We start from the raw sequence: 57,271 nt of genomic DNA on the forward strand, positions 1-57,271 counted from the left end.
GCGCTGAAAGAATTCATCAGACTCCCACCCCGAAGCCCCCGCTAGCATCGAACGACCCGGGCGGCCAGCCTGCGCCGCGCCGGGGACCAAGGGAGCAAAACATCGTGAAGTGGATCGTGGCTGGCTTTGTGGCGCTGGTTTTCTCAGTGCTGTCGTTCAACGCATTCATCGCCAACGACCTGAGCCGCCAGACCCGCGGCAACCGGCTCATCGCCATGCTGACCGACCTGTACGGCTGGCTGATGGGCACCCTGGGCGCCGTGCCGACGGGCGTGGTGTTCGCGGTGTGCGCCGTGGGCATCGTGGTGCTGGCGGTCCGGGACGGCAAGAAGGCGTCCTGAGCCATGCCGGTGACCACGCGCGTGGCCCTGCTCGACCCGCAAGGCACCACCGGACCCCAGCTGCTGCACAGCCTGCCCCGCCTGGGCTACGACACCCTGCGGTTCTCGAGTGCGGGCGACTTCTTTGCGTTGCTGGACAGCGGCCAGCCGATCGACCTGCTGCTCCTGGTGGTCGAGAACGAGCTGGCTTCGCGCAGCCTCTTCGCCGCCTGCCGGGCGCTGAACATTCCGACGCTGCTCATCGTGCGCGACAGGCGCTGGGAGCAGCTCATGCCCTGGCGCGACGCGCCGGGCTGGGACGACTTCATCGAGCTGCACGGCGCCGGCATCGACGACGCCATCAACGAGCTGGCCTGGCGCATGCGCACCCTGCTGCTGCGCGCCCGGCAGGCCGCGCAGACCGCCAGCCTCGGCGCGGCGAGCTGGGGCCCCTACCGTTTTCTCGACATGGCCCACACGGTGCTGCTGCACGAGCGGCGCATCCGCCTGCAGCCGCGCCAGTACGCCTTCGCCGTCACGCTGTTCCGCAACGCCGGCCAGGTGATCACGCGCGAGTGGCTGTGGCAATCGATCTGGGACAAGACCACGCCGTATGAAGGCACGCGCGTGCTGGACGTGTGCGCGGCCAACATCCGCAAGCGCCTGGACCTGTGCGCCGCGAACGGCTACGAGCTGCGCGCGGTCTACAAGCAGGGCTACCGGCTGGTGTCGGTGTTGCCCGGGCGCGAACCCGTCAAGGAGAGGGAGTTCACGCGAAGAGGCCGGCCACGCCATGCCGCCCTTGCCGTGAATTGCTGACTGGCCCGGCCCCGCAGCGGGCCGGGCCCCGGGCGCGCGTCAGGCGTCCGCCCCCACGCGAATCAGACGCGCCGGCTTCAGCCGGCCGTCCAGCGACGCCAGCCAGGCACCCAGGTCCTCGTTCGACACGGGCGTCAGCAGCAGCTCGAAGGAACGCTGCGCACGCACCGCGACGGGCACCGACTCCACGCTCTCCAGCTCCGAGCGGTGCGTGAGGTACAGCAGCGGCAGCATCCAGTCGGCCGCCTGGTGCATCGCGGGCACGCGCGCCACCGTCTTCTGCGCGTCGGCGTGCAGCCCCACGATCACCCCGTCGAAGCGCTGGCCCACCTCCAGCGCCTGGATCAGGTCGGCGATGCGCACGAAGGGAATGAAGTCGGCCCCCAGCGCCGTCAGCGAGTTGCCGGTGCAGGCGCGCTGCAAGGCGTCGGAATCGACCAGCGCGATCCGGTAGCCCGAGGGAGCAGGCGCGTTCATCGTCACTGCTCCCCTGCGATGTCGAGCTCGACGCGCCGGTTGGGCTGCAGGCACTGCAGCAGCGCCGGCGTGCTGCGGCTGCCTTCGCAGTCGGACACCACCGGCTGGCGCTTGCCCATGCCCGCGGTGCGGATCAGCTTGCGGTCCAGCCCCTGCTGCACCAGCAGGTCGCGCACGGTGTTGGCGCGCTCCAGCGACAGCGCCTCGTTGTAGGCGTCGCCGCCCAGCCGGTCGGTGTGGCCGGTCACCACGATGTAGTGCAGCGAGCGGAAGTTGTTGCGCAGCTCGACCGCCAGGTGCTCCAGCCGCGTGCGCCCTGCGGGCTGCAGGTCGGTGAGCGAGGCGCCGTCGAAGCGGAACAGGCCGTCGGCATTGAGCGTGACCTTCTGCGGCGGCGCCAGCTTGGTGCTGGCCGGGATCGGCGTGGCCGCCGGTGGCTGCGCGAGCAAGGCGCAGTCGGGGTTCTTCCACCAGCCGCCGGTCATCAGCTCGCTGCCGTTGAAACGCACCATGTACTGGCAGGTGACGTGCTCGCTGCCCTTGCCCGTGTAGAAGTGGAAGATGTAGTTCCACTCGCGCACGCCCCACAGCCCTTCGCTGAAATGCGGCCAGCCCAGCAGCTCGCGCAGCTGGTCCTTGCCCATGCCGGGGCGCACGCGCTGGAACTTCTCGGTACCCGGGAAGGCGCCCTGCTTCCACTTGGCGCTGTCCAGCGCCGGAAACTCCTCGGGCCTGGGCGCCGCGGGCTTCTCGGCCGCGGCGCGCGCCTGCGCGTCCTTGTCGATGGCGGCGCCGGGCGAGGCGCAGCCCTGCAGGGCCGCGAGCAAGGCCGCCAGTGCGACGGCGGACAGGGTTCGGTTCATCTGCTTCATTCTTTTTCTCTCCCGCTTCAATTGAAGACCCACTCGGCGCCGACCGTGGCCGCGGCGCCGGCGCGGCTCATGCCCACGCCGCCGGTCACGCTCCAGCCGTTGTTCTCGGCCGTGCGGCGGAAGCTGATGCCCACCGCGCTCTCGCCCTTGAACGTGCCGTAGCCCACGCGCATCACCGTCTTGCCCGGCACCGAGGTGCCCGGCATCTGCACGGCCATGGCGGCGGCCACGCCGGCATAGGCGTTCTTGGCTGTGTTGCGCAGCTCGTTGCCCAGCGCGTTGGTGCGCGCGTCGGTGTAGGCCATGCCGGCGGCGCCGGCCTGGTTCAGCTGCTGCACGTTGACCGCGTCGGTGGGCGCCACGCCCGGCGCCACGTTCTGCACCGTGACCGGGCCGGTGGAGGCCCCGTTGCCCATGGTCACGCTGTTGTAGTTGACGCTGCCGTCCACGTTCGTGTCGTAGCGCACCGCGCTTTGCTGCACGGCCTGCAGCTGGCGCACGTTCACCGCGTCGGTGGCCTGCGTGCCGCCGGCCACGTTGGTGATCTGGCGCTCGTTGCCGGCCGCACCGACCGACACCGCGCCCTGCGCCGACTGCACGACGGTGTTCGAGAACATCTCGCGCTGCCCGTTCATGCCCGCGCGGTTGGCCACCGCGCCGTCGCCCAGCGCCACGCTGTTGGCCGTGCTGGCCGTGCTGTTGGCACCCAGCGCGATGCTGCCGGCCGCCTTGGCCTGCGCGTTGTTGCCGGTGGCGATGGAGTTGTTGCCGGTCGCAACGGCCTTCGGTCCGATCGCCACACTCTCCGCGCCCTTGGCGTCCGAGTCAGCCGCCTTCGAGTTCGCGTGGAAGTACTTGATACCGCCACCACCCGTGGTCATGTTGTTGATCGCCTGGTTGGTCGCGTTGAGCTGGCTGCCGTTCACCGCGTCGGTGCTGGTGGCGCTGATCTCGCCGGCCGCGACGTTGGTGATCTGCCGCTCGGCATCCTTCGAACCGACGCTGACCACGCCCACCGGCTTGGTGCCGGCGAACTGGTAGGTCGTGCCCTGGAGCGTGACCTCTTCGGTGGGCTTGGCCTCCGCCGTGGTCGCGTCGTTGCCCAGCGCGACGCTGTTCTTCGTGGTGACCACGGCGCCGGTGCCGATGGCCACGCCCTGGTCGGCCTTGACGGCCGCGCCCGAGCCCACCGCCGTGCTGTCGGTGCCCGTGGACGTGGGCGCCACGTAGGTCGTCGGCGACCCGGTGATCCACTTGCTGCCCGCCGCCGCAGCCTGGCTGGCCACCGCCTGCAGCTGCGCCACGTTGACGGCGTCGCTCGGTGCGGAGCCGGCCGCCACGCCGGTGATCTGGCGGAACACGCCGTTGGCGGCGTCGCCCACGCCCACCGCACCCATGGTGCTGGTGGTGGCGGCGATGGCGTCCGCTTGTGCCGCGGTCGCCTCCGGCGGCACATAGCCCTTCACGCCGGCCGCGCGGTCGGCCACCGCGCCTGCGCCCAGGGCCGCACCACCGGCCGCGGTGGCCGTGCTGCCTGCGCCCACGGCCACGCTGACGTCGCCGGCCGCGGCGCTCAGCGCGCCCATTGCGACGCTTGCCACGCCCGAGGCGTTCGAGGCCATGCCCGCGGCCACGCTGCCGTTGCCCGCAGCCCGCGCCCAGGCGCCAAAGGCCGCACTGTCGATGCCGTCGGCGGTCGAGAAGTAACCCACCGCCGTGCTGCGGTCGCCCATCGCCCAGGCGGCATTGCCGATCGACGTGGCGCTGATGCCCGCGGCCTGCGCCGCCGTGCCCATCGCCACCGCGTTGACGGCCGTCGCTTGCGCGTCCTTGCCCGCAGCGATCGCGTCGGCGCCCGTGGCACCGTCGTTGTTCTCGTTGCCGCCGCCGGTCGAGTTCACGCTGTAGTACTTGGTCTTGCTCTCGGCGACCGTGTCCTTGAGCTGGCTGACGTTCACCGCATCGGTGTTGGCCACGCCAGGCGCGACATTCGTGATCACCTTGCCGCCCGCGTCGACCCCCGCCGTGGTCACGCTCGGACCGCCGACGATGGTCAGGCCGGTCGCACCGAGGGTGACGTTCGGGCCGACGGTCACGCCGGCGTTGTTCATCACCGTGTCGCCGGTGGTCACGCTGTCGAACTTCACGTCCTTGGCGGTCGCCACGGTCAGCGTGTTGCCGTTGCGGGTGACGACCATGTTGTCGCCGTTGGCGAAGTTGGCCGTGCCGCCCGGTGCGATGTTCTGCGGGCTCGCCTCGCCGTTCGCACTCAGGTTCCAGCCCTTGCTGGCCGTGGCGTCGACCAGCTTGAGCTGCTCTTCGGTCGCTGCACGGCCCACGGTGGCGAAGCTCGGGTCGGTCAGCGTCTTGTTGCTCAGGCCCTGGATGTCGTTGCTGACACCGCTGAGCTTGACGGTGCCGCTGGTCACGCCGCCGGCCGCGACGGCCGTGGTGGTCGTGCCGTTGTTCACCGTCAGGCCCGTGGTGTTCAGCACGCTCTGGCCCACGGTCACGCTGTTGTTGACCTTCACGTCGTCGGCGAGCTTGAAGTCCAGGTTCGTGCCCGTGCGCGTGATCGCGATGTTGCTGTCCGAGTTGCTGAAGTCGACCTTGCCGCCCGGCGCGACGTTGCCGCCGGTGGCTTCGCCGTTGGCCGCGACATTCCAGCCTGCGCTGGCGGTGTCGTTGACGATCTTCAGCTGTTCTTCGGTCGCCCCACGGCCCACGGTGGCGAAGCTCGGATCGGTCAGCGTCTTGTTGCTCAGGCCCTTGATGTCATTGGTGACACCGCTGAGGTTCACGCTGCCGCTGGTCACGCCACCGGCAGCGACAGCTGTGGTGGTCGTGCCGTTGGTCACCGTGGTGCCCACCGCCGACGTCTTCGTGACATTGCCCGCACCGTCGTTCACCGTCAGGCCCGTGGTGTTGAGCACGCTCTGGCCCACCGTCACGCTATTGTTGACCTTGACGTCGTCGGCCAGCTTCAAGTCGAGGTTCGTGCCTGTGCGCGTGATCGCGATGTTGCTGTCCGAGTTGCTGAAGTCGACCTTGCCGCCCGGCGCGACATTGCCACCCGTGGCTTCGCCGTTGGCTGCGACATTCCAGCCCGCGCTGGCCGTGTCATTGACGATCTTGAGCTGCTCTTCCGTGGCCCCACGGCCCACCGTCGCGAAGCTCGGATCAGTCAGCGTCTTGTTGCTCAGGCCTTGGATGTCATTGCTGACGCCGCTCAGGTTGACGGTTCCACTGGTCACGCCGCCGGCTGCAACGGCCGTGGTCGTCGTGCCGTTGTTGACCGTCAGACCCGTGGTGTTGAGCACGCTCTGGCCCACCGTCACGCTGTTGTTGACCTTGACGTCGTCCGCCAGCTTGAAGTCGAGGTTCGTGCCGGTGCGAGTGATCGCGATGTTGCTGTCCGAATTGCTGAAATCGACCTTGCCGCCAGGCGCGACATTGCCGCCGGTGGCTTCGCCGTTGGCCGCGACATTCCAGCCTGCGCTGGCCGTGTCGTTGACCTTCTTCAGTTGCTCTTCAGTGGCCGCACGCCCCACCGTCGCGAAGCTCGGATCGGTCAACGTCGTGTTGCTGAGACCCTTGATGTCGTTGGTGACACCGCTGAGGTTCACGCTGCCGCTGGTCACGCCGCCTGCAGCCACCGCGGTGGTCGTGGTGCCGTTGTTGACCGTCAGGCCCGTGGTGTTGAGCACGCTCTGGCCGACCGTCACGCTGTTGTTGACCTTGACGTCATCCGCCAGCTTGAAGTCCAGGTTCGTACCGCTTCGCGTGATGGCGATGTTGCTGTCCGAATTGCTGAAGTCGACCTTTCCGCCCGGCGCGACATTGCTGCCCGTGGCTTCGCCGTTGGCCGCGACATTCCAGCCTGCGCCGGCGGTGTCGTTGACCTTCTTCAGTTGCTCTTCGGTGGCCGCACGGCCCACCGTCGCAAAGCTCGGGTCGGTCAATGTCGTGTTGCTGAGACCCTGGATGTCGTTGGTGACACCGCTGAGGTTCACGCTGCCGCTGGTCACGCCGCCGGCGGCAACCGCCGTGGTCGTGGTGCCGTTGTTCACAGTCAGGCCCGTGGTGTTGAGCACGCTCTGGCCCACGGTCACGCTGTTGTTGACCTTGACGTCGTCCGCCAGCTTGAAGTCGAGATTCGTGCCCGTGCGGGTGATCGCGATGTTGCTGTCGGAGTTGCTGAAGTCCACCTTGCCGCCAGGCGCCACATTGCCGCCCGTGGCCTCACCGTTCGCTGCCACGTTCCAGCCTGCGCTGGCCGTGTCGTTGACGATCTTGAGCTGCTCTTCAGTCGCTGCGCGGCCCACCGTCGCGAAGCTCGGGTCGGTCAACGTCTTGTTGCTCAGCCCTTGGATGTCGTTGGTCACGCCGCTCAGGCTGACCGTTCCACTGGTCACGCCACCGGCAGCCATCGCCGTCGTGGTCGCGCCGTTGGTCACTGTGGTGCCCGTCGCCGACGTCGTCGTGACGTTGCCTGCGCCGTCGTTCACCGTCAGGCCTGTGGTGTTGAGCACGCTCTGGCCCACCGTGACGCTGTTGTTGACCTTGACGTCGTCGGCCAGCTTGAAGTCGAGGTTCGTACCGCTTCGCGTGATCGCGATGTTGCCGTCCGAATTGCTGAAGTCCACCTTGCCGCCCGGTGCGACGTTGCCTCCCGTGGCTTCGCCGTTCGCCGCCACGTTCCAGCCTGCGCTGGCCGTGTCATTGACGATCTTGAGCTGTTCTTCCGTGGCCCCACGGCCCACGGTCGCAAAGCTCGGATCGGTCAGCGTCTTGTTGCTCAGGCCCTGAATGTCGTTCGTCACGCCGCTCAGGTTGACCGAGCCACTGGTCACGCCGCCTGCCGCGACTGCGGTGGTGGTCGTTCCGTTGTTGACCGTCAGACCGGTGGTGTTCAGCACGCTCTGGCCCACGGTCACGCTGTTGTTGACCTTCACGTCATCCGCCAGCTTGAAGTCGAGGTTCGTACCGCTGCGGGTGATCGTGACGTTGCTGTCGGAATTGCTGAAGTCGACCTTGCCGCCGGGTGCGACGTTGCCACCCGTGGCTTCGCCGTTCGCTGCCACGTTCCAGCCTGCGCTGGCCGTGTCATTGACGATCTTGAGCTGTTCTTCCGTAGCCCCACGGCCCACAGTCGCGAAGCTTGGATCAGTCAACGTCTTGTTGCTCAGACCTTGGATGTCGTTGGTCACGCCACTCAGATTGACCGTCCCGCTGGTCACGCCGCCTGCCGCGACCGCGGTGGTGGCCGTGCCGTTGTTGACCGTCAGACCCGTGGTGTTGAGAACGCTCTGGCCCACCGTCACGCTGTTGTTGACCTTCACGTCGTCAGCGAGCTTGAAGTCAAGGTTCGTACCGCTGCGGGTGATCGTGACGTTGCTGTCGGAGTTACTGAAGTCCACCTTGCCGCCAGGCGCCACATTGCCACCCGTGGCCTCGCCGTTGGCCGCCACGTTCCAACCTGCGCTGGCCGTGTCGTTGACGATCTTGAGCTGCTCTTCAGTGGCCGCACGCCCCACCGTCGCAAAGCTCGGATCGGTCAGCGTCTTGTTGCTCAGCCCCTGGATGTCGTTCGTCACCCCGCTCAGGTTGACCGTTCCGCTGGTCACGCCGCTGGCCGCAACGGCTGTGGTCGTCGTGCCGTTGTTCACCGTCAGCCCCGTGGTGTTCAGCACGCTCTGGCCCACGGTCACGCTGTTGTTGACCTTCACATCGTCAGCCAGCTTGAAGTCGAGGTTCGTACCGGTGCGCGTGATCGCGATGTTGCTGTCGGAGTTGCTGAAGTCGACCTTGGCGCCCGGTGCGACATTGCCGCCTGTGGCTTCACCGTTGGCCGCGACATTCCATCCCGCGTTGGCGGTCACATCGACGGCCTTGAGCTGGCTCACGTTCACCGCATCCGTATCGACCGCGCCGGCCGCCACGTTGGTGATGCGCCGCTCGGCACCCACGCCGCCCACCGACACCTCGCCCACCGGCGTCGCGCCGGCGACCGACGTCGCGCCCGTCGGCACATAGGCCGCGTTCGCGTTCAACGTCGCCAGGTCCGAGGCCGTGGCGCTGTTGGCACCGAGTGCCACCGCGTTCGCGTAGGTGGCGCTGGCATCGGTGCCGATGCTGACGCCGCTGTCGCCCGTGGCCTTGGCACGGGTGCCGATGGCGACGGTGTTGCTGGCGCTGATGTTCTCGCCCGCGTTCAAGCCGATCGCGACGTTGGCGCTGCCCTGGACCCCGCCGCCGGAAAGACCGCCCAGCGCCACGTTGAAGGCGCCGTTGGTGCCCTGCCCCGCGGAACTTCCGATGCCCACGTTGGAGAAACCGGTCGTGACCGCCCCGCCATTCACGCCGATGCCGATGTTGGAGTCACCGGTGACGCGGGTGCCCGCGCTCAACCCGAGCGCGGTGTTGTTCCCGCCCGTCACCGACACACCGGCGCTGTTGCCGACGGCCGTGTTGTCCGCTCCCACCACCTGCCGGCCCGCGCCGTACCCGACGAAGGTGTTGTGCGAGTTGCCAGCCGCCGTGCTGCCCGAGCCGGCCATGTTGCCGACCGCCACGGTGCCCACACCTGCGGCCACGGCATCCACGCCTGACGCGATCGCATTGATGCCGGTCGCGCCCTTGTTGTCGTAGTTGCCGCCCTGCGTGCCGTTGTCGTTCACGCTGTAGTAGTGCGTCTGCGCGCCCTTGAGCTGGCTCACGTTGACGGCATCCGTATCGTCCGAGCCCGCCGCCACGTTGGTGATGCGCCGCTCCTTGCCCGCGCTGCCCACCGACACCTCGCCCACCGGCGCGGTGCCGGCCACGGTCGTCGCGCCTGCCGGCACATAGGCGTTCTTGAGCGCCAGTGCGGCTGCGTCATGCGTCGCCTTCGAATCCGCGCCCAGCGCCACGCTGTTGACGGCGGCAGCCTGCGCGCCATGACCGACGGCAACGCCGTCGTCCTTGCTGGCCACGGCGCTGTTGCCGATGCTCACCGTGTTGTTGGCAGTGATGCCGGCAAACGTCGCGGTGTCGACGATGCCTGCCAGGCTGCCGATGGCGATGTTGCTGCTGCCTGTTGTTCCAGCGCCGGCCAGGGCACCGATGCCGATGTTTGCATCGCCGACGACGGAGGAGCCCGACAGGTCGCCCATGGCGATGTTGTCGTTGCCGTTCACGGCCTGGCCCGCGCTGCCGCCGATCGCGGTGTTGTAGGTGCCCTTGGTCCCGATGCCGCTGTAGACACCCATCGCGAGGTTGTAGTCGCCCTGGACGCCCTGGCCCGCCGCGATGCCGAACGCCGCGTTCGAGCTGCCCGCCACGTCCTTGCCCGCAGCGGAACCCACGGCGGTGTTGCTGGAACCCACGACACCACCACCCGCTTCGGTGCCGATGCCCACGTTGTTCTGGCCGGCCAGGCCGGCGCTGGCGCCCACACCGGCCTGGTAGCCGATGGACACGCTGCGCTCGCCGTTGGCCTGCGCGCCCACGCCCGCCGCCAGTGCGTTGATGCCGGTGGCGCCGTCGTTGGCGTAGTTGCCGCCCTGCACGCCGTTGTCGTTCACGCTGTAGTAATGCGTCTGGCCCGCTTTCAGCTGCGCCACGTTCACCGCGTCGGTGGCTTGCGTGCCCGCCGCCACGTTCGTGATCTGCCGCGTCTGCCCGTTGCCGCCCACGCTCACCGCACCCAGCGTGCTCTTCCACGTGGCCGAGGTGTCCGTCGAGGCCAGGCCCGTGGCCGGGTCGAAGCCCGCCACGCCCTTGTCCGTGCTCGCCACCGACTTGCTGCCCAGCGCCACGCCGTCGGCCACGGTCACGCTGGTCGAATCGCCCAGTGCCGTGGCATTGGCCACGTTGACCTTGACGTTGTTGCCCAGCACGAAAGTGTTGTTCGCCGCAGCGCCCAGCGTGTTGTTGTTGCCCACGCTGTAGCTGTTGGCACCGTCGATCACAGTCGGGTCGCCGATGGCGCCGCTGTTGTTGCCGTTGACGACGTTGCCGGTGCCGATGCTGATCGACTGCGTGCCCAGCGCCTGGGCGCCCGTGCCGATCGCGATCGCGCGCTCGGCATTGGCAAATGCCTGGGTGCCCAGGGCGATCGTGTCGCTCGCCGTCGTCGGCGTGATGTTCCCGGAGGCCACATCGCCGGCAAGGCCCGCGGCCGAGCCGATCGCCAGGTTGCGGTTGCCGCTCACCAGGGCCCCTGCCGTCTGGCCGAGCGCGATGTTTTCGTTGCCGTCGGCGGCAAGACCGGCGTTCTGGCCCAGCGCCACGTTGCTGTTGCCCTTGGCGATCGAGCCCGCCCCCGCACCGATGGCCAGATTCGCATCACCCTGGGTGCCAAGCCCCGCCCCCTGCCCGATCGCGGCATTGCCCGAACCCACGACGCTGGCGCCCGCCGAAGTGCCCATGCCGATGTTGCCGTCGCCCTTCACGAACGCGCCCGCGGCAAAGCCCCATGCGGCATTGCTGTCGCCCTCGGTGTTTGCGCCCGCCAGGTTGCCGAAGGCCGAGTTGGCGGTGCCCTTGGAGAAGATGCCCGCCCCCGCGCCGATGAAGCTGTTCAGGTCGCCCTCCGACGAGCTGCCGGCCGTCGCCCCGATGAAGGTGTTGCTGTTGCCCGACGCCGCCTGCCCTGCGTTGTTGCCGATGGCGGTGATGTCCGCGCCCGCGCTCTTGTTGCCGGCACCGGAGCCGATGAAGGTTCCCGTCAGCACGGTCGAATCCTTGCCCGCGCTTGCGCCGATTGCCACCGTGCCGCCCTTGGCGGCAGAGGCCTGGGTTCCGATCGCCACGCCGTTCGCGCCGGCCGCGTTGGCCTGGTAGCCCTGCGCAATCGCATAGTGGCCGCCGGCCGTCGCGCCGTGGCCCATGGCGGTCGCATGGTCCCCGCCGGCCTTGGCATCGACGCCCGAGGCGATGGCGTTGAGGCCCGTGGCGCCCTTGTTGTCGTAGTTGCCGCCCTGCGTGCCGTTGTCGTTCACGCTGTAGTAGTGCGTCTGCGCGGCCTTGAGCTGCGCGACGTTCACCGCGTCGGTGGCTTGCGTGCCCGCCGCCACGTTCGTGATCTGGCGCGTCTGGCCGTTGCCGCCGACGCTCACCGCGCCCAGCGTGCTCTTCCACGTGGCCGAGGTGTCCGTCGAGGCCAGGCCCGTGGCCGGGTCGAAGCCCGCCACGCCCTTGTCCGTGCTCGCCACCGACTTGCTGCCCAGCGCCGCGCCGTCAGCCACCGTCACGCTGGTCGAGTCGCCCAGCGCAGTCGCGTTGGCCACGTTGACGTTGACGTTGTTGCCCAGCACGAAGGTGTTGTTCGCCGCAGCACCCAGCGTGTTGTTGTTGCCCACGCTGTAGCTGTTGGCGCCGTCGATCGTGCTCGGATCGCCGATGGCGCCGCTGTTGTTGCCGTTGACGACGTTGCCCGTGCCGATGCTGATCGACTGCGTGCCGTTGGCCTGGGCACCCTTGCCCATGGCAATGGAGGCTTCGCCCTTCGCAAAGGCGTTGTCGCCCACCGCCACGCTGGACACACCGAACGCCTTGCTCGCCGTGCCGATGGCCACGGCGGCCTTGTCGCCGGCGACCGCCGACGAGCCCAGCGCCACGGCGTCGTCGCCGGTGGCGCGCGACAGGTGGCCGATGGCCGTCGTGCGGCTGGCGTCGATGCCGGCCACGCCGTTGCGCTGGAATGCCTGGGTGACCGAGGTCTGCAGCTCGGCGGCGGTGACCAGCACGTTGCCGCTGCTGGCCTCGATGACGTTGCCGCTGGCGTCCAGGGTGTAGGTGCCGTCGGCCAGGCCGGCCTCCGTCACGCCGCGCTTGGCCAGAAAGCCCATGTACTCGGTCTGCGCCGCCAGGTTCGCCGCCTGCACGGCGGCCTGGGAGATCGGGGCGTTCGGGTCCTGCGAGGCCAGCGCCAGGTTGGCGCTGGCGAGGGTGCCGAGCGCGATGTTGTTGCTGCCCTTGGACTGCAAGCCCGCCATCGTGCCCTGGTTGATGTTCTGGTCGCCCGTCACGAACTGGCCGGCGCGCTGGCCCACCGCGACGTTGCGGTTGCCGCTCGACAGTCCGCCCGCGCCGTAGCCCATGCCGGCGTTCTCGTCGCCCTGCACCACAAGGCCCGCCTGGTTGCCAACGTAGGAATTGCGGGCGCCATTGCCGCTCGCACCCGAGCCGCTGCCGACAAAGGTGTTGAGCGAGTTGCTGAAATCGTTGGGGTCGGCCTTGGCGGGGCGGCCCGTGCCCGCGAACGTGCCGATCGCGACGGTGTCGTAGCCGGCTTCGGCGCGCGAACCCAGCGCCGTGCCGCGTCCTTCGGCCTTCGCCGAGCCCCCCAGGGCCACGGAGTTGCCTTCGGTGGCGGAGGCATAGGTGCCGATCGCCACGGAACTCCAGTTCTCGGTCGGTCCGGTCAGGCGGTCGCCGCCGCTTGCTATCGCAGCCCGGCCGATGGCGATGTCGCCGAGCTTGTGCGCCTCGGCGCCGTTGCCCATGGCCACGGTGTCGTTCGCGAGCGCCTTCGCATCGGGGCCGATCGCCACGCTGTTGACGCCGATGGCGCCCGAGTTGGCCTGGGTCGAATTGCCGACAGCCGTCGAGTTCACATGCAGGTACGGTGTCTCGTCGACATTCACCCAACGACCGTTCTTCCAGGTCATCAGCCCGACGCCGAGGCCGTTGGCCGAGGTGCCTGCCGTGGTGTTGAAGACGACCATGCCTTCCACCGGCGTGGGCGCGGCGAGGCCCCAGGTCGATGCGTCGGCCAATGCCACGCGCGGCATCAGCACGCCCTTGTTCGGTACGCCCGGGCCCGGCTCCGCACCGATCGTCAGCCAGGCACTGGGGTCCGGGTTCGGCGTCCCGATCCCGACCTGCGCGAGCGCCGGCCCGCCCAACAGGAGCATGCCCAGACCCAGCGCCGCGAGTTGGCGTTGCGCGCTGCGGCTCTTCTTGCCTCGAGCCGAAGCAATTTCCGACGCGGCAACCCAAGCGCCCAGCGCCTCATTCCAGATGGATCGATAAGACTTGTTCATTTCCCCTGTTCCTCGGATGCAAGCCGGCTGTACCCCGCAGGATCGCGACATGGCGAGCGGAGATGACCGGAGATGTGGAGTGATCGGAGCGCCGGGTGGCGCTACAGGGGGCGGATGATGTCGACGGCCTTCGAGGGCCGAAGGGCTGGCGTGAGGTTTGGTCAGATTTGCAGCCAGCTTTAGGCTGCATTTGTGAATTTCTTTACTACTTCATAACCATCGCCAACAATGTTGCTAACGTTCACGCTACGGAATTCGTCAGATTTCGGGTGTGGATTCACTGTCAAAATTGCCGCCGCCACCCCTGGAGTCCATGCGCATCGCCATCCTTGAAGACGACCCGAACCAGCTCTCGCATCTCGTGCGGACACTCGAGCAGCTGTTAACAATTGGCGAGACGAATGTGACCTGCATCACGTTTTCGAACGGGTCGACCTTGCAACAGGCACTGCGGCGCGAAAGCTTCGATCTGCTGGTGCTCGACTGGAACGTGCCCGGCCTGGCCGGCGTCGAATTGCTGCAGTGGCTGCGCAAGTGGCAGACCGACAAGGTGCCGGTGCTCATGCTGAGTTCGCGCGCTTCCGAGCACGACGTGGTGCAGGCACTGAACCTCGGCGCCGACGACTACATCGTCAAACCTTTCCGACCGCTCGAACTGCGCGCCCGCGTGCAGCGCCTGATGGCCCGGCGCGTGCCGCTCGCGCCGTCCGACGGCGAGCGCTTCGGCCGCTGGGAGTTCGAACGGGTGTCGCAAAGCGTGCTGATCCACCCGGCCCCGGGCGACGACGCCGCGCCGCAGCGGCATGCCCTCACCGACCGCGAATTCAAGCTCGCGCTGACGCTGTTCCAGCACATGGGCGACACGGTGTCGCGCGCGCATCTGCTCGAAAGCGCCGGCTACAGCAACGAAGAACTGCCTTCGCGCACGCTGGACAGCCACATCTACCGGCTGCGCAGCAAGCTCGGCCTCGAAGCCGAAAGCGGACTGAGCCTGCGCACGGTGTACGGCCGCGGCTACCGGCTCGAGGCCACGCAACACGCACCGCAGGCGGATTCCTGATGGCGACGACGCACCAAACCCCGTTCCGCCCGCACCGCCTCCTGGCCTGCGCCGCGCTGCTCGTCGCCACGGCGGCGGGCGCGCAGTCGCCGCATGTGGTGAAGCCCGGCGAAACCCTGTGGGGCATCTCGGGCCAGCAGCTGGACACGCCGCTGCGCTGGCCCGAAGTGCAGCAGCGCAACCAGGTGGGCGAGCCCCGCCTGTTGCAACCGGGCACGGTGCTGTACTTTGCCGACGGCCGGCTCGTGCCCGAGGGCGCGGCGGTGGTCACCGCGGTCGAAGGCCGGGCCTCGCGCAAACGCGCGGGTGTGCCTGAACAGGTTCTCACGCCCGGCCTGCCGATCCAGGCCGGCGACACGCTCATCACCGGCACCGATGCCTTCGTGACCCTCGGGGTGGCGGGCGGCAGCCGCGTCGTGCTGCCCTCGCGCAGCGCGCTCGAGGTGCTGGCCATCGACGCCAATACCGTGCGGCTGCGGCTCATCGAAGGCCGCGTCGAATCGCAGGTGCACAAGCAGCAGCCGAACCAGCAGTTCGAGATCCGCGCGCGGTCGATGGGCCTGGGCGTGCGGGGCACGCACTTTCGCGTGCGCGACGAAGACGGCGTGCTGACCGGCGAAGTGATTTCGGGCGAAGTGGTGGTGCAGCGCACCGCACAGTCCGAACCGCCGCTCGTGCTGCGCGAAGGCCGCGGCGCGGTGCTGCTGGAGAGCGGCCCGTCGCAAGCGCAGGGCCTGCTGCCGGCGCCCCAGCTGGTGCCCGAAACGACGGCGCGCAACGACCGCACGTTCCGCTTCACGCCCGTTGCGGGCGCGCAAACCTACCGCCTGCAATTGGCGCGCGACGAGCGCTTCCTGCTGCCGGTGTACGAACAACGCGGCCCGGGACCTTCCTTCACGGTGCCGGCGGAACTGCCATCGGGCCTGTACCAGCTGCGGCTCACGGCCTTCGATGCCGCCCGGCTCGAAGGGCTGCCGGGCGACGGCACGGTCTACCTGCCCACGGTCGAAGGCGGCGCGGGCGGCCAGAGCACGTCGACCGCACTGCCCGACGGGCGCGTGGAGGTCCGCTGGCCGGGCATCGCGGGCCAGCGCTACACCTTCGAACTCGCGCGCAGCCCCGACTTCGCCGTGTTGCTGGTCAACGAGCCCGCGGTCTATGCCACCGGCATGACGGTCGGCCCCTTCGCGCTCGGCGGGCGCTACCACTGGCGTGCACGCCAAGCCACCCCCGACGGTGCGGCATCCGCAGCGACCGGTTTCGGCGGAAGCTTCGACATTCCGGCGCGCTGAAGCGGGGCCACGCGCATGCGCCTCGTCGTCGAACGCCTGCTGATGGCGCTGCTGCTGCCGCTGGCCATGCTCGGCCTGGCGCACCGCCCGGGCCTGCTGCAGATGGATGCGTACATCCACGACCGCCTGCTGATCCTGGCCTCGCACCGGGCGTCGGCCGACATCCTGATCATCGCCATCGACGAGCACAGCCTGCGCGAACTCGGGCGCTGGCCCTGGAGCCGCGCGACCCACGCGCGCCTGCTCGAACGGCTCGCGCCGGCGGCACCGCGCGCGGTGCTGCTCGACCTCTTTCTGACCGAGCCGAGCGCCGACCCACGCGAAGACGCGCACCTGGCGCGGGCCATGGGCCTGCTGCCCGTGTACCTGCCGCTGCTGCATGCGAGCCCCCTGGCTTTCACGAGCCACGAATGGCCGGGCTTCCTGCCACCGCTGCCGGACTTTGCCGCCCAAGCCCGCGGCGTGGGGCATGCCGGCCTCGCGCCCGACACCGACGGCGTGGCGCGCACGCTGTACCTGCTCGAGGGCTATCCGAACCAGCTGCAGCCCTACGTGGGCGCGCTGATGGCGCAGCGCGTCCCGCCGGCCGTGGTCGACCCCGAGGCGACGCCGGTCGACTGGTTGCGCCAGAGCCCGCTGCGCCTGCTGTTCGCCGGCCCGCGCGGCAGCTACCGCACCGTGCCCTACGTGAGCGTGCTGCGCGGCGAAGTGCCCGCCGAGCTGCTGCGCGACAAGCTGCTGCTCGTGGGCGCCACCGCGCCCGGCCTCGGCGACCAGACGCTCACGCCCAACGCCGGCATCCGCGGCGTGCTGCCCGGCGTGGAGGTGCATGCCAATGCCATCGACAACCTGATGCACGGACGCAATGTGAGCGTGTCGCCCCCGCTGTGGCACGCGGCCTGGACCGTGGTGCCGCTGTGGCTCGCGCTGTGGCTGCTGCTCCGTCGGGGCCGGCACGCGCTGCCGATCGCCGCCGGCCTCGCGAGCGCGTGCCTGCTGATCAGCGGCGTCGCCATGCTGGCGTGGCACCACTGGCTGCCGCCTGTGGCGCCGATGCTCGGCCTGGCCATCCTCTACCTGCTGTGGAGCTGGCGCCGTCTCGAATCGCAGTTCGTCTACCTGCGCAAGCGCGCACAGGTGCTCGACGCCCTCCCCGGCGGCACCTTCGAAGTCATGCCGGCCCGCTCGCCGGCGCCTGCCGATCCGGCGGAGCATCCCAAGCAGGCGCTCGACCGCGCCATTGCACGCCTGCGGCGCATGCAGCAACTCATGGACAAGGCCATGCAGGCGATGCCCGTGGCCATGCTGATCTGCGACGAAGAGGGGCGCATCGGGTCAGGCAACGCGGCGGCCTTCCGGCTGCTGGGCGCCGGTGCCATGCCATCGCACGAGGACGATGGCATGGCACCGCCTGCGCTGCGCGGCGCGCGCCTGCCCGAGCTGATCGCGCCGCTGGCCGTGCCGCCCGCCAGCGGCACGCCGGCCCGCACGGACGCCGCCCACTGGACCGACCGGCTGCACGGCGAGTACGCGACCCCCGACGCGCGCGTGTTCCGCCTGGAGGCCGCGGCCTTCAGCGGCGACGCGCCCGAAGACCGGGGCTGGGTCGTGATGCTGCCCGAGCTCACGGCCGAGCGCGAAGCGCAGCGCCAGCGCGACGAGTGGCGCCAGTTCCTGTCGCACGACCTGCGCAGCCCGCAGGTCACGATCCTCAGCATCCTGTCGATGCATCCCACGGCCGATGCCGACATGCGTTCGGCCATCGGCCGCGAAGCCGAGCGCACCCTGGCGATGGCCGAGGGCTTCATGGATTTCGCGCTGGCCGAATCGGACGACTACCGCTTTGCGGACACGCACGTCGGCGCCGTGCTGCTCGATGCCAGAGACCAGGTGTGGCACTACGCGCAGGCCCACGGCGTGCGCGTCGAAGCGCGCATCGACGACGCCGCCGGCGACACGATCCTGCGCGCCGACGGGGCCTTGCTGACCCGCGCCATCGTCAACCTGCTGAACAACGCCATCCGCCACAGCCCGTCCGGCCGTCGCGTGGAATTGGGCATGGCCATCGAACCTGGCGTGGACGCGGCCAGCGTCCGGATTTCCGTCAGCGACCAGGGCTCGGGCATGACGCCCGGACAGCTCGACGCCCTGCTCCATGCACCGCGCGGCCGGCGCGCCCCCACCGCGCCGGAAGCCGCCTCCGGCGAGACCAAGGGCACGGGCACACGGCGCATGGGCCTGGGCTTTTCCGTCGTGCGCGCGGTGGTCCAGAAACACAACGGCACCCTGGGCGCGGACAGCACCCCCGGTGCCGGCACCACCGTCTGGCTGCGGCTGCCCCTGCCCGGTTCGCGCCTTAGCACATCGAAGTGACGGGTTTTCCAATCCCGATGGGGACAATGTTGTGGAAAACCGTGTGCGCAGCGCGCGAAACCCTTGCCTGGCGGGGCCTGCAACACGGTGCCTGCGAAACAGGCAGCGACGCTGAAAAACCTGGAGAAATATTTTTCTCGGCGTTTTCGCCACACTTTCGGCGGCGAATCGGGACGCGCCGCAGCACCGGCGGGACCACCGCAACGCTCAGTCCGAGGGCTCGCTCGCCGCACCGTCGGCGAGCATGGCCGCGATGGTCGGCGCCTCCAGCCCGGCTTCGGCCAGGAGGCGGCGCGTGTCCGCGCCGCGACGCACCGGCGCGCGCAGCGAAGGCGTCAGCGGCTCGCTGGACGTGAAACCGATGCCTGGCACCGGCACCCGTCGCGCGCCGTTCGGCAACGGAAGCTCCACGTGCGGCCAGTCGCGCGCCATCTGTGCCGCCGCCTGTGCGGGGCGCATCACCGGCGTGGCGGGCACGCCGTGGCGGGTCAGCAGCGCATCCCATTCGGCCGTGCTCCTTCCACCCAGCGCCTGGCCCAGCAGCGCCTGCGCGCGCGGCACGTCGCGCAACTCGGCGGCTTCGTGCAGTGACGACAGCAGCGAGGCGTCCGTACCGGTTTCGCGCAGCGCGTTCAGCAGCCCCCTCGCCTGGTCGGCCGCATTGCAGACGATGGCCAGCTGGCCGTCGGCCACCTCGAAAGTGCCCGACAGCGGGCTGCCGGAAAACGCGGTCGATGCGCTGCGCGGCATCTCCATGCCGCTGACCAGCGGCCCCGCGTAGGTGGGCGCCATCAGCGTGAGCGCCGCGCCCATCATCGACACCTGGAGCCATTCGCCGCGCACGCGCACCTCGCCGTTCGACCGGTCGCGCCGGTAGAGCGCGCTCATCACCGCCAGCGCGGCCTGCTGGCCCACGGCGTAGTCGACGAGCGGAAAACCCACCCGCTGCGGCTTGCCGTCGCGGTCGGCGTTGGCTGCCATCAGCCCGCTCGCGGCCTGGATCACGTGGTCGTAGGCGCGCCGGTCCGATGCAGGGCCGAAGCCGGTGATCGAGCAGACGACCAGCTGCGGATGGCGCGCGATCAGTTGCTGCGGATCGAAGCCGAGCGCCGCCAGCTTGCCGGGCCGGAAGTTCTCCAGCAGCACATCCGCGCTGCCGATCAGTTCGCTCAGCGCCTCTTTGGCCCGCGGGTCGCGCGCGTCGATGGCCAGCGAGCGCTTGCCCGCGCCCTGCGTCACGAAGGTCTCGCCCAGTCCGAGGGCGGTCAGTTCGGCGTCCAGGCCCTTGGCGCGAATCATGTCGTCGCCGTCGGCGCGCTCGATGCGGATCACCTCGGCGCCGAGCAGGCCGAGCTGGTAGCCGGCGAAGGGGCCGGCCAGCACGTGGGTCCAGTCGATGACGCGCAAGCCGGCCAGGGGTGTGGGGGTCGATGTCATCGCGTCACTCCGGCTTGACGCCACTGTTCTTCACATAGCGCGCCCAGCGGGCGATTTCTTCCCGGGCGAAGCGGCGGCCCTCTTCGAGATTGAACGCCAGCGGCTGCGTTCCGCTGCTGGCGCGCAGTTGCACCGACTCGGGCGATGCCGACGACTTGCGAATGGCCGCATGCAGCGTCTCGACGATGGGCGCGGGCGTGCCCGCGGGCACGAACACGGCGGTCCATCCGGTGATCTCGAAATCGGCAATGCCTTGTTCGCGGAAGGTGCCGACGTCCGGCGTGGCCGGATAGCGTCGCGCGGCGGCCACGGCCAGCGGCTTCAGCTTGTTCCCGTCGATGAAGACCTTGGCCACCGACGCGTCGGAGAACGCGAAGTCGATGTGCCCGCCGGCCAGGTCCGCCAGCGATTGCGGGTTCGACTTGTAGGGAACCGTGACGGCGTCGATGCCCGCCGACTTGCGAAAGATCTCGCAGGCCACCTGCGTCACCGCGTTGCCGCTGCCGCACCTGAGCGCGTTCGGATGGGCCTTGCCGTAGGCCATCAGGTCGGCCAGGTTGCGCCACTTGGCGCTGGCCGCGACGTACAGCGAGATCGGGCTGGTGCCCAGGCCCGCCACCATCTCGAACGACCCGGGTTCATAGCCGAGCCTGGCCGGGAAGAACGAGAAATTGACGGCGTTGGTCGTGGCCGAGCCGATCAGCAATGTGTACCCGTCGGGCTTCGCGCGCGCGGCCGCCGCCGTTCCCAGCGCGCCGTTGGCGCCCTGCTTGTTGTCGACGATGACGGGCGTCTTCAGGATGTCCGTCAGGTCCTTGGCCAGCACGCGCGCGCCGATGTCGGTGCCGCTGCCCGCGGCGAACGGAACCACCAGCGTGATGGGGCGCGAAGGATAGGCCGCTTGTGCGCAGGCCGAGGCAGTCCCCAGGGCCCACACGGCGCACAGGGCGCCCAGGAAGAAAGAACTGCGAAGCATGAGGGGTGTGTCTCCTGGTGATGTCCGGGCTGAACGATAGGTTGCCGCCCGGCGCGCAGCAACCTACATTCCGTGGCGACCTTTTCCACTTTGGAAAACCATGAACTTGAATGACCTCCATCTGGCCGTGGTGATCGCGCGCGAAGGCGGGCTGAGCCATGCCTCGGCCTGCCTCGGCATTTCACCGGGCACCCTGAGCAAGGCCGTGACGCGGCTCGAGCGCGCCACCAAGGTCAAGCTGTTCGAACGGCTGGCCCGGGGCATGCGCCCCACCGAGCTGGGCCAGGCCTTCCTGAAGCGGGCGCAGCGCATCGACCTGGACGCCGCCGACCTGCATGCGGAACTGCGCGACCTGCGGCAGGCGCGCGCCGGCGTGCTGCGCTGCGGTGTCGGCGACGGCATTCCCGACCGCTGGGTGCTGCCGGTGGTGGCCGCGCTCATCGAGCGCGGGATCCGCGTGGACCTGTCGGGTGGCAACTCCGACTCGCTCACGCGGGCCGTCGCCATGGGCGAGCTGGAGTTCGCCCTGACCGGCCTGCACAAGAAGCCGGCGGCCGCGCTGGCGTGGGAAGGCCTGCGGGACGACCCCCTGCTGCCCATGGCGCCGATCGGCCATCCGCTGGCACGCACCCGGCGCGAGGTGGGCTGGGACCAGCTCGCGCAGGCGCGGTGGATCGTCATGGCGCCCGGCACCTCGACGCACACCGAGTTCGAAGCGAACTTCCGCGCACACCGGCTCGACCCGCCCGAGCCGGTGGGCACCTCGCGTTCATCCCAGCGCGAGCTGGCGTTGGTGCGCTCGCTGGGCGCCTTGATGCCGGTGCCGCGTTCGGTGCTGAAAGAGCCCCCGGTCGCGGCGCAGTTCGTGCCGGTCAGCCCCGTCGGCGGATGGCGATCGACCCGTCGCGTGGGCATCGTGCGGCGCGCCGGCGGCTACCTGAGCCCCTCGGCATCGCAAGCCATGGAGGCGCTGGAAGCCATCCTGCGCAAGGAGCGCTGACGACTGGAGGCGCAAGGCGAGGCGCGCCGCGTGCGTTAGGCTCCACGATCCCTTCAACCCCTCCTCCCATGTACATCGAAGAACGCATCCACATCGCCGTCCCGCCCCGGGTCATCGACCGCATCTGGAGCGAGGTCGACCGATGGCACCTGTGGGACCCGGACACCAAGCAGGCCCGGCTCGACGGCCCCTTCGCCGTGGGCACCAAGGGCCGGATCGTTCCGCAAAAAGGCATGGGCGTTCCGATGGTCGTCACGGAGCGCTCCGAGGGCCAGTCGTTCACCGCGCAGGGCTACATCCCCCTGTTCCGCATGCACTTCAAGCACACGGTGTCTGCAACGGACAGCGGCTCGGACGTGGTGCACCGCGTGTGGTTCACCGGCGCCCTGGCCTTCCTGTTCGGGCCGGGCGTCGCCAAGCAGGTTCGGCACGGACTGCCCCGGACCATGCTGTCGCTGAAGGCCTATGCCGAGCAGCGCCACGCCACATCGGGGTCCGCCGACGCCCCCTGAAAGCCGCCGCGCGCTGGCATCGCACCGCGAATTCCAGCGCGCCCGCAAATGAAGGCGCATCATGGGCCGATGAACATCCAGCTCGGTTTCGAGATCGCCTACCAGTTTCCCCGGCCGACGCCGATGATCCTGGCCCTCAGCATTCACTACTCGCGGGCCTCGGACCTCCTGCGTCCGGACCACCTGCTCACGAAACCGGCCGTTCCCACCACCGCGTACCGCGACCTGTTCGGGAACTGGTGCACACGCCTGGTCGCCCCCGCGGGCCGCTTCGTGCTGAGCACGGACACCGTGGTCCACGACAGCGGCGCACCCGACATCGTCGTGCCCTCGGCGCCGCAGGTGCCGGTGGAGTGCCTGCCCGAGTCCACCCTGCTCTACCTGCTGGGCAGCCGGTACTGCGAAACCGACCTGCTGTCCGACTTCGCCTGGCAGCGCTTCGGCAACGGCCCGACCGGCTGGGGCCGCGTGCAGGCGGTATGCGACTTCGTGCACCAGCACATCGAGTTCGGCTACCCGCATGCGCGGCGCACCCGCTCGGCGTTCGAAGCCTTCAAGGAAGGGCAAGGCGTGTGCCGCGACTATGCGCACCTGGCCATCACGCTGTGCCGCTGCCTGAACATTCCGGCCCGCTATTGCAGCGGCTACCTCGGCGATGTCGGCACGCCGCCGCCGCACGGCACGATGGACTTCGCGGGCTGGTTCGAGGCCTTCCTGGGCGACCGCTGGTACACCTTCGACGCGCGCAACAACGTGCCCCGCATCGGCCGCGTGCTGATCGCGCAAGGGCGCGACGCCAGCGACGTCGCGCTGTCCAACACCTTCGGGCCCAACGAACTGGATGGGTTCAGGGTGTGGTGCGACGAGGTGCAGTGAACTGAATCGCCGGTCGCACGCACGCGGCCGGGTCGGCCCTCCGCCAACGCCCCGCGCTACGCGCTGCCCCAGCCCCCGCCCAGGGCCTTGTACAGGTTCACGGTGTTCACCGCCGCCTTGAGCTGCAGTTCGATCAGCTGCTGCTGCCCGGTATACAGCTCGCGCTGCGCATCCTGGCTGGAGAAGTAGTCTTCCATGCCGCTGCGAAAACGCGTGCGCGAGATGCCGGCCACCTTCTCGAGCACCTGCACGCGCGCCTGTTGGGCCTCCAGCTGCGGCTGCAGGTGGTCGCTGGCGATCAGCGCATGGGCCACCTCGCGAAAGGCGACCTGCGCCGCCGATTCGTAGCCGGCCATCGCGGCGGCCAGCCGCTCTTCGCTGGCGCTCACGTTGGCCGACCGGCGGCCCCAGTCGAAGATCGGCAGCGACACGCCCAGCACGCCGGCCCAGCTGCTGTTGCCGCTGCTGAGCAGGGTCGACAGCTCCTTGCTGACGCCGCCGGCCAGCGCCGTGAGCGAAATGGTCGGCAGCATCGCGGCCTTGGCCGCGCCCACGCCGGCGTTGGCGGCCTCGACGCGTGCATAGGCCGCGAGCAGGTCGGGCCGCCGCTGCAGCAGGCTCGACGGCAGGCCGGCCGCGACCTGCGCCGTGGAACGCTCGGGCCAGGGCTGCGCGCTGCCCGTCTCGGGCGGCACGGGGCGCCCGACCAGCACGTTGAGCCACTGCAGGTCCTGCGCGACACGCATGCGGTATTCCTCCTGCCGCACGCGCGCGGTCTGCAGCAGCGACTGCACCCGGTACACGTCGAGCTGCGCGGCGCCGCCCACGGCGCGGGCGCGACCGATCGTGTCGGCATTGGCGTTCAGCGCGGCCTCGTTGGACTCGGCCAGCGCGAGCAGGGCACGGTCGGCACGCAGCGTGAGGTAGGCGTTCGACACCTCGCCCACGAGGTTCATGCGCGCGGCGGCGTGGTCCTTGTCGCCGGCCTCGGCGAGCGCGCCGCTTTGTTGCGCGGTGCTCTGCTGCCGGCCGAAGAAATCGAGCTCGTACGACATCACGCCCGCCTGCACGTCGAAGCTGTTGGACACGCGCCCGTCCGACGGCAGGTTGCCGACCGGGCTGAGCGAGCCCTGCGGCGTGGTCTGCGCGCGCTGGGCATGCGCCGACAGGCCCAGCGCCGGGAAGAGCGAAGCGCGGTTGCCCGCATAGTTCGCGCGCGCCTCGCGGGCCTTCGCGGCATAGGCGCGCAGGTCGCGGTTCTGCTCGAGCGCGGTGGCGATCAGGCCGCGCAGCTCCTCGTCCTGCACGAAGCTGCGCCAGTCCACGGGCTGCGCGCCCGGTGCCGTCGTGCCCGCAGGCCATTGCGAAGGCACCGTCAGGTCGGGGTCCTTGAGCTGCGGCGTGAGGTTGCACCCGGTCGTCACCAGCACGATGCACACCGCCAGCACCGCGAAGAGCAGGCGCAGCGACAGCCGCGCAAAGCCCGCGCCCGGTGCGCGCATGCCCGCACTCGCGAACAGCGCCGACGCCGCCTGCCAGGGCCGCACCTGCACGGCCACGTGGCTCGGCGGCACGTTGAAGACATGGCGCACGAGGTCTTCGCGCTGCGCCTCGGTGGCGGCGAACTTCAGCTCGGCGCCCGCCCTGCCGCGCGCGGCGAGGTGGGCCGGCAGCCAGCCCACAGGCTCGACATGCACCTCCAGCGGCTGCCCGACGCGCAGGCGCTTGAGCGGCCCCCGGCCTTCGAGCAGCGCGCCGTCGGCCGCGATGTTGACGAAGCGCGACTCGCCCTCGCCCGCCGCCGTGCGCACCCGTGCCCGCGCACGCCAGGGAAAGCGCTCTTCCTGCTGCGGGCGCGGCAGGTCGACGCAGGCCATGAGCGCACTCAGGCACAGCACCAGCGCGATGCCGGTCCATACGAGGTTGAGCTGGTCGCCCGGCGTCAGCGCCTCGCCGCCCAGGGCCGCCATCGCGGCCGCCCCCTGCAGCGCCACCAGCAGGCCGCCGAAGACGGCCACCAGCTTCCAGTGCACCACCGTGCGCGAGCGGTCCAGCCCCTTGGCCGTCACCTTGAACGGATGGCCGAAGGGCTTCAGCATCGCGCGCGCCAGCGTGCCGCTCACGGCCATCGCCGCCACCAGCTGGCTCACCTCGCTGAACACGGGCAGGCAGCGGCGCTGGCTGATCCAGTAGCTGTAGGCCCAGAACATCACGAGCGACGGCAGGCCGTAGGCCGCAAAGGCCTGCGGCGTGGCATGGAAGGCCGAGACGCCGGCATACCAGTACAGCGCCGGCGCCAGCAGCACCAGCACCATGAAGGGCTTGCCCAGCCAATGCAGCAACCCGTGCAGGAAGTGCAGCCGCGCCGACAGGCTGTAGCCCGGGCCGCGCAGGGGCCCGTCGGGCAGCAGCGCGAGCTGCACCGTGCCCAGGCACCAGCGGCTGCGCTGGTTGATGTAGTCGATGATGCTCTCGGCCGACAGCCCGTTGGACAGCCGCTCGCCCAGCCAGCGCGTGATGCGGCCGTGGCGCAGCAGCAGGTAGGTGGTGTGGATGTCTTCGCACACGCTGCCCACCGGGAACCCGCCGGCCTCGGTGATCGCGTCGCGCCGCACGATGAACGAGGTGCCCACGCAGAACGCCGAATCGACCGCGTCCTTGGCGGGCTGCAGCACGTCGAAGAACACGCGCTGCTCGTCGACCCAGCTGTCGGTGGCGCGCAGGTTGTGCTGGATGGGGTCGGCGTTGTAATAGAACTGCGGCGTCTGCACCAGCCCCACGCGGCGGTCCTCGAACAGGCCGAGCATGCGGTAGACGATCTGGCGCTGCGGCGCGAAGTCGGCGTCGAGCACGAGGATGAACGGCGCGTCGGTCACGCCCGCGGACAGGCGCAGGCCGTTGTTGAGGTTGCCGGCCTTGGCGTGGCGGTTGTCGGGTCGCCGCGCGTAATGCACGCCGCGGCGCTCGCAGTACGCGCGCAGCCAGTCGCGCCGCGTGTCGTCGAGCACCCAGACGTTCAGCCGCGGGTAGTCGATGGCCTGCGCGGCGATGATGGTTTTCTCGAGCACGGCCAGCTCTTCGTTGTAGGTGCAGATGAAGACATCGACGGCCGGCACGTCCTCGCCGCGCGCATGGCGTTCGCGCAACGCGGCCTCGCCCCGGTCGGCCTGCGCGCGGTTGTCGCGGCGCCGCATGAGCATGTGGATCGACATCAGCGTGTAGACGATGGCCGTGAGCTCGAAGCCCAGGAACACCCAGGCGAACAGGGTTTCGAAGCCCAAGTCGGAGGGCGGCATCGTGGCGACCACGCGCCAGACGGCGTAGCGCAGCAGCAGCAACGCGGTGAGCGCGCCGAACAGCACGCGGTGGGTGATGCGCTCGACCCTGGCCCAGGTCATGAGGAGCAAGGCGAGCCCCCCGACCAGGGCGTTGAGCTGGAATTCCGGTGTGGCGATCAGGCTGGACATGAGGGGGCTTCCGATGCGGCGGTCTTGCCGGTGAAGGGGTTGAAACCCGTGGCGGCCAGGGCGATCCAGGCGGTCGCGCCCAGGTGCGGCCAGCGGTAGTAGAAGAAATCGGCACCGGTCGAATCGGGGCCGATGGCCAGGCCGGTAGCAATGCGCGCGCTCGGCGTGGCGTAGTACAGGCCGTTGCCGGCGCGCTGCGAGGCCAGCAGCTGCCACAGCGCCTCGGGCGCCGCGCCCTTGCGGGCCACCAGCGTGGCGGCCGCCTGCGCGCTGCCTTCGGTCCAGATGCCGTCGGGCTCGCGCGAGAAGCCGTAGCCCGCGCCGACGCGGTGGTGCTTCTCGACCCAGTCGAGGCTGCGCACCCAGGCGCAGGAGCCTTCGGGCGCCGCGAGCAAAGGCCACAGCTGCGCATCGAGGCCGGAGCCTTCGGTGGAGATCGTGGCGCCATCTTCCTTGGTGCCGATGTGAAAGCGCTGCTCCGACGGGTTCCACATGCGGCGCACGAAGTCGAGCGCGGTGCGCGCCTGCCTTTGCTCCGCCGCGTCGGGCTGGCCGTCGGCGCGCACCGCGCGTGCGGTCCACGCCGCCGCCATGGCGATGTCCAGGTTGTGCTCGGTCGACTTCCAGGTCTGCGCGCGCTGCGCGTGGTCCCAGCCGTGGCGCCCGCCGTTGTAGCCGTCGGGGCCGTTCCGGGCGCGCGTGTTCTGCTCGGTCCAGGCCAGCAGCCGTCGCGCGGTCGCCAGGTAGGCGGGCGTGGGTTCGGCCTGGTGCAGGTTCAGCAGCAGCAACGCGGCCCAGGCCACGTTGCCGGTGGCGGTGCTGACCTGGTAGGCATCGGCGATCCACTGCTCGCGCCCCGCGTCCCAGCGACCGGGCAGCGCGGGCTTTTCCTCGGTGACCGGGCCCGCGCGGTAGGCATTGCGCACGCGCCCGTCGGGCATCGTCTGGTCGTGCGCCACCGCCCGCACCACGGCGTCGCCGATGCGCCGGGCCGCGGCGCGCTCGCCGCACGCCAGCAGCGCGATGCCGGCCAGCGCGTTGTCGTAGGTGAAGCCAGCGCCCGCCAGCGCGGGCTCGAACGGCGGCTCGCCCTGTGCGTTCGCCGGGCGGTAGCTGGTCAGGAACAGCGGTCCCGACGTCGCGCCGCCCTGGTCGTGCGCGACGGCGCGGCGCAGGCCGTCGCAGCTCTCGCGCGCAAGGGCCTTTTGCGTGGCGCCGGGTGAAGGCGAAGGCGCGGCAACAGCAGCGACGCCGGCAAGCGCCATCGATGCGGCGGCGCACCGTGCCACGGCACGGAAAGAGAAAGGGATCGACATGGCGTTCTCGGTGGGCTGCGCGACATGCTTTCTCACGCCTTGGCGAGGCTGGCCGAGACCACCTTGCCCGGCACGCACAGGGTCTGGCGGCTGCCGTCTTCCGAGGGCGGCGGTTCGGGCGCCTCGATGCGCGCCACCGCATAGATCGAGCCCTGCTCGGCAAAGGGGAAGGGCACGCTGTACGTGCTCTGCAGTGCGTCGGAGGCCACGGGCAGCAGCTGCTCGACGCGCGCCTGCACGTCGACGTTCTGCGCCACCTTCACGTCGAGCTTGGAGCCGACGCTCAGCCGCTTGGCCAACCGCGCGGGAAACACGGCGACGACGCCGATCCGGCTGCAGTCGGTCACGCGCACCAGCGAGGAGCCTGCCGTGACATACGCGCCCTCGGGCGCCAGCACCGTGTGCACCATGCCGGGCTGGCTCGCCTTGACCTCGTAGGCGGCGAGCTTGTCGACGCGGCGGCGCTCTTCGTCCTCGAGCTGCGTGATCTGCGTGAGCTGCTTGACGATCGCGGTGCCGTCCTGGCGCGCGCGGTCGCTGCTGTTGCGCAGCGCTTCGCGCCGGCTCGCGAGCGTCTGGAACAGGCTGTTGCCGCTGGTGCCCACGAAGGCGCCCTGCCCCGCGCTCGCCACCGTCTGCGCCTGTCCCGCGAAGGCCTGCTCGGCCACCGCTGCATTGGCACGCGCGGTGCTCAGCTGGGCCTCGGACGCGTTCATCACCTGTTCGCTGATGGCGCCTTCTTTGAGCAGCGCTTCGTTGGTGCGCACCTTGTTCTCCTGCTCGGCCACCACGCTGTGCGCCACGTCGCGCTGGCGCTGTGCGATCTCCCAGGCGTCCCAGGTCTGCGCCAGCGAGGCCTGGCGGGTCACCTGCGCCTGCTGGCCGATGGAGCGCATCTCCTGGCTGTCGGACCTGTACTGGTTGCCCAGCTGCGACAGCTGGCTCTGCAGGGCCAGGCGCTGCGTGGTCAGCGTGGTGAGGATCTCCTGGCTGACGGTCGGGTTGCGCACCGTGGCCACCAGCGTGCCGGGCGCCACCGCATCGCGCGTGCGCACCGCCATCTGCGTCACCACGCCGTTGATCGGCGAGGTGACGATGCCGACCGGCGCCTGCAGCACGGCCCGCGTGGCCTGCGAGGACAGCAGCGGCTCGACCAGCGTGGCGACCATCAGCCACAGCACGAAGGCCAGCAGCGCATAGGCCGCCAGCTTCGGAACGAAGGCGCCCCGCTGGCGCCGGGCAATTCCGGCACCCGGGGCGCGCGGTCGGCCCGGTTCCGACGGAAAAGGAATGGGTCTGGACACTCGCATAACCACCTCTTGGAAACATCGACGGCATGCCGGCGAACGGCATGCCGTCTGGTGAAGAAAGAGACTTGACTCAACCTCCCGACCCCTCGGTCCGCGCCTTCGATTTTTCGTGCTGCGGTGCAATAAAGGTACGCCCAAAGCGCGGCCCGTCCTGCTTCCGGGAGAAACAAGATGTGCGAACTTCACATCTACTTTTCGGCTGCAGACCGGGCGAAGTCCTACATAGGTGTTGCGGCGGTGGGGGTTGACACGGGCTGGGCGTGTCGGCACGCGCGGAACAGCGCGCGATCGCGTTTGTCTCGAAGGCCCGCGGGCATGGCGCGGGGCGAGGTCCGATGAAGCGGCCCGCTGCGCGCGCGGCGTCGACAACGCGGCTTCGGCGTCGCGTTCAACAGGCCGTAACGATATTGCCGCGATTGGTCACAGCCGCCGCGGGGGCGATGTGGCGGGCACGCATCAGCGACGGTCATCAACCCCGGCGAGCCCCATGCCCTTCGCGACATGGGGCTGCGGCATGCGCGCGTTCTTCCTTTGCACCACCGGCTTTTCGGCGGTTGTCCTACACCTTGGGCCGCGCAGAAGACTAGACCTGTAGCTGCGCCGGATCAGTGCCGTGCGCACCCCTTTTCCTGCCATGAACCAGGCCGCCCAACTTACTTTTTCTTCAAAGGATTCCAGATGCGAAAAGTCAACGCTGTGATGACCCGCGATGTCGAGGTCATCAGTCCCGACGCCACCCTCGCGGAGGCCGCCAGGCGCATGCGCGACGGCGACTTCGGGATGATGCCGGTGGGCGAGAACGACCGCATGATCGGCGCGATCTCGGACCGCGACATTGCCGTGCGCGGCATCGCCGAAGGGCACGACGGCAACGCCAAGGTGCGCGACGTCATGTCGGACGGCATCCGCTGGGCCTACGAGGACGACGCCGTCGATCATGCGGCGCAGCTCATGGCCGAGCACCAGATCCGGCGCCTGCCCATCGTCAACCGCGACAAGCGGCTGGTGGGCATCCTGGCGCTGGCCGATGTCGCGGTGAAGGAGCCCAAGGTCAAGCCGGCCGCCGAGGCGCTGTGCGGCATCTCGCAACCCGTCGAGGCCTGAGAAGGTCTGACCAGGCGAGGTCCTTCACCCCGATTCACTGTCCCTTCCCTTTCTTCCTGGAGGACTTGCCATGCACGTCGCACCTTTCCACCTGCTCGCAGCCGCCGCCATCGCGGCGAGCCTCGCCGTGACCGGTTGCACGGTCACCCGCCCCTCCGGCGCGGCGAACGACATCCCGGCCTCGTCGGCATCGGCCATCGACGCCCAGGTCGACGCATCGCTGGCCCGGCTCTATGACACCGTCGCCGGTTCGCGCGCGCTCGTCGCTGGCGCGCAGGGCGTGCTGGTCTTCCCGTCCGTGGTGGGCGGAAGCTTCGGCATCGGCGCCGACTATGGCCGCGGTGCCCTGCGCAGCGGCGGCCGCACGCAGAGCTACTACAGCACGACCGCCGGCTCCATCGGCTTCCAGGCCGGTGCGCAGTCGAAGGCCGTGTTCTACGTGTTCACCTCCAGGGAGGCGCTGGACAAGTTCCGCCAGAGCCGGGGCTGGACGGTGGGCGTCGACGCGACGGTGGCGCTGGCACGCTACGGTGCCAACGGCGTCGTCGACAGCAGCACCTTCCGGCAACCCGTGGTCGCTTTCGTGATGACCAATGTGGGCCTGGAGGCGGGTGCGTCGGTGCAGGGTGCGAAGATCACCGAAATTCGACCTTGATACGGGCATGGCATGACGGGCAGCCGGTCGGAAACGCCGTCGACAAGGAGCGCCCGTCATCATGCTCAACGGAGCCGAAGCCCACCCGATCCAATCTGCGACGCGCGCGTTGTTCGACCGCTATGAGCGGGAATTCAATGCGGGGCTGACCGGCGAAGCCGACCTCGAGGCCGTGGCGGCGCTGTACGCCGCGTGCTTCATTGCCGCCTCGCCCGCCGGCGTCTTCACGGGCAAGAACGACGACGAACTCAGGCGCGTGTCCGCGAAGGGGTTCAAGCATTACCGCGACACCGGCGTGCAGCGGATGAACGTGCGCAACCTGGACATCTCGGCCATCGACGAATTGCACGGGCTCGCCCACGTGGCATGGAGAGCGATCTACAAGGTCGACGGCGCGCAGAAGGTGATCGACTTCACCAATGTCTATCTGGTGCGGCTCGAGGGCGGCACCGCGAAGGTGTTCGGCTGGATCACCGGCGATGAGGCCGAGGTGCTGCGGCAACACGGCATCGCTTGAGAGGCTGCCGGGCGCCGAGGAATGTTGGCTGGAGCGGGTGAAGGGAATCGAACCCTCGTCAGTTGCTTGGGAAGCAACAGCTCTACCATTGAGCTACACCCGCAGCAGGCGCGGATTCTAACGTCAGTCCAGAAGACGCCTGAACTCAGGCACCTTCACAGCGATTCCCAGCGTTTGCGGACAACACCCATGTTCTCGATCAGGAACGCAGGCGCATCGAATCGAGAGTGGAAAACCAAACTCTGCTGCGTGTCGACAACCGCAGATACGGACCGCCATCCATGGCCCTCAAACAACTGCGGGCTAGGCATTGGACCGTCCTCAAACCAGTGCTTCAGCTTATTGATGTAGAAGAGCAAATCGATAGTTGCGCGCTGCCCAAACAGATAGCGTTTCTGGTCAAGTCGATTGAGTTCTCCAAGCACGAGAATCCCCGCATCCGTGGGCGTGAGATCCTCTGCCGTGTACGTCTCTGCGGGGGCCCGTCCCTCTTTGGCCATTGCACGGAGCCGGGCGGCTTTGACCTCGTCATGTCGACGTCGTCCTGAATCCAGGATTTCCTTCACTTCAAAACGGGCATCGCGAAAGACCACGTCGGGAGGATCGCTCTTGAAGGCGAATATCTCTGACTCGTCAGCGCCGAAGTGAAGATTGGTCAGAAAGTCGACAGTGACGTTCCACTCGCGCCAGCTTTTGAAGTCTCGCGCAAATCGATCGTCATCCTCGCCCGGAGGGTCGGGGATGTATCCATCGGGAGGTGCAATCGTCGTCATCCGGCGAAGTATCACTCTTCGCCGCAAGGACGGCTCGGCATGCACCGAGCCATTCTGCTTGTTCACCGTCCGATGAGTTCCTTCACGATCGTCGATCCGCTCAGAGCCGCTAAATGGATGACGAATTGCCAGCCTCTTGCCCTGTGCTCAGGCATTGGATTCCCCCATCCCACTGCCGTCCATCGTGTGCTTCGGGCGCCCTTCGGATAGAAGCGCGGCCACGCGGCTGGCGTCCAGCGACAAGTGCAATGGAATGGACCTACTCGCCCATGTCACTGAAATCGAGCGGAGGAGCGGAAACGCGAGGCCCAGTCTCACTATGAATCCACTCGTAGAGTTGATGCCTCAACTTGAGAGCATTGAGGGCATCGTTCACGCGCTGCTCTCGAGCCTCTGCAGCAGCGGCTCGCTTCGACGAAACAAGGTTCACGCCCCATAGTTGTTTCAAGGCCATATGCGTGTACGAAAGCTCACGCTGAATCGTCAGCAAATCTTTAAGAAGCTCGGGCGGGATATCTTTCCCAACCAGCGTTTGCAGGGTGGCAAGCAAGTCAGTGACCCGCTCCGTCCGGAGGCGAAACGCTGCTCCAACATTCGCGCGAAGCTTCCCTGCGATATAGCCCATGGTTTGAGCAGCCTCGTCGCATGCTAGGTAGCAAGAACGCGCGATTGCGAGTCGGGATTCCCTGTGCCGATGACCCTCGTCCTTCTTTTGCTGCCGCTGTTGCCGCAGCGGTATGGCAACTGCCACACCAATCGCCGCGACGGATCCCACCGCCTGCACCCAAGCTGGCGCAGCCGACCCCAGAAAGTTCGCGAACCAAGACCAGCCCCCGGCGGCTATCAGCCCCAACGACACCAGTAGCAACGCGAGTCCAGAGGCACCAAGTGCCGAGGCCCATTCGGGTCCTTCTTCCTTCATCTCCGCCTCCATCATTTGATGGGAGGGAGTATCGCTGGCTCAATCCTCAAGATCCAATTGATGCCCAGCCCGAGGGTGCCCGCGCGTCTGGCCACGAGGACTCCGTATCTCTCCTGGTACGCACAGCTCCGGAAGCAAATCAACCTGTGGGGGGCTGGAAAGCCAAACCCATGGATTTGATGCGTCGAATTCAGGAGAAAAAACTGTGACGCGAATACTAGTTCGCGGCGAGCAATTCGAAGGTACCTTTCGTGCCCACGCTGGCACCGGAACTCCACAGCCTGAATTTGGCCGCCCAGAGATCGAGACTGTTGCCTGCTGGTACGGGGATATCGTTTACGTGGAGTACGTCAGATCCCGTATTGGAGAACCGGTAGAGCATCGCCCGAGGGAGTCCTTGAACGGGAATGAACTCTCCTGCGGGCTCCAGATGAAACGTTCCTGCGATCGTCATGCGCGCTCCTTGGTTGGAAGGCCTGAGTATGCCGACCAAAGCGCAATAGCTCAGGTCTGCAGCGCATCCCTTCGCAGCCGCAGCGCCGCGCGCCCTTGCGGCGTGATGAGCAGGACGACAGCGACGCGCGGGCCCGTGCCGCTGGCGGCCGGTGGCAGCACGGCTTCGATGAGGTGCGCGGCGACCAGCATCGTCGCGCAGTGGATGTCGGCTTCGTCGCGGACCGCCATCGGGAACGACGCGTCTTCGATGCGCTCCAGAAAGTCCATGGGCATGGGAAAACTCCTCGGGAAACGAGGCGCAGTCTAGGTCGTTGCGCCCCCGAAATGCGGGTCCAGATAGGTCGCTTTTGTAACCAAATCGACAGGTCGCACGGTGCGAGCGCCGTGCGAGAACTTTCGCCCGACAGCGCCTCGCCACCCGCGTCTCAGCGCGGTGCACGCATCCGTGCGAAATCGCCGCAGGCCAGCACGATGGGCCCGTGCGGATCGGCCCGGAAGCGCGCCACCGCCGCCGCCGAGATCACGTCGAAATGCCGCTTGCAGGCATGCAGCGTGTGCTCGCCGATTTCCTTCGCGCCGAGCGCATCGTGCAGCACGTCTTGCGAAATCTGCGCCAGCACGCGCGCGCCGTCGGGACCGTCGGGGTACACGGCGAAACGCACCGTGGCCGTATCGAAGCAGTAGATGCCTTCGAAGTCCATCTCTTTGTCTCCGTCACCATGGGGTCAGAATTCGGCGCGCGCGACGCGGCGCATGGTGATGGACTGGCGCGCATGTTCGGGAAGGAAGCGGCCTACAGCTTCGGCGCGTGCCTCAGGCCGAGCCGCTCGACACCGGCCTGGTGAGCGTCGACGTCGCCTTGGCGCCCAGCGTCATCTCGGTGATCCACGACACGAGCAGCGCGCCGTAGGCCTGGCGCGATTCCAGGCGCGACAGCGCGTGGTCGGCGCCGGACAAGGTGCGGTAGGTCGCCGAGCGCACGCGCTTGAAGGCGGCGAGGTAGTTCTCGATGACGGGGTGCGGCACGGTCTGGTCGTCTTCCGATTCGACGATGAGCACGTCGCCGGTGAAGGCCGCGCAGGCCGCGAGCGCGCGGTTGTCGTCGGGCCCGACGAGCGTGCGGCGGTAGGCCACGAGGTCGGAGCGGCTCAGCAGGCCCTTGGGCGTGTCCCACTCGCCGTCGCGGTACAGCGCGGGCGCGCGCAGCGCGAGCCAGCGCACGGGCCGCATCGCGCTGACGAGCGCGGCCAGGTAGCCGCCGTAGCTGCTGCCGACGATGGCGACGGCCGCGGGGTCGACGGTCGGGTGGCCCACCAGCGCGTCGTAGGCGGCGAGCACGTCGCGCAAGTTATCTTCGCGCGTCACCTGCTGGCGCAGCCCTTCATGGCGCGCATGGCCGCGCAGGTCGAAGGTCAGGCAGACGCAGCCGAGCGCGGCGATCTCCTGCGCGCGCTTGAGGTACTGCTCCTGGCTGCCGTCCCAGCCGTGCACCAGCAGCACGCCCGGCACCATGCTGGACGCAGCGAACAGCGTGCCCTCGATGTGATGGCCGTCCACGGGAATGTCGATGGAACTATGGCGTGTCGGCATGCGGGGTGGCGGTGGTCTCGATCACCGTGTATTTGGACAGCGGCCCGGTCTCGGGGTCGTTGCCCTGGTAGGCCACGATGGCGCCGGCGGGCACGCGGGCGGCCTCGCCGTACACCTCGAAGCAGGACGCGTGCACGCGCTGGCACGCCGGGTCCTGGTGGAAGGCTTCGAGCGCCGCGATCTCCGCGCCCGTGGCGCCACCGACGCGCCACGATTGCTCCAGCACGCCCGAGCGCCAGTCGCCCCGACCGTCGAGCCCTTGCGCCACGTCGTAGTTCACGCGCGAGGCGAAGAAGTCGGGGTAGCAGTCGATCACCGCGCGGTGGTAGCGCCGGGCCTGCTCGATCGCGCGGCGCAGCGGCGGCGGTGGATCGACGCGGGCCAGCAGCGCGTCGAAGTCGCCGCGCACCAGCAGCAGGTCGGAGCCGCCGTAGACCTCCTGCCCGGCGTTGTCGCGCGTGAGGCGCTGCTCGCCGCAGTAGCTGACGAGGCGCTGCGCCACGATCAGCTGCCCGACGCTGTAGGTCTGGGGTTGTTCCAGGTTGGTTTCGAGCACGAGGCCTTCGGTGGCGATCGCGCGGTCGTCCATCGCATCGAGACAGCGCTCGAGCGCATCGATGCCGTCGACCACCTGCTGGCCGCGCCCGCCGGTCGCCGTCACGGGCTTCAGGCGCACGCGGCCGATGTCGAGCAGCGCCCTCCCCGCAACGCGCGCCTCGTCCAGGCTGAAGCAGCTGAAGCCGGGCAAGGCGGCATCGCCGATCTCCACCGCGATCCGGGCCGACCAGCCCAGGGGCCGCACGGCGTCGGGGCCGATGAGCGGATGGCTGATCGCCTTGGTGGCGACGAAGGCATGCGGCACCACGCCGCCGAAGAGGTCGTCCACGCCGGCGATGCCCATGGCGCGCGCCTGGTGCGGGTCGGTGAGCGTGTCGCTCGGCACGAAGTAGAGCGGGTCCGGCCCCGGTTGGCTGGCGTCGTAGGCGCCCGCGAACGCCCAGCCCTGGAGCGCCGCCAGGCGCTGCGCAACGTTGGCGCGCGTGGCGTGCTCGTGTTCGCTGCAGTAGCCCTGCGGACGCACGTCCCAGGTGACGACGCGGCGCGTGGCCGGGCCGGTGGCGGTTTCCGGGGCCATGACGGTGTTCAGGCGCAGGTCCATCGGGGCCTCAGGCGTCGGCCTTCCTGTCCTCGGGCTTCTTGTCCTTGTCCGCATCGCCCGATGGCAGCTTGACCTTCGTGACGGTGACCGACACCGGGTCGCTCGCCGGAAAGGACTCTTCCACGCCGCTGTCGAGCGCTTCCTCGCTGGACGGCTGCTCGGTCGGCTTGGCGGGCTCGGCGGGTGGCTTGCCGTGGTTCTCGGACGTGGGAAACGGAAACTTCTCCGGCGGGTTCTTGTCCGGGCTCGCCGGCTTCGGGTCGGGGGTCTGCTTCGAAGTCATGGGGTCTCCTTGGTGCGATGCACACGGGCTCACATGGCTGCCTCCTCCGGGTTGGCGGCTGCAGTGCCTCCATGTTCTGCGGATCGCACGGCGCGCCGGTCGGAGGGCACAGCGCCTGCGCGTGGGACCCGTCTGGCACCCGCCTGCGCCTCGCCCCGCCTTCGCGCGCGCGTGCGGCCTTGGCCCACACGAAGACCGGACACCTGGCCGATGCGGCGCGGCCCGAATGCGGGCACACCAGAGGCCATGGCCCGTTCCGACACGCCCCTCGCAACCTACCAGGCGAAGCGCGACTTCGCCGTCACCGACGAACCCGCCGAAGGCGGCAAGGCCCGGCCGCACGCGCCCGCGTTCGTGATCCAGAAGCACGCGGCGCGGCGGCTGCACTACGACTTCCGGCTCGAACTCGACGGCGTGCTGGTGTCGTGGGCCGTGCCCAAGGGGCCGAGCCTCGACCCCGCGCACAAGCGCATGGCCGTGCATGTGGAAGACCACCCGCTCTCGTACGCCGGCTTCGAGGGCACGATTCCCGAGGGCCACTACGGCGCGGGCGAGGTCATCGTGTGGGACCACGGCACCTGGGAGCCCGTTGGCGATCCACGCAAGGGCCTGGCCGCGGGCAAGCTCGCGTTCCGGCTGCATGGCCAGAAGCTCGAAGGGCTGTGGGAACTCGTCAGGATCGCCAAGGGCGGCGAGCGGCAGGAGCCCTGGCTGCTGTTCAAGAAGCGCGATGCCTTTGCGCGCTCGCATGCCGAGTACGACGTGGTGTCCGCGCTGCCCGACAGCGTGGCCGGGGCGCGCAAGACCGCCAAGGCCAAGGCCCAAGCCTTGCCCGCAACGGGCGCGGTGAAGGCACGCCTGCCCGCCAGGCTTTCGCCGCAGCTCGCGACGCTCGCCGCCGGCGTGCCCGAAGGCGCGCCGGGCGACTGGATCTTCGAGATCAAGTTCGACGGCTACCGCCTCATGGCGCGCATCGGCAACGGCAAGGCACGCCTGCTCACGCGCGGCGGCCACGACTGGAGTGCGAAGCTGCCGAAGCTGGTGGCCGAGCTGGAGCGCCTGGGCATCGGCAACGCCTGGCTCGACGGCGAGATCGTCGTGCCCGACCAGAACGGCACGCCCGACTTCAACGCGCTGCAGAACGCACTCGACCGCGAACGCGCCGACCCCATCGTGATGTTCCTGTTCGACGTGCCCTTCTTCGAGGGCTTCGACCTGCGCCACACGCCGCTCGCCGAACGCCGCCGCCTGCTCAGGCAGCTGATGGATGCGCGCGCCACGCGCCGCCTGCGCTTCAGCAGCGACTTCGAGGCCGATGTCGACTCGATCCTGCAATCGGCCTGCCGCATGAACCTCGAAGGCGTGATCGCCAAGCGCGCTGACGCGCCGTATGTCTCGCGCCGCAGCGACACCTGGCTCAAGCTCAAGTGCATCCGGCGCCAGGAGTTCGTGGTGTGCGGCTACACGCTGCGCACCGACAGCCCGACGCGCATCGGCAGCCTGATGCTGGGCGTGCACGCGAAGAACGGCGAGCTCGTGTCGGTCGGCGGCGTCGGCACCGGCTGGAACGACCGCGAGGCGCGCGACATTCGCCGCCAGCTCGCCGCGCTGGACACCGACCACGCGCCGTTCACCGGCGGCGAGGCCAAGCCCGGCCGCCGCCGGCCGGGCGGCACGCGGCACTGGGTGAAGCCCAGGCTCGTGGCCGAGGTGCGCTTCGCCGCATGGACGCCGGACGGGCAGATCCGCCACGCGTCCTTCGTGGCGATGCGCGACGACAAGCCGGCGTCGGAGATCGTGCATGAAGAGCCCCGCGACATCGCACCTGCCCCTCGCGAAAAAGGCACGAAGGCCATGAAGACCTCATCGAAGAAATCCGCCTCCACCGTCGGCGGCGTCGCCGTGAGCCACGGCGAGCGCGTGATCGATGCGGCTTCGGGCCGCACCAAGCTCGACCTCGTGCGCTACTACGAATCGGTGGCCGACGACATGCTGCCGCACCTGAAGGGCCGCCCCTGCGCGCTGGTGCGCGGGCCGCAGGGCGTGGGCGGCGAGATCTTCTTCCAGAAGCATGCCGAGAAGGTCCACATCGGCGGCGTGAAGCAGCTCGACCCGGCCCTGTGGCCCGGTCACCCGTCGATGCTCGAGGTCGGCACGCGCGAGGCCTTGCTGAACGCGGCGCAGTTCAACGTGATCGAGTTCCACACCTCGAACGCGACCTCGACGCACTTCGACCGGCCCAACCGCATGATCTTCGACCTCGACCCGGGCGAAGGCACGCCGTGGGCGCATGTGCAGGAAGCCGCGCTGCTGATGCGCACGCTGCTCACCGAACTGGGCCTGGCCTCATGGCTCAAGACCAGCGGCGGCAAGGGCCTGCACGTGGTCGTGCCGCTGCGCATGCACTACGACAACGACACGGTGAAAGCCTTCTCGCGCGCCATCGTGCAGCACATGGCGCAGGTGATCCCCTCGAAGTTCGTGGCCAAGAGCGGGCCGTCGAACCGCGTCGGCAAGCTCTTTGCCGACTACCTGCGCAACGGCGTGGGCGCGACCACGGTGGCGGCCTACTCGGCGCGGGCGCGGCCGGGCATGGGCGTGTCGATGCCGGTGAGTTGGGACGATCTCGGCAGCCTGCAAAGTGGCGCGCACTGGACCATCGCCACCGCGCGCGAGCACCTGTCGTTCCAGTCCGAAGACCCCTGGGCCGATTACTGGACCACTCGCCAGCCGCTGGGCGAGGCGATGAAGCGGCTCGGCTTCAAGAAATAACCAAGGAGACACACCATGGCCACGAGAACCCTCTGGAAAGGCGCCATCACCTTCGGGCTGGTCCACATCCCCGTGGGCCTGCACACCGCCAGCACCGAACAGGGCATCGACTTCGACTGGCTCGACAAGCGCAGCATGGACCCCGTGGGCTACAAGCGCATCAACAAGCGCACGGGCAAGGAGATCGCGCGCGAGCAGATCGTGAAGGGCTTCGAGTACGAAGACGGCAAGTACGTCGTGATCTCGCCCAAGGAGATCGAGGCCGTCTACCCGCGCACCACGCAGACCATCGAGATCCAGCGCTTTCTCGACGTGGGCGAGATTCCCTTCGTGTACCTGGAGCGCCCCTACTACCTCGCGCCGATCAACAAGGGCCAGAAGGTCTACGCACTGCTGCGCGAGGTGCTGGTGAAAACCGGCAAGGTCGGCCTGGCCAAGGTGGTGATCGCGACCAAGCAGCACCTGGCACTGCTGATTCCCTTCGGCAAGGTGCTGGTGCTCAACCTGCTGCGCTGGGGCGACGAGATCAAGGACACCGACGGGCTCGACCTGCCCGCCGCCGGCATCAAGGGCGCGAAACTGTCGGCCGCCGAGATGAAGATGGCCGAGCAGCTGGTCGGCGACATGTCGGGTCCGTGGAACCCCGACGAATTCAAGGACGAGTTCAAGCACGCCGTGATGAAGATCGTCGAGAAGAAGGTCAAGGCAGGCGACACGGAGACGGTCGTGCAGCCGGAAGAAGAAGCACCTGAGGGCGGCGCCGAGGTGATCGACCTGACCGAGCTGCTCGCGCGCAGCCTGCGCAGCGGCAAGCGCACGCCGCCTGCGGCGAAGAAGCGTGCGGCGAAATCGACGGCTTCTGCACGCAAGACCGCGCACAAGCCTGCGGCCGCCAAGCGTGCGAAGAGCGTGGCCCGCAAGGCGGCTTGACTAGCGCCGCGGCGCTTTCGCGGCCCCCGGCAGCGCCGCCACGCGCTGCGCCAGGAAGTCGACCAGCACCTGCACGCGCAGCGGCAACTGCCGGCGCGGCGCATAGAGCAGGTGCAGCTCCTGCGCCGGCCCCGTGTGCCGCGCGAGCACGCGCACCAGCCGCCCCTGCGCCAGCAGGTCCGCGACCATCCACGTGGGTTGCAGCGACACGCCCGCGCCCGCCAGCACGCTGTCGAGCAACGCCACGGCGTTGTTGACGCGGTAGCGGCTGCGCACCGGCACGGTCACCGCGCCGTCCGGGCCCGTGAGCAGCACGCCGTCGTCGCCCGCCGCGTAGCGCAGGTAGTCGTGCACCAGCAGGTCCTGCGGCGTGCGCGGCTTGCCGCGTGCGGCCACGTAGTCCGGCGAGGCGACGAGCACGCGCGGCCAGCTGCCGAGGTGGCGCGCGACGAGGTCGGGCGGCAGCGCGCCGCCGACGCGCAGCGAGACGTCGATGCGCTCCTCGCGCGGATCGACGAAGCGATCGTCGAGCACCAGCTCCAGTTCGATGTCGGGGTACAGCCGCAGGAACTCGACCGCCATCGCGTTGAGGTGCCGCTGCCCCAGCGTGACCGGCGCACTCAGGCGCAGCAGGCCGCGCGGCTGCTGCACCTGCGCACGCGCGTCGGCCACGGCGTCGCCGTAGTCCTCGAGCATGCGGCGCGCGCGTTCGTGAAAGCGCTGGCCCTCCTCCGTGAGGCTCAGGCCCGTGGCCGCGCGCCGCAGCAGCCGCACGCCCAGCGACCGCTCCAGCCCGGCGACCAGCTTGCTCACGGTGGGCTGCGTGGTGTCGAGCGCGCGGGCCGCGCCCGAGAGGCTGCCGAGTTCGACGCTGTGCACGAAGGCGGAGAGTGCGCGAAGGGTGTCCATGGGGTCATTCGAATCGGGAATGCGATGCATGCCATTTTGCCTTCTACCCCTCGCGATTCGAATGGAAGAAAGTTCGTCCATCGACACTTCTTTCACCTGAGGACATTCACATGACCGCTTCGCGACTCACCTCCCTCCTGCGCCAGGGCGCGCTCGCCCTTTCCCTCGCAGCTGCCGCCGGCGCTTCCACGGCAGCGCCCACCCACTGGAGCCCCAGCTGGATGGCCGCCACCCAGCCGCTGTGGGACGAGAGCTTCGTGCTGCCCCTGGGCATTCCCGCCCGCTTCAAGCGGCAGACGCTGCGCCAGGTGGCGCGCCTGAGCATCGGCGGCACGCGGCTGCGCGTGGTGATCAGCAACGAAGGCGGCACCACGCCGCTGCACATCGGCGCGGCGCGCGTGGCCCGCCATGCGAGCGGCTCGGCGGTCGTCGAAGGCAGCGACCGCGTGCTGCGCTTCGGCGGCCGCAGCGACGTGACGCTGCCGCCCGGCGCGCGCCTCGTGAGCGACCCGGTCGACCTGCCGCTGCCCGCGCTGAGCGAGGTGGCCGTGTCGCTGTACCTGCCGGAGTCCAGCCAGCCCGCGGGCTTTCACTTCGATGCGCGGCAGACGCTGTACATCGCCGACGGCGACCTGAGCGCCACTGCGCGACTGCCGGCCGCCGCCACATCGTGGAGCACGCGCGTCTACGTGAGCGGCCTGATCGTCGAGACGCCGCAAGCGCCCGTCACCGTCGTCGCGCTGGGCGACTCGATCACCGATGGCAACGGTTCCACGCCCGGCGCCCACACACGCTGGCCCGACGCGCTGGCCGAACGGCTCGCGCCGCGCGGCGTGGGCGTGCTCAACGCCGGCATCTCGGGCGGCCGGCTGCTGAAGGACGGCATGGGCCGCGCGGCGCTCGAACGCGCGGGCCGCGACGTGTTCGCGCAGCCCGGCGTGCGCGCGATGGTCGTGCTGCTGGGCACCAACGACATCGGCTGGCCCGGCGGCCCCTTTGCGCCGCAGGAACCCGCGGTGCGCGCCGAGGCCGTGATCCAGGGCTTTCGCCAGCTGATCGAGATGGCCCATGCCCACAACGTGCGCATCATGGGCGCGACGATTCCGCCCAACGAACGCGCGCTCGAAGGCACGCCGCTGGCCGGCCACCACTCGCCCGAGAAAGACAAGGTGCGCCAGGCCATCAACCGCTGGATCCGCGAAGGCGGCGCCTTCGACGCGGTGGTCGATGTCGACGCCCTGCTGCGCGACCCGGCCCGGCCGACGCGGCTGAAAGCCGCCATGGATTCGGGCGACCACCTGCATCCCGGCGACGCCGGCTACCGGGCGATGGCGGCGGCCATCGACCTCGACGCCCTGCTCGGCAACGATCTTCGATAGACTGCAAATATACTGTACATAAATACAGTCTTTTCTCTAGAATGGCTCGTCTCCAAGAACAACATTCGAGGCGACGCCATGACCACCGCCAACCCGCCTGCGCCCTCGGCGCAGGTGCTCTTTTTTTCCTCGCGACAGCATCCGTTGCAGTCGCGTCCGCGCACCACCGGCAAGACAGGCCGGATTTCGAACTGGCCCTTCCGCGTGACGCGGGAGCACGGCCACGACGACAGCAACGAACAGGATGACATCCGCGTTCAGGCGGCGCGCGTCATCCGGACGACGGCCGCGCACTGGTGGCCGCCGGAGCCCTGAACCGCCTTTTCATCCTTCTTCCCCCGGAGAACTGCAATGGACGACTTCCACCGTGGCGATGCGTTTGCGAACGGGCCCGAACCCGACTGGGACTCCCCCGCTTTCGAGAGGCAACGCCACCTTCTCATCGCGCTGTTTCCCGAGCCCGAGGTGCAAGCGGCGATCGAAGCGCACCGCAAGGAATGGATCTGGCCCAAGGGCCACTACTTTCCTCGCAGCCCGCGACTGCACCTGACGCTCCACTGCTTCGGCGACCAGCCCAAGGAGGTCGAGAAACGCCTGCGTGAAGCGCTCGCCCAGGTTCGGGTGCGGCCCATGAGCCTCGTGCTGGACAGCTCGCGCACATGGCGCAACGACATCGCGGTGCTGCAGCCCGCCGAGCACGGCGCCTTGCGCACCCTGCATGCGGACATCGGGCGTGCCGTCCAGAAGGCGGGCATCGTCACGGAAACGCCGACGTTCACACCGCACATCACCATCGCCCGCCGCACCGAGGGCGCGGCCTACCCGATGCGCCTGCCACCGATCCCGTGGCACGTGCGGAAATTCCTGCTCGTGCGCTCCTTCACTTCGCATCCCGTCGAACACAAGGTGCTGGCGACCTACGAGGCCGACGAAGAAGACAAAGAAGACGCCGTCTGACAACGGCGGGCCGGCTTTCGTGGCCTTATCGGGTGAGACAATTTTCGGCGCCCATCGAACCCACGCCACGCCCGCCGCATGCTGACACCACCCGATATCGCCCCCGACGCCGTTCAAGCGCGCCTTGCCGAAACCTACGGCCTGCAGGCGACACGCACCGAATTCCTGCCGCTGGGCGCCGACGTCGATTCGGCCGCATTCCGCATCGAGGCATCGGACGGCCAGGCGTACTTCCTCAAGCTGCGCCGAGGCGGCTTCACACCCGCCGTGGTCGACGTGCCGGCCGTGCTGCATCACACCTTTGAAATCGACGCCGTGATGGCCCCGCTGCTCACGCGCACGCGGCGGCTCAGCGTGCAGGACCATGGCTTCGACTGGGCGCTCTATCCGTTCTTCGACGGCACCGACGGCTTCACGCGCACGCCGACCGACCGGCAATGGACCTTGCTCGGCACCACACTGAGCGCCATCCACCGCACCGAGCTGCCCGAATCGCTGTTGGCAGGCCTGCCGCGCGAAGGCTATTCGCACCACTGGCGCGAAGGCGTGCGCCGCTACCAGCGCCGCTTCATCAACGGCGTGGCGGGCGACGATCTGGTGAAGCGCTTCCTCGCCTTCTGGGACGCACACGACGAAGAGATCGATTCGATCGTCTACCGCAGCGAACAGCTCGCTTCGATCCTGCTCGAGAAGTCGCTGCCGCAGGTGCTGTGCCATGCCGACCTGCATGCAGGCAACGTGCTGCTGGGCGACGACGACCGCCTGTGCATCGTCGACTGGGACACGCTGATCCTCGCGCCGAAGGAGCGCGACCTGATGTTCATCGGCGGCGGGGTCGGCGGCGTGTGGAACCAGCCGCGCGAAGAAGCGCTGTTCTTCCAGGGCTACGGCACGAACGAGGCGGTCGACACGCTCGCCCTCGCCTACTACCGCCACGAACGCATCGTGCGCGACCTGCTCGAGTTCTGCGACCAGATGTTCGACCCGCAGGCCAGCCGTGAAGACCGCGAGGAAGGCCTGCGTCAGATGGCGAGCCAGTTCGATCCGGGCAACGTGGTCGCCGTCGCGCACCGCGACTACGACGCGATCACCTGAAGCACCTGAAGGGCGCGGGTCAGATCAGCAGGTCTTGCGCGTCGTCCTCGAAGCCCGCCACGGGCTGCGCCTTGGCCAGCGCCAGCCACACCGAAAAAGGAATGCGCTCGAAGGCGCGGTGCACCGCGGCGCGCGCCACCACGAGGCGCTCGCCCTCGAGCACCATCACGCCGCATTCGGCCGGAATCTCGTCGGGCGACGCGATGCAGCGGCCCTTGGCGTCGTTGCCCAGCACGTACCAGCACTCGCCGCCCAGGTCGAGATAAGCCGCGCGCTTGTCGGGCTTGCGCAGGTCGCCCAGCAGGTCGGCGCGGCTGACTTTCACCTCGTGCACGATGGGATGCGCATAGGCCTCGACGCTGGTGTTGCGGATCGAGAAGACATCGGGCCGCGCCATGCACCAGCGCGGCTTGCCGCCCTCCTCCAGCGGCGGCAGGCGCGCGCGCAGGCCCAGCCCGCGCCAGGCGATGCGGCCGCCGCGCGTCATCTCGCGCGCCACGCGCTCCACCAGCGCCTCGTGCGGCGACAACGCCGCGCGGTTGACCGTGAGCGTGGTGGCAATGCGCGCAATGCCCGCGTCGGTCACGCGCAGCGTCTCGTGGCCCAGCGCGCTGCGCACGCGCTCGAGAAAACCGCCCGCGAGCAGTTCGACCTCGATGGTGTCGCAGCAGGGCCAGCCGGCCGAGCGGTAGATCTCGCGCAGCCGCCGTGCGTGCGGCTTGCCGAAGGGCACGGCCGTCTGCAGGGGCGGCGGGTCGGTCACCGGCGGCGGAAAATCGGGGTCCGTCACCGGGGGCACGACCGGCGGCGGATCGCCTTCGGGCGGCAGCACGGGCGGCGGCGGTGGCGGCATGGGCACATCGGGCGCGGGCGGCGGCGGGCCGATCGGCGTGGCGACGACCTCATCGGCAAGGGCAAATCCGGCGGTTGCGGCGAGTGCGGACATGGGAGGAACAGGTTAGCGAAAAGTGAGGGGCGGCGCGAGGCATGGAACGATCGGTTGCATTCGCAATGCCTCAGTGGAAGTCACGGCTGGTGTTGCTCTGTGCCAGCCGGCCCAGCAGCGGCGTGAGGTCCTTGAAGCCGGTGGCGATCAGGTGCTGCACCTTGCCGCCGCTGTCGTCGTCGCGCTGCCAGGTGCCCTGCACCGCGAGCAGATGCGACTTGAGCAGCGGCTCGCGCCAGGCCTCGATGACGTGGCTCCAGACGATCACGTTGACGTTGCCGGTCTCGTCTTCCAGCGTGACGAAGATGGTGCCGTTGGCGGTGCCGGGCCGCTGCCGGCCCTTGACGATGCCGCAGGCGCGCACGGTCTGGCCGCTGCGCGCGGCGCGCAACTCCACCGCGCTCAGGAGCCGCATGTGCGCCAGGCGCGGGCGCAGCAGCGCGAGCGGATGGCGGCGCAGCGTGAGGCCCAGCGCCGCGTAGTCGCCGACGATTTCCTCGCCCTCGGGCGCGGCCGGCAGGAGCAGCGCCTGTTCGTGGATCGGCACGCCCTTGAGCAGGGCCGACGAGCGGTGCTGCGCGGTGGCGTCCCACACCTGCTGGCGCCGATGGCCCGAGAGCGACATCAGCGCATCGGCCGCCGCGAGCGCGGCCATGTCCTTGCCTTCGAGTTCGGCGCGCAAAGCCAGATCTTCGGTGCTGGTGAAAGGCGCTTGCGCGCGCGCTGCGAGCAAACGCCTGGCGCCGGCTTCGCTGAGGCTCAGGACCCGATTCAGGCCCAGCCGCACCGCCGGCTGGTTCTCGTTGCCCAGGCGCTCGGCGTAGCGCGTGTCGGTGCCTGGCGGCATGCGCGGCGCATCGGGTGCGCGGGCCTCGAGCGTGGTGTCGATCTCGCTGCATGTGACGTCGACCGGCCGCACCTCGACCCCATGGCGGCGCGCGTCCTGCACCAGTTGCGAAGGGCTGTAGAAGCCCATCGGTTGCGAGTCGAGCAAGGCGGCGAGGAAGCAGGCGGGCTCGTAGTTCTTGAGCCAGCTGCTCACGGTGACCAGCAGCGCGAAGCTCGCGGCGTGGCTTTCGGGGAAGCCGTAGTCGCCGAAGCCGAGGATCTGCTTGAAGATGGCTTCGGCGAACTCCTTCGGGTACTTGTTGTCCACCATCCCATCCACGAGCTTCGCGTGAAACTTGTCGAGGCCGCCCTTGCGCTTCCACGCGGCCATGGCACGACGCAACTGATCGGCTTCGTCTGCGCTGAACTTCGCCGCGATCATGGCGATCTGCATCACCTGCTCCTGGAAGATCGGAATGCCCAGCGTGCGTTCCAGCGCCGGCTTCAGTTCCTCTTTTTCGTAGAGGATCGGCAAGCCCTTGCGCACCCGCTCACGCTGCTTGAGATACGGATGCACCATGCCACCTTGAATGGGCCCGGGCCGCACGATCGCCACCTCGATCACCAGGTCCTCATACGTCTGCGGCTTCAGACGCGGCAGCATCGACATCTGCGCCCGGCTCTCGATCTGGAACACGCCGATGGTGTCGGCGTCGCAGATCATGTCGAACACCTTCGGGTCGTCGTTGGGGATGTGATGCATCTCCACCGTCGAGTTGCGCCAGCGGTTCATGTGGTCGAGCCCGCGGCGGATGGCGCTGAGCATGCCCAGCGCGAGCACGTCGACCTTGAGCATGCCCATGGCTTCGAGGTCGTCCTTTTCCCACTGGATGACGGAGCGATTCACCATCGACGCCTTCTCGACCGGCACCAGCCGCGTGAGCTTGGTGTGCGTGAGCACGAAGCCGCCCACGTGCTGGCTCAGGTGGCGCGGAAAGCCCTTGAGCCGCTGCGTCATCTCGATCCACTGGACCAGCTTGAGCCGGTCTTCCTTCACGCCGACGCGCGCGGCGGCCTTGTCGAGCTGTTCGCCGAGTGCGGTGTCGTCGAACCAGTAGTGGTCCTTGGCGAATTCGTCGACCAATCGCTCGTCGATGCCGATGGCCTTGCCGACGTCGCGCAAGGCACTGCGCGAGCGGTAGCAGATGACGACGGCAGCGATGGCGGCGCGCTCGCGGCCGTACTTTTCGTAGATGTACTGGATGACGAGTTCGCGTTTTTGATGCTCGAAGTCGACGTCGATGTCGGGTGGCTCCTTGCGATGGCGGCTCAGGAAGCGCTCGAACAGCAGGTGGCCTTTGTCGGGGTTGATCGCGGTGATACCGAGGCAGTAGCAGACCGCCGAGTTGGCCGACGAACCGCGGCCCTGGCAAAGGATGTCTTGAGAGCGTGCGAAGCGCACGATGTCTTCCACCGTGAGGAAGAACATCTCGTATTCGAGCTCGGTGATCAGGTCGAGCTCTTTCTGGACCTGTGTGCGCACCTTCTCGGGAATGCCGTCGGGGTAGCGCACCCGCGCGCCCTCCCACGTCTTGCGTACCAGCGTCTGCGCCGCCGTCTCGCTGCTGCCCACGGTCTCCAGCGGGTATTTGTAGGTCTCGCGGATCACCTCGGGATCGAAGCGGCACCGCTGCGCCACCGCCAGCGTGTTCGCCAGCATCGCGGGCAGGTACAGCTCGGCCAGCCGCACCCGCTGGCGCAGGTGCCGCTCGGCGTTCGACTGCAGCGCGAAGCCGCACTCGGCCACCGTGCGGCCTTCGCGCACCGCCGTGAGCACGTCGTGCAGCGGCTTGCGGCCGCGCGCATGCATGTGCACGTCGCCGGCCGCGACCAGCGGCACGCCGGCCTGCTCGCCCGCCTGCATCAGCGTGACGAGCCAGAGGTCGTCGTCGAGTTCGTTGAACAGTTCCACGGCCAGCCAGAGGTTGTCGCCGTACAGCGCCTTGGCGGCGGCCAGGTCGTCCTGCACGGTGGCCGCATCCGGCATGCCGCCCGGGGGGCGGTGCGGCACGAAGAGGACCTGGCAGCGCTGCAGCGAGGCGACGTCGCTCGTGTCCCAGTCGACGCGGTACTCGCCCTTGGGCAGTTCGGTGTTGCGCGCGGCGGTGATGAACTCGCAGAGGTTGCCCCAGCCTTCGGTGTCGTTCGCGATCACCACGAGCTTGAAGCGCTCGAAGCGGAATTCGCTGCCGAACAGCAGCCGGAATTCGGGGTGGCGCGGGATCAGCGCTTCGTCCGGGTGCTCGCGCTCATAGGTGTCCAGCTTGGCGGGCAGGTCGCGCAACGCGACATGCGCGCGCACGATGCCGGCCACCGAGCATTCGTCGGTGATGGCCAGCGCCGCATAGTCGAGGTGGTAGGCGCGCTCGACCACTTCCTCGGGCGTCGAAGCGCCGCGCTGGAAGCTGAAGTTCGTGAGGCAGTGCAGCTCGGCATAGCCGGGCAGGCCCGGCGCCGGGCGCAGCCGCTGCGGCAGCACATGCACCTTGGCGGGCTGGCGCTTGCGTTCTTCCTTGCCGCTCAGGTCAGGCATAGAACCCCTGCAGGTACCAGCGCACCTCGCCCGACGAAAAGCGCGTGGCGGGCCGCTCGCGAAAGATCCACACCAGGCCGGCCTCGGGGCTTTCGGCCACGTAGTAGTCGCGCATCGCGGGCTGGCCGCCGTCTTCTTCACCGCCCCACCAGCCGGCCTCCACGCGCTGCGGTCCGACCAGCTTGCGCAGCGGCCCGCAGTAGCACGGGCGCTCGCCGTCCATCTCGAGCCGCAAGGGCTCGGGCAGCAGCCAGGGCGGGTAGATCGCATCGGGCTGCGAGGCGGCGTCCTTGCGGGCCTTGTCGGGTACCGGCGTTTTCTCTTTCTGCAGCGCGGGCCGCCACCGCTGCTGGCGCTCGGGCCGGTGGTCGGCCTGCGCGAGCGGCACCACCACCTGGTCGGCGCCGAGCCGCACGCTGAGCCGTTCGACCATCTCGTGCAGCTTGTCGCCCTTGCGGTTGTCTTCCGGCAGGAAGCTGGTGCTGGCGCCGGCCAGCGGATCGGTTTCGAGCGTGCGCAGCTTCAGCCAGCTCGCGGGCGCGGCCAGCGTGGTGAGCGCGAGTTTTTCGGACAGCAGGCGGCGCAGGTGCGCCATGTCCTGCGTGGGCTCTGCCGTGCGCACGGTGAGCTGCTGGTGCGGCGGCAGGGTCACGCCGTTGAGGCGCCGCAGGTCGAGCGTCCATTGCAGCTCGAGCGCACGCGCGCCGCGCTGGCGGGCGCGCAGCCAGATCTGCAGCGCCGACAGCAGGCGGTTGGCCGACCACATGAGCTCGGGCCCGGTCTCGGCCAGCGCGGGCAGTTCGAGCTTCTGCTCGAACACGTCGGGCAGCGTGAGCCAGGCGTGGGTTTCGGGGCGCAGGCCCCAGGCGATGTCGAGCGCCTCGCGCAGCCCGGTGCCGAAGCGCCGCGTGAGGCCGCCACGCGGCAAGGCGGCCACATCGCCCCAGGTGCGGCAGCCCAGGCGCGCGAGCAGGTCGAGGTGGCCCTGCGCGGCCGTCAGCGTGTCCAGCGGCAGGCCGGCCGGCACGTCGGCGGGCCGGTGCTCGTTGCGCGCGAACAGGCGCAGCCGCGCCAGCGCGATCAGGCTGGTGGCGCCCTGCGCGCCGCGCATGCGCGCGTCGGGCGCGGGGTTGAGGGCCAGCAGCTGGCGCATCAGCGGCGCGCGACCGCCCCACAGGCGTTCGCAGGCCGAGACCTCGAGCATCAGCGCCTCGTCCTGCCAGGCGACGTGCGGCGTGAACTGCAGCGCCCACCAGCCCTGGGCCTCGGGCGGGGGCATGTCGGGGGCGTCGGCGTCCTCGGTTTCAGACGACCACTGCAAGGCGATCCAGTGCATCCGGGCCTCCTTTCCATGCGTCGATGCGCACCACCGTGGCCGACGGCGCGGCGGCCGGCGCCACGGGCGGCTGCAGGCGCAGCTGGCGTCGCACGCGGGCGGCGGCCAGCAGCGCGCTCATGCGGGCGTTGCGCGCCGGCACCCGCACCGGCGCGGCCAGCGGCGGCCCCCGGCGCTTGAGCAGGTGCAGCGCGATCTGCGCCGGATCGTCCGGGCAGCGCTCGGCGCGCAGGCGCAAGCGCGCGGGCGAGGCCGACAGCGCCACCGACTCGGGCCGGCACACGAACAGCAGCACCTCGTGCTGCGCGGCGGCCAGCTGCAGCCGCCGCAACTCACCCACGCGGGCCTGCGGCAGCCAGGCGACGACGGCGGCGATCTCGGCGCAGCGCAGCGCCTGCTCGCAGGCCCACAGCCGCGCGGCCGGGGCGTCGCTGCGCACGCACATCAGCGCCTCCACCGGCAAGCCCTGCGCCGCCAGCGCGGTGCCGCAGGGTTCGTAAGGCGCGCCGACCAGCACCACCGGCCCGCCGCGCGCCTCCACGGCCTGCGCCAGCGCGGGCAGCAGCAGGCGCCAGACATGGGCCTCGGGCGTGGCCTGCAGCAGCTCCGTCATCGCGCCCACGGGCCAGCCGCCGCCGGGCAACTCGGCGTCGAGCGCGGCATGCCCGGTGGCCACGACCTGCGCGTCGGCCAGGCCGAGTTCGTCGGCGTGCCAGACGCCGCGGCCCGCAGCGGTGGAAAAGGAGTCGAGGAAAGGGAGGCCCATGATTGCAGTTGTTAACTGTATTTTTATACAGTATTCCCCAGGTCGCAACCAGCGATCGATTTACCTGCGAAGGCCCGCGCCTTAAGATCGGTTTATTAACAATTAGTGACCATGAGACACAAAATGATTCACCTGCGGTTTCTGGCCCTCGCCGCGCTCGTCTTCGCAGGGGTGCCCGCCTCGGCGCAGCCCGCCAAGCCGCTCCTGATCGGCCAGACCTACGTGCAGACCGGCCCGCTCGCGTCGCTGTCGACCGAGCCGCTGGTGGGCATCCGTGCCATGTTCACCGCGCTGAACGCGAGCGGCGGCGTCAACGGCCGGCCGGTCGAGCTGCGCCAGCTCGACGACGCCTACGACCCCGCCAAGGGCGCGGAGAACGTCAAGACCTTCGCGCGCGACGGCGCCATCGGCGTGCTGATGCCCATCGGCACCTCGTCGGCGGTCGGCGCGCTGAAGGCGGCCAACGAGCTGAAGATTCCCGTCGTTGGCCCGTACACGGGCGCGGGCCCGGTGGTGAAGTTCAGCGAGTTCGGCTTTCCGGTGCGCATCAGCTTCGACGAGGAATACAGCCGCATCGTGAACCACCTGTTCACCATCGGCCTGTCGCGCATCGCCTTCGCGCACAACGACAACCCCGGCGCGCGCTCGGCGATGGAGAGCACGCAGAAGTTCATTGCCGAACGCGGCGACAAGATGGTCGGCAGCGTGGCCATCAAGAACGACGGCTCCGACGCGGCCGAACGCGCCGCCGAGCTGGCCAAGCTCAAGCCCAAGGCCGTGGTGCTGTCGGCCACCAACGACGTGGCGGCGAAGTTCATCGCGGCCTACCGCGCGGCCGGCGGCGAGACGGCCTTCTATTCGTTCTCGTTCCTGAATGGGCAGAAGCTCTTCCAGGACATCAAGAAGGACGCGGCCGGCGTGGTCATCTCGCAGGTCGTGCCCTACCCGTGGAACAGCGCGATGCCCGTCATCGCCGAGTACCAGGCGGCGATGAAGAAGATCGGCATGACCGAGTTCAGCTACGCGAGCCTGGAGGGCTACGTCACCGCCAAGGTCATGGTCGAAGGCCTGAAGCGCGCGGGCACCAACCCGACGCCCGAGTCGCTGCAGAAGGGCCTGGAGTCGTTCAAGACGCTGGACCTCGGCGGCATCGCCGTGTCGTACCGGCCCGGCGAGCACCGCGGGCTGACCTTCTCGGAACTGTCGATGCTCAAGGCCGACGGGCGCTACCTGCGCTGAGGCTGAACCGCTTCAGCCCAGGAAGCGCAGCAGCTGCGCGTTGACCTCGTCGGCGCGTTCGTACTGCACCCAGTGCCCCGCGCCGTCGATCACCACGCCTTCGCGGCCGGGGCCTTCGCTGGCCAATTGCGCCACCAGCGGACGCGAGTCGGCGGTGACGTCGAACTCGCCCCACAGCAGCAGCGTGGGCACACCCAGCGTGTCGATCGCGGCCTGCAGCCCGCCCGAGAGCGACACCTCCTTGCTGCGAAAGCGCGTGCCGTGGCACGAGAGGTCGTGGATCTCGAAGGCCAGCGGGTCGATGGCGGCCGGCGCGTGCAGCATCAGCGCGCCCAGGTTGTGCATGAGCGCGGCGCGCTCGGTCTCGCGGTCGGGGGCGGCGCGCCAGTTGATCATCTCGACCGTCATGCGGCGCAAGGTGCCGTGGCCGCCGCTGCCCATCAGCGCCAGCCGGCGGATCGCGCCGCGCCGCACCGCGAAGCGCGCGGCGGTGAGCCCGCCGAACGAGAAGCCGCCCAGGTCGATGGGCGTGTTAGCGCCGATGAGCGCATCGAGCGTGCCGCCGAGCGCGGCCAGGAGCGGCACCAGCGCGTCTTCGCCGGGCGCCACGCGCGGCAGCGCGTCGGAATCATGAAAGCCGGGCATGTCGGGCAGGAGCAGCGTGCGCTGCGCCGACAGCGCCTCGGCGTTGCGCAGCCAGTGCATCCAGCTGCCGTGGCCGCCGTGCAGCAGCACGATGGGCGGCTGCGTCGTGTCGGTGCCGAAGCGGCGCCAGCGCACGCGAATGCCGTCGTGCACCGGGTCGTGCGAGGTGGACAGGGCTTCGATGCGGGCAATCTGGCGCCGGGCTTCGGCGGATTCGTCGGGGGTGGGAAGAGCGGGCGTGGGCATGGCTTCATTCTGCCGCGCGGCCCGCGTGCCTCATCCGCTCACCCGCGTGAGGGCCGCGCCCGGCGCCGGTTGAGCTGCAGGTTGCGCGCGTCGAACACTTCCACCACCTGGTCGCGGAACTGCTTCATCAGGAGCGAGAAGTAGGCGTTGCGCCGCCAGAACAACCCGATTTCCAATGCCCAGACCGGCGCGGGCGACGGCAGCGCGGCCAGCCCCGTGCCCATGGAGGAACCGAGCGAGTCCGAGGTCATGACCGTCAGCAGGTTGGTGCTGCGCACCAACGGCGCAAAGACCGCGGGCGAGGCGTCCGACTGGAGAAAGGCGGTCGGCCCGTCGATGCCTGCGTCGCGGAACATCGACTCGACCCAGGCACGCAGCGTGATGCTCGACGGCGGCAGCACCCAGGGCTGCGCGGCCATGTCGTGCAGCGTGAACGCGCGCCGGTGAAAGGGATGCCCGTTGCGCGCAATCACGTACGACTCCTGCTCGCCGAGCACGGTGCAGGACAGCGCCGCGGGCACCTCGCGGTTGACGGCGGCAATCGCAAAGTCGAGCGCACCCGCTTCCAGTTGCTGCAGCAGCACGCCGCTGAGCTGCACCTGCGTTTCGAAGCGCACGTCCTTGCCGGTGCCGAGGAAGGCCGCGAACACGGGCGTCATTACCGACTCGACGATGGCGGGCACGGTGCCGATGCGCAGCTTGCCGGACTGCCCGAGCTTCATGTCCTGCACTTCGGTGCGCATGTCGTCCACGAGCTGTTCCAGGCCCAGGTTGCGCGCATAGAGCGCCTGCCCGATGGCCGTGAGCGCCACGCCGCGCGCGGTGCGCTCGAACAGGCGCACGCCCAAGGCCGTTTCTAGCCGCTGGATCGACTTGGACAGCGCCGGCTGCGTCACGCCCAGCGCATCGGCGGCGTGGTGCAGGTTGCCGCGCTCGGCGGCCACGCGGAATGAATGAAGGTCCTTGAGCTGCATGCTGACGGCCGGTCGCCCGATTCCATTCGGTTATCGCAAAACTCCATGGTACGGCTAGGCAGGCATCGATGCGATTTCCATAATGAACCGCACCCGGCAAGCGCCAGCGTCATCAGTGAGACCGGGCACCCTTGGAGACAACCGACATGCAGAAGAAAAAGACCCGCCGCGCGCACGTGGCGGCGCGCCTCCTCACGGCCATGGCCCTCGCGCTGACCGGCGCCGCAGCGATAGCGCAGACCGCCTACCCGAACCGCCCGATCCGCGTGGTCGTGCCCTACCCCGCCGGCGGCAACACCGACATCATTGCGCGCGACGTGATGCGCGACCTGTCGGTGCGGCTCGGCCAGCCCGTGGTGATCGACAACAAGCCCGGCGCCAACAGCATCCTGGGCACCGACCTCGTGGCCAAGGCCGCGCCCGACGGCTACACGCTGCTGGTCGTGATCGGCGCCTACGCCAACAACGAATCGCTGTACCGCCGCCTGCCCTACCGCGCCACCGACCTGGCGCCGGTCTCGCAGCTGACGCGCACCTCGCTCGTGCTCGTCACGGCGAGCCCCGGCGTGCGCAGCATGGACGACCTGGTGCGCGCCGGCCGCGAAGGCAGCCCGCCACTGAGCTTTGCCAGCAGCGGCGTGGGCTCGGCGGCGCACCTGCTCGGCGAGCGCTTTGCGCGCACCACCGGCATGAAGGGCACGATGCACGTGCCGTACAAGGGCACCGCCGACGCGACCACCGACCTCGTCAGTCACCGCGTCGGCTTCATGTTCGACGCCATCTCGGCGATGGGGCCGCACATCCGCCAGGGCAAGCTCACAGCGCTGGCGGTCACAGGGCAGGAGCGCTCGCCGCTGCTGCCGCAGGTGCCCAGTCTCAAGGAACTCGGCCACCCCGAACTCACGGCCTACGCGTGGGCCGGCGTGATGGCCCCGGCGCAGACGCCCGCGGCGATCGTCGACAGGCTCTCGAGCGAACTCGCCGCCGTGCTCAAGGGCGCCGAGCTGCGCACCAAGCTCGCCGCCATCAGCACCGAGGCGGTCGGCGGCACGCCGGCCGAACTGGCGGCGTTCATCGCGCGCGAAACGCAGGTCAACGGCGACGTGATCCGCCAGCTGAACCTCTCGCTGGACTGACGCCATGGACCCGAACAACAAGCACAAGACCGTGAAGATCGGCGGCGCCTGCGCCTTCATCGGCGACAGCATCCTCGGCCCGCGCCAGCTCGTCGACGTGCCGGGTATGCAGTACCTCGTGTTCGACTACCTCGCGGAGATGACGCTGTCGAGCTTCGCCCAGGCGCGCAAGACCGACCCCGCGCAAGGCTACGCGACGGACTTCATCGACGTCACCTTGCGCGAGATCCTGCCGGCGTGCGCGCGCCGCGGCATCCGGCTGGTCGCCAATGCGGGCGGGCTGAACCCGCGCGGCTGCGCGGCGCGCATCGAGGCGCTCGCGCGCACGCTGGGCTGCCCTCTGAAGGTGGCGTTCGTCGAGGGCGACGACTGCCTGTCGCTGCTGCCCACGCTCGAAGCCGAGGACACGCGCGATTTCTATTCGGGCACGCCGATGCCCACCGGCATCGACAGCGCCAACGTGTACCTGGGCGCCCTGCCCATCGCACGCGCGCTGGCCCTGGGCGCGGACATCGTGGTCACCGGACGCATCGTCGACAGCGCCACCACACTGGGCGTGCTGATGCACGAATTCGACTGGTCGGCCGACGACCACGACCGCCTGGCGTCCGGCTCTCTGGCCGGCCACATCCTGGAGTGCGGCGCGCAGGCCACGGGCGGCATCTTCACCGACTGGGCCGAGGTGCCCGACTGGGAAAACATCGGCTACCCGTACGTGGAATGCACGGCCGACGGCGGCTTCGTCGTCACCAAGCCCGAGGGCACCGGCGGCCTCGTGACGCCGGCCACGGTGAGCGAGCAGATCCTCTACGAAGTGGGCGACCCGGCCCGCTACGTGCTGCCGGACGTGGTCTGCGATTTCACCCAGGTCACGGCCGTCGCAGTCGGGCCGCACCGCGTGCGCGTGGAAGGCGCGCGTGGCCTGCCGCCGCCGCCGACCTACAAGCTGTCGGCCACTTACCAGCAAGGCTACCGCTGCATCGCGCAGGTGTCGGTGTTCGGCGCCGATGCGCTGGACAAGGCGCGGCGCACGGGCCACGCACTGCTGGGCCGCGTGCAAGGCATGCTGCGCGCGCAAGGCCTGGGCAATTTCGACAAGACGCTGGTCGGCGTGATCGGTGCCGAGGACAGCTACGGCCCGCACGCCACCGCATCGGGATTGCGCGAAGCCGTGGCCCGCGTGGCGGTGACGCATCGCGACAAGGCGGCGCTCGAACTCTTCTCGCGCGAGGCGCGTGCACCGGGCGTGTCGTTCGCGCCGGGGTCCACCAGCGGCAGCGCGCTGACGCTGAACAGCCGCGCCGCCGTGGAGCCGCGCTACCGGTTGTTCTCCTGCCTGGTCCGCAAGGACCGGCTGCCCGCGCCGCGCGTGGTGATCGGCGAGCACGAAGAACGCGTGGAGATTCCCTGCCGGGACGCCGTGCTCCCCGAAACGCTGGGCATCAAGGCCGGCCCGACGGCGATGCTGCCGTCAGCTGATAGCGGCGCCACGGTCCCGCTGATCACGCTGGCCTATGGCCGCTCGGGCGACAAGGGCGACACGTCGAACATCGCGATCATTGCGCGCCGCCCCGAAGACCTCCCGCTGCTGCACCGCGAGCTGACGCCGGAACGCGTGCGCGCCTATCTCGGCCACCTGGTGCACGGCGAAGTCACGCGCTACGACGTGCCGGGCCTGCATGCGCTCAACTTCCTGATGACGCAGGCGCTGGACGGCGGCGGGCCGACCTCGCTGCGGCCCGACCCGATGGGCAAGGGCATGGCGCAGCTGCTGCTGGGCATGCCCGTGGCCGCGCGGTAAGGCTCAGGCCGCGCCGAACCGGTAGCTCGACACCACGAGCCCGCCCATGAAGGCGTCCTCGTGGTAGACGCGCTCGCCGACGTCGCCTTCGGCCGCGCCGACCGCGACCATCAGCGGAATCAG

General features: G+C 69.3%; 44 protein-coding genes and 1 tRNA gene (1 of these 45 cut by a window edge). 20 read left to right on the forward strand and 25 right to left on the reverse strand.

Annotated elements, in window-relative coordinates; translation table 11 throughout:
• Window positions 1-104: 104 nt before the first annotated feature.
• Window positions 105-341: a hypothetical protein gene (locus AC07Y4_RS07370; RefSeq protein ID WP_487847174.1), complete on the forward strand. Its 237-nt coding sequence runs from the start codon at window positions 105-107 to the stop codon at window positions 339-341.
• A 3-nt stretch (window positions 342-344) separates the two neighbouring features.
• The gene (locus AC07Y4_RS07375) at window positions 345-1,139 is read left to right on the forward strand and encodes a winged helix-turn-helix domain-containing protein (RefSeq protein WP_235944108.1); all 795 of its coding nucleotides are present in this window, start codon (window positions 345-347) and stop codon (window positions 1,137-1,139) included.
• Between the two features lie 39 nt (window positions 1,140-1,178).
• On the opposite strand, the gene AC07Y4_RS07380 is transcribed toward AC07Y4_RS07375, so the two are convergent.
• Genes AC07Y4_RS07380 through AC07Y4_RS07390 form a run of 3 tightly spaced genes read right to left on the reverse strand, consistent with a single transcriptional unit; the run spans window position 1,179 to window position 13,518 of the window.
• Window positions 1,179-1,616: a hypothetical protein gene (locus AC07Y4_RS07380; protein WP_095744971.1), complete on the reverse strand. Its 438-nt coding sequence runs from the start codon at window positions 1,614-1,616 to the stop codon at window positions 1,179-1,181.
• Between the two features lie 2 nt (window positions 1,617-1,618).
• Window positions 1,619-2,479 (reverse strand): OmpA family protein, encoded by an 861-nt coding sequence (locus AC07Y4_RS07385; protein ID WP_095747570.1) that lies wholly within the window; start codon window positions 2,477-2,479, stop codon window positions 1,619-1,621.
• A 26-nt stretch (window positions 2,480-2,505) separates the two neighbouring features.
• Window positions 2,506-13,518, reverse strand: a complete 11,013-nt coding sequence (locus AC07Y4_RS07390; RefSeq protein WP_495274320.1) for an ESPR-type extended signal peptide-containing protein — start codon at window positions 13,516-13,518, stop codon at window positions 2,506-2,508.
• 313 nt (window positions 13,519-13,831) lie between these two features.
• Between AC07Y4_RS07390 and AC07Y4_RS07395 the strand changes: the two genes are divergently transcribed.
• The 3 genes from AC07Y4_RS07395 to AC07Y4_RS07405 are packed head-to-tail and all read left to right on the forward strand — an operon-like array spanning window position 13,832 to window position 18,243.
• A complete protein-coding gene (locus AC07Y4_RS07395; RefSeq protein ID WP_062474555.1) occupies window positions 13,832-14,578 on the forward strand; it encodes a response regulator transcription factor in 747 nt (248 codons plus the stop codon).
• Window positions 14,578-15,870, forward strand: coding sequence for a FecR family protein (locus AC07Y4_RS07400; protein ID WP_487847176.1), 1,293 nt, complete (start codon window positions 14,578-14,580; stop codon window positions 15,868-15,870). The genes AC07Y4_RS07395 and AC07Y4_RS07400 overlap by 1 nt, the downstream gene beginning before the upstream one ends.
• A gap of 15 nt (window positions 15,871-15,885) precedes the next feature.
• Window positions 15,886-18,243 carry a CHASE2 domain-containing protein gene (locus tag AC07Y4_RS07405; RefSeq protein ID WP_487847177.1) on the forward strand — a complete coding sequence of 786 codons (2,358 nt, stop codon included), beginning with the start codon at window positions 15,886-15,888 and terminating at the stop codon, window positions 18,241-18,243.
• Between the two features lie 207 nt (window positions 18,244-18,450).
• Here AC07Y4_RS07405 and AC07Y4_RS07410 read toward each other — a convergent pair whose 3' ends face one another.
• Together AC07Y4_RS07410 and AC07Y4_RS07415 are read right to left on the reverse strand one after the other, a co-directional pair.
• Window positions 18,451-19,680 (reverse strand): CaiB/BaiF CoA transferase family protein, encoded by a 1,230-nt coding sequence (locus AC07Y4_RS07410; protein ID WP_487847178.1) that lies wholly within the window; start codon window positions 19,678-19,680, stop codon window positions 18,451-18,453.
• 4 nt (window positions 19,681-19,684) lie between these two features.
• Entirely contained in the window at window positions 19,685-20,656 is a 972-nt protein-coding gene (locus tag AC07Y4_RS07415) for a Bug family tripartite tricarboxylate transporter substrate binding protein (protein ID WP_487847179.1), read from the reverse strand.
• Window positions 20,657-20,756: 100 nt separating this feature from the next.
• On the opposite strand from AC07Y4_RS07415, the gene AC07Y4_RS07420 reads away from it, so the two are divergent.
• From AC07Y4_RS07420 to AC07Y4_RS07430, 3 genes are all read left to right on the forward strand, one after another.
• The gene (locus AC07Y4_RS07420) at window positions 20,757-21,656 is read left to right on the forward strand and encodes a LysR family transcriptional regulator (protein WP_095744966.1); all 900 of its coding nucleotides are present in this window, start codon (window positions 20,757-20,759) and stop codon (window positions 21,654-21,656) included.
• A gap of 68 nt (window positions 21,657-21,724) precedes the next feature.
• Window positions 21,725-22,168, forward strand: coding sequence for an SRPBCC family protein (locus tag AC07Y4_RS07425; protein WP_487847180.1), 444 nt, complete (start codon window positions 21,725-21,727; stop codon window positions 22,166-22,168).
• A 69-nt stretch (window positions 22,169-22,237) separates the two neighbouring features.
• Window positions 22,238-23,044 carry a transglutaminase-like domain-containing protein gene (locus AC07Y4_RS07430; RefSeq protein WP_487863349.1) on the forward strand — a complete coding sequence of 269 codons (807 nt, stop codon included), beginning with the start codon at window positions 22,238-22,240 and terminating at the stop codon, window positions 23,042-23,044.
• A gap of 56 nt (window positions 23,045-23,100) precedes the next feature.
• Here AC07Y4_RS07430 and AC07Y4_RS07435 read toward each other — a convergent pair whose 3' ends face one another.
• The 3 genes from AC07Y4_RS07435 to AC07Y4_RS07445 are packed head-to-tail and all read right to left on the reverse strand — an operon-like array spanning window position 23,101 to window position 29,137.
• Window positions 23,101-26,511, reverse strand: coding sequence for an efflux transporter outer membrane subunit (locus AC07Y4_RS07435; RefSeq protein ID WP_487847182.1), 3,411 nt, complete (start codon window positions 26,509-26,511; stop codon window positions 23,101-23,103).
• On the reverse strand, window positions 26,499-27,827 hold the full coding sequence (locus tag AC07Y4_RS07440; protein WP_487847183.1) for a hypothetical protein: 1,329 nt from the start codon (window positions 27,825-27,827) through the stop codon (window positions 26,499-26,501). The genes AC07Y4_RS07435 and AC07Y4_RS07440 overlap by 13 nt, the downstream gene beginning before the upstream one ends.
• Before the next feature lie 32 nt (window positions 27,828-27,859).
• Entirely contained in the window at window positions 27,860-29,137 is a 1,278-nt protein-coding gene (locus tag AC07Y4_RS07445) for an HlyD family secretion protein (RefSeq protein ID WP_487847184.1), read from the reverse strand.
• A 678-nt stretch (window positions 29,138-29,815) separates the two neighbouring features.
• Here AC07Y4_RS07445 and AC07Y4_RS07450 point away from each other — a divergent pair.
• From AC07Y4_RS07450 to AC07Y4_RS07460, 3 genes are all read left to right on the forward strand, one after another.
• A complete protein-coding gene (locus AC07Y4_RS07450) occupies window positions 29,816-30,241 on the forward strand; it encodes a CBS domain-containing protein (protein ID WP_062480639.1) in 426 nt (141 codons plus the stop codon).
• Between the two features lie 70 nt (window positions 30,242-30,311).
• Complete coding sequence (locus AC07Y4_RS07455) at window positions 30,312-30,896, forward strand: BPSL1445 family SYLF domain-containing lipoprotein (protein ID WP_062480641.1); 585 nt, start codon at window positions 30,312-30,314, stop codon at window positions 30,894-30,896.
• A 61-nt stretch (window positions 30,897-30,957) separates the two neighbouring features.
• Window positions 30,958-31,413, forward strand: coding sequence for a DUF6841 family protein (locus AC07Y4_RS07460; RefSeq protein ID WP_487847185.1), 456 nt, complete (start codon window positions 30,958-30,960; stop codon window positions 31,411-31,413).
• Window positions 31,414-31,442: 29 nt separating this feature from the next.
• Here AC07Y4_RS07460 and AC07Y4_RS07465 read toward each other — a convergent pair.
• The 9 genes from AC07Y4_RS07465 to AC07Y4_RS07505 form a co-directional block, all read right to left on the reverse strand.
• Window positions 31,443-31,516 (reverse strand) — tRNA-Gly (locus tag AC07Y4_RS07465).
• A gap of 52 nt (window positions 31,517-31,568) precedes the next feature.
• The gene (locus AC07Y4_RS07470) at window positions 31,569-32,252 is read right to left on the reverse strand and encodes a DUF1780 domain-containing protein (RefSeq protein ID WP_487847186.1); all 684 of its coding nucleotides are present in this window, start codon (window positions 32,250-32,252) and stop codon (window positions 31,569-31,571) included.
• Window positions 32,253-32,445: 193 nt separating this feature from the next.
• A complete protein-coding gene (locus tag AC07Y4_RS07475; RefSeq protein ID WP_487847187.1) occupies window positions 32,446-33,108 on the reverse strand; it encodes a hypothetical protein in 663 nt (220 codons plus the stop codon).
• Window positions 33,109-33,325: 217 nt separating this feature from the next.
• Window positions 33,326-33,562, reverse strand: coding sequence for a hypothetical protein (locus AC07Y4_RS07480; RefSeq protein WP_487847188.1), 237 nt, complete (start codon window positions 33,560-33,562; stop codon window positions 33,326-33,328).
• Between the two features lie 50 nt (window positions 33,563-33,612).
• Complete coding sequence (locus AC07Y4_RS07485; protein ID WP_062472399.1) at window positions 33,613-33,837, reverse strand: hypothetical protein; 225 nt, start codon at window positions 33,835-33,837, stop codon at window positions 33,613-33,615.
• Between the two features lie 152 nt (window positions 33,838-33,989).
• On the reverse strand, window positions 33,990-34,265 hold the full coding sequence (locus AC07Y4_RS07490; RefSeq protein ID WP_070059283.1) for a hypothetical protein: 276 nt from the start codon (window positions 34,263-34,265) through the stop codon (window positions 33,990-33,992).
• Window positions 34,266-34,377: 112 nt separating this feature from the next.
• Window positions 34,378-35,154, reverse strand: coding sequence for an alpha/beta hydrolase family protein (locus tag AC07Y4_RS07495; RefSeq protein WP_354347656.1), 777 nt, complete (start codon window positions 35,152-35,154; stop codon window positions 34,378-34,380).
• A complete protein-coding gene (locus AC07Y4_RS07500; protein WP_487847189.1) occupies window positions 35,138-36,313 on the reverse strand; it encodes a DUF3182 family protein in 1,176 nt (391 codons plus the stop codon). The genes AC07Y4_RS07495 and AC07Y4_RS07500 overlap by 17 nt, the downstream gene beginning before the upstream one ends.
• Before the next feature lie 7 nt (window positions 36,314-36,320).
• A complete protein-coding gene (locus tag AC07Y4_RS07505) occupies window positions 36,321-36,596 on the reverse strand; it encodes a hypothetical protein (RefSeq protein WP_487847190.1) in 276 nt (91 codons plus the stop codon).
• 246 nt (window positions 36,597-36,842) lie between these two features.
• Here AC07Y4_RS07505 and ligD point away from each other — a divergent pair, with 246 nt between their 5' ends.
• Together ligD and ku are read left to right on the forward strand one after the other, a co-directional pair.
• Window positions 36,843-39,368 (forward strand): DNA ligase D, encoded by a 2,526-nt coding sequence (gene ligD, locus AC07Y4_RS07510; RefSeq protein ID WP_487847191.1) that lies wholly within the window; start codon window positions 36,843-36,845, stop codon window positions 39,366-39,368.
• Window positions 39,369-39,383: 15 nt separating this feature from the next.
• Window positions 39,384-40,298: a non-homologous end joining protein Ku gene (gene ku / locus AC07Y4_RS07515; RefSeq protein WP_487847192.1), complete on the forward strand. Its 915-nt coding sequence runs from the start codon at window positions 39,384-39,386 to the stop codon at window positions 40,296-40,298.
• Here ku and AC07Y4_RS07520 read toward each other — a convergent pair whose 3' ends face one another.
• The gene (locus AC07Y4_RS07520; RefSeq protein WP_487847193.1) at window positions 40,299-41,207 is read right to left on the reverse strand and encodes a LysR family transcriptional regulator; all 909 of its coding nucleotides are present in this window, start codon (window positions 41,205-41,207) and stop codon (window positions 40,299-40,301) included.
• Between the two features lie 110 nt (window positions 41,208-41,317).
• On the opposite strand from AC07Y4_RS07520, the gene AC07Y4_RS07525 reads away from it, so the two are divergent.
• The 4 genes from AC07Y4_RS07525 to AC07Y4_RS07540 all read left to right on the forward strand — a co-directional run bounded on the left by AC07Y4_RS07525 (window position 41,318) and on the right by AC07Y4_RS07540 (window position 44,638).
• Complete coding sequence (locus AC07Y4_RS07525) at window positions 41,318-42,586, forward strand: SGNH/GDSL hydrolase family protein (protein WP_487847194.1); 1,269 nt, start codon at window positions 41,318-41,320, stop codon at window positions 42,584-42,586.
• 78 nt (window positions 42,587-42,664) lie between these two features.
• Window positions 42,665-42,901, forward strand: coding sequence for a hypothetical protein (locus AC07Y4_RS07530; RefSeq protein WP_095744954.1), 237 nt, complete (start codon window positions 42,665-42,667; stop codon window positions 42,899-42,901).
• A 36-nt stretch (window positions 42,902-42,937) separates the two neighbouring features.
• Window positions 42,938-43,543, forward strand: a complete 606-nt coding sequence (gene thpR, locus AC07Y4_RS07535) for an RNA 2',3'-cyclic phosphodiesterase (protein ID WP_487847195.1) — start codon at window positions 42,938-42,940, stop codon at window positions 43,541-43,543.
• Between the two features lie 78 nt (window positions 43,544-43,621).
• A complete protein-coding gene (locus tag AC07Y4_RS07540; protein WP_487847196.1) occupies window positions 43,622-44,638 on the forward strand; it encodes a phosphotransferase enzyme family protein in 1,017 nt (338 codons plus the stop codon).
• Between the two features lie 19 nt (window positions 44,639-44,657).
• On the opposite strand, the gene AC07Y4_RS07545 is transcribed toward AC07Y4_RS07540, so the two are convergent.
• The 4 genes from AC07Y4_RS07545 to imuA form a co-directional block, all read right to left on the reverse strand.
• A complete protein-coding gene (locus tag AC07Y4_RS07545; protein ID WP_487847197.1) occupies window positions 44,658-45,584 on the reverse strand; it encodes a hypothetical protein in 927 nt (308 codons plus the stop codon).
• Between the two features lie 70 nt (window positions 45,585-45,654).
• Entirely contained in the window at window positions 45,655-49,005 is a 3,351-nt protein-coding gene (locus AC07Y4_RS07550) for an error-prone DNA polymerase (RefSeq protein WP_487847198.1), read from the reverse strand.
• A complete protein-coding gene (locus AC07Y4_RS07555) occupies window positions 48,998-50,341 on the reverse strand; it encodes a Y-family DNA polymerase (RefSeq protein ID WP_487847199.1) in 1,344 nt (447 codons plus the stop codon). The genes AC07Y4_RS07550 and AC07Y4_RS07555 overlap by 8 nt, the downstream gene beginning before the upstream one ends.
• Window positions 50,310-51,107 (reverse strand): translesion DNA synthesis-associated protein ImuA, encoded by a 798-nt coding sequence (imuA, locus tag AC07Y4_RS07560; protein ID WP_095744948.1) that lies wholly within the window; start codon window positions 51,105-51,107, stop codon window positions 50,310-50,312. The genes AC07Y4_RS07555 and imuA overlap by 32 nt, the downstream gene beginning before the upstream one ends.
• 123 nt (window positions 51,108-51,230) lie before the next feature.
• On the opposite strand from imuA, the gene AC07Y4_RS07565 reads away from it, so the two are divergent.
• On the forward strand, window positions 51,231-52,346 hold the full coding sequence (locus tag AC07Y4_RS07565; protein WP_487847200.1) for an ABC transporter substrate-binding protein: 1,116 nt from the start codon (window positions 51,231-51,233) through the stop codon (window positions 52,344-52,346).
• 12 nt (window positions 52,347-52,358) lie between these two features.
• On the opposite strand, the gene AC07Y4_RS07570 is transcribed toward AC07Y4_RS07565, so the two are convergent.
• A complete protein-coding gene (locus AC07Y4_RS07570; RefSeq protein ID WP_487847201.1) occupies window positions 52,359-53,237 on the reverse strand; it encodes an alpha/beta fold hydrolase in 879 nt (292 codons plus the stop codon).
• Between the two features lie 38 nt (window positions 53,238-53,275).
• Window positions 53,276-54,211, reverse strand: coding sequence for a LysR family transcriptional regulator (locus tag AC07Y4_RS07575; protein ID WP_447743522.1), 936 nt, complete (start codon window positions 54,209-54,211; stop codon window positions 53,276-53,278).
• Between the two features lie 146 nt (window positions 54,212-54,357).
• Here AC07Y4_RS07575 and AC07Y4_RS07580 point away from each other — a divergent pair, with 146 nt between their 5' ends.
• Both AC07Y4_RS07580 and AC07Y4_RS07585 read left to right on the forward strand, forming a co-directional pair.
• Complete coding sequence (locus tag AC07Y4_RS07580; protein WP_487847202.1) at window positions 54,358-55,347, forward strand: Bug family tripartite tricarboxylate transporter substrate binding protein; 990 nt, start codon at window positions 54,358-54,360, stop codon at window positions 55,345-55,347.
• Window positions 55,348-55,351: 4 nt separating this feature from the next.
• The gene (locus AC07Y4_RS07585; RefSeq protein WP_447743519.1) at window positions 55,352-57,148 is read left to right on the forward strand and encodes an acyclic terpene utilization AtuA family protein; all 1,797 of its coding nucleotides are present in this window, start codon (window positions 55,352-55,354) and stop codon (window positions 57,146-57,148) included.
• A 3-nt stretch (window positions 57,149-57,151) separates the two neighbouring features.
• Here AC07Y4_RS07585 and AC07Y4_RS07590 read toward each other — a convergent pair whose 3' ends face one another.
• Window positions 57,152-57,271, reverse strand: the end of a protein-coding gene (locus AC07Y4_RS07590) for a DODA-type extradiol aromatic ring-opening family dioxygenase (protein ID WP_487847203.1). 708 nt of this gene lie beyond the right edge of the window; only the last 120 of its 828 coding nucleotides appear in the window; the start codon falls outside the window, past its right edge; the stop codon is at window positions 57,152-57,154.

Source organism: Variovorax sp. GW460-12-1-14-LB1 (genome assembly GCF_059423605.1).

Excerpts from the sequence above, each read along its gene's own strand:
- AC07Y4_RS07375 (WP_235944108.1), top strand. The coding sequence starts at position 345 with ATGCCGGTGACCACGCGCGTGGCCCTGCTCGACCCGCAAGGCACCACC.
- AC07Y4_RS07380 (WP_095744971.1), bottom strand. The coding sequence starts at position 1,616 with ATGAACGCGCCTGCTCCCTCGGGCTACCGGATCGCGCTGGTCGATTCC.
- AC07Y4_RS07385 (WP_095747570.1), bottom strand. The coding sequence starts at position 2,479 with ATGAACCGAACCCTGTCCGCCGTCGCACTGGCGGCCTTGCTCGCGGCC.
- AC07Y4_RS07390 (WP_495274320.1), bottom strand. The coding sequence starts at position 13,518 with ATGAACAAGTCTTATCGATCCATCTGGAATGAGGCGCTGGGCGCTTGG.
- AC07Y4_RS07395 (WP_062474555.1), top strand. The coding sequence starts at position 13,832 with ATGCGCATCGCCATCCTTGAAGACGACCCGAACCAGCTCTCGCATCTC.
- AC07Y4_RS07400 (WP_487847176.1), top strand. The coding sequence starts at position 14,578 with ATGGCGACGACGCACCAAACCCCGTTCCGCCCGCACCGCCTCCTGGCC.
- AC07Y4_RS07405 (WP_487847177.1), top strand. The coding sequence starts at position 15,886 with ATGCGCCTCGTCGTCGAACGCCTGCTGATGGCGCTGCTGCTGCCGCTG.
- AC07Y4_RS07410 (WP_487847178.1), bottom strand. The coding sequence starts at position 19,680 with ATGACATCGACCCCCACACCCCTGGCCGGCTTGCGCGTCATCGACTGG.
- AC07Y4_RS07415 (WP_487847179.1), bottom strand. The coding sequence starts at position 20,656 with ATGCTTCGCAGTTCTTTCTTCCTGGGCGCCCTGTGCGCCGTGTGGGCC.
- AC07Y4_RS07420 (WP_095744966.1), top strand. The coding sequence starts at position 20,757 with ATGAACTTGAATGACCTCCATCTGGCCGTGGTGATCGCGCGCGAAGGC.
- AC07Y4_RS07425 (WP_487847180.1), top strand. The coding sequence starts at position 21,725 with ATGTACATCGAAGAACGCATCCACATCGCCGTCCCGCCCCGGGTCATC.
- AC07Y4_RS07430 (WP_487863349.1), top strand. The coding sequence starts at position 22,238 with ATGAACATCCAGCTCGGTTTCGAGATCGCCTACCAGTTTCCCCGGCCG.
- AC07Y4_RS07435 (WP_487847182.1), bottom strand. The coding sequence starts at position 26,511 with ATGTCCAGCCTGATCGCCACACCGGAATTCCAGCTCAACGCCCTGGTC.
- AC07Y4_RS07440 (WP_487847183.1), bottom strand. The coding sequence starts at position 27,827 with ATGTCGATCCCTTTCTCTTTCCGTGCCGTGGCACGGTGCGCCGCCGCA.
- AC07Y4_RS07445 (WP_487847184.1), bottom strand. The coding sequence starts at position 29,137 with ATGCGAGTGTCCAGACCCATTCCTTTTCCGTCGGAACCGGGCCGACCG.
- AC07Y4_RS07450 (WP_062480639.1), top strand. The coding sequence starts at position 29,816 with ATGCGAAAAGTCAACGCTGTGATGACCCGCGATGTCGAGGTCATCAGT.
- AC07Y4_RS07455 (WP_062480641.1), top strand. The coding sequence starts at position 30,312 with ATGCACGTCGCACCTTTCCACCTGCTCGCAGCCGCCGCCATCGCGGCG.
- AC07Y4_RS07460 (WP_487847185.1), top strand. The coding sequence starts at position 30,958 with ATGCTCAACGGAGCCGAAGCCCACCCGATCCAATCTGCGACGCGCGCG.
- AC07Y4_RS07475 (WP_487847187.1), bottom strand. The coding sequence starts at position 33,108 with ATGAAGGAAGAAGGACCCGAATGGGCCTCGGCACTTGGTGCCTCTGGA.
- AC07Y4_RS07480 (WP_487847188.1), bottom strand. The coding sequence starts at position 33,562 with ATGACGATCGCAGGAACGTTTCATCTGGAGCCCGCAGGAGAGTTCATT.
- AC07Y4_RS07485 (WP_062472399.1), bottom strand. The coding sequence starts at position 33,837 with ATGCCCATGGACTTTCTGGAGCGCATCGAAGACGCGTCGTTCCCGATG.
- AC07Y4_RS07490 (WP_070059283.1), bottom strand. The coding sequence starts at position 34,265 with ATGGACTTCGAAGGCATCTACTGCTTCGATACGGCCACGGTGCGTTTC.
- AC07Y4_RS07495 (WP_354347656.1), bottom strand. The coding sequence starts at position 35,154 with ATGCCGACACGCCATAGTTCCATCGACATTCCCGTGGACGGCCATCAC.
- AC07Y4_RS07500 (WP_487847189.1), bottom strand. The coding sequence starts at position 36,313 with ATGGACCTGCGCCTGAACACCGTCATGGCCCCGGAAACCGCCACCGGC.
- AC07Y4_RS07505 (WP_487847190.1), bottom strand. The coding sequence starts at position 36,596 with ATGACTTCGAAGCAGACCCCCGACCCGAAGCCGGCGAGCCCGGACAAG.
- ligD (WP_487847191.1), top strand. The coding sequence starts at position 36,843 with ATGGCCCGTTCCGACACGCCCCTCGCAACCTACCAGGCGAAGCGCGAC.
- ku (WP_487847192.1), top strand. The coding sequence starts at position 39,384 with ATGGCCACGAGAACCCTCTGGAAAGGCGCCATCACCTTCGGGCTGGTC.
- AC07Y4_RS07520 (WP_487847193.1), bottom strand. The coding sequence starts at position 41,207 with ATGGACACCCTTCGCGCACTCTCCGCCTTCGTGCACAGCGTCGAACTC.
- AC07Y4_RS07525 (WP_487847194.1), top strand. The coding sequence starts at position 41,318 with ATGACCGCTTCGCGACTCACCTCCCTCCTGCGCCAGGGCGCGCTCGCC.
- AC07Y4_RS07530 (WP_095744954.1), top strand. The coding sequence starts at position 42,665 with ATGACCACCGCCAACCCGCCTGCGCCCTCGGCGCAGGTGCTCTTTTTT.
- thpR (WP_487847195.1), top strand. The coding sequence starts at position 42,938 with ATGGACGACTTCCACCGTGGCGATGCGTTTGCGAACGGGCCCGAACCC.
- AC07Y4_RS07540 (WP_487847196.1), top strand. The coding sequence starts at position 43,622 with ATGCTGACACCACCCGATATCGCCCCCGACGCCGTTCAAGCGCGCCTT.
- AC07Y4_RS07545 (WP_487847197.1), bottom strand. The coding sequence starts at position 45,584 with ATGTCCGCACTCGCCGCAACCGCCGGATTTGCCCTTGCCGATGAGGTC.
- AC07Y4_RS07550 (WP_487847198.1), bottom strand. The coding sequence starts at position 49,005 with ATGCCTGACCTGAGCGGCAAGGAAGAACGCAAGCGCCAGCCCGCCAAG.
- AC07Y4_RS07555 (WP_487847199.1), bottom strand. The coding sequence starts at position 50,341 with ATGCACTGGATCGCCTTGCAGTGGTCGTCTGAAACCGAGGACGCCGAC.
- imuA (WP_095744948.1), bottom strand. The coding sequence starts at position 51,107 with ATGGGCCTCCCTTTCCTCGACTCCTTTTCCACCGCTGCGGGCCGCGGC.
- AC07Y4_RS07565 (WP_487847200.1), top strand. The coding sequence starts at position 51,231 with ATGATTCACCTGCGGTTTCTGGCCCTCGCCGCGCTCGTCTTCGCAGGG.
- AC07Y4_RS07570 (WP_487847201.1), bottom strand. The coding sequence starts at position 53,237 with ATGCCCACGCCCGCTCTTCCCACCCCCGACGAATCCGCCGAAGCCCGG.
- AC07Y4_RS07575 (WP_447743522.1), bottom strand. The coding sequence starts at position 54,211 with ATGCAGCTCAAGGACCTTCATTCATTCCGCGTGGCCGCCGAGCGCGGC.
- AC07Y4_RS07580 (WP_487847202.1), top strand. The coding sequence starts at position 54,358 with ATGCAGAAGAAAAAGACCCGCCGCGCGCACGTGGCGGCGCGCCTCCTC.
- AC07Y4_RS07585 (WP_447743519.1), top strand. The coding sequence starts at position 55,352 with ATGGACCCGAACAACAAGCACAAGACCGTGAAGATCGGCGGCGCCTGC.